Annotated in this window: 33 protein-coding genes and 3 pseudogenes; 18 read left to right on the forward strand and 18 right to left on the reverse strand. The window is 64.2% G+C overall.

Annotated elements, in window-relative coordinates:
• Nucleotides 1–1,498: 1,498 nt before the first annotated feature.
• Entirely contained in the window at nt 1,499–7,387 is a 5,889-nt protein-coding gene (locus tag ACZY0B_RS21850) for a TipAS antibiotic-recognition domain-containing protein (protein WP_463766321.1), read from the forward strand.
• Between the two features lie 115 nt (nt 7,388–7,502).
• On the opposite strand, the gene ACZY0B_RS21855 is transcribed toward ACZY0B_RS21850, so the two are convergent.
• From ACZY0B_RS21855 to ACZY0B_RS21865, 3 genes are all read right to left on the reverse strand, one after another.
• Nucleotides 7,503–8,279 carry a hypothetical protein gene (locus ACZY0B_RS21855; protein WP_463766322.1) on the reverse strand — a complete coding sequence of 259 codons (777 nt, stop codon included), beginning with the start codon at nt 8,277–8,279 and terminating at the stop codon, nt 7,503–7,505.
• Nucleotides 8,276–9,154, reverse strand: coding sequence for a beta-ketoacyl-[acyl-carrier-protein] synthase family protein (locus tag ACZY0B_RS21860; protein WP_463766323.1), 879 nt, complete (start codon nt 9,152–9,154; stop codon nt 8,276–8,278). The genes ACZY0B_RS21855 and ACZY0B_RS21860 overlap by 4 nt, the downstream gene beginning before the upstream one ends.
• A 126-nt stretch (nt 9,155–9,280) precedes the next feature.
• Entirely contained in the window at nt 9,281–10,105 is an 825-nt protein-coding gene (locus tag ACZY0B_RS21865) for a hypothetical protein (RefSeq protein ID WP_463766324.1), read from the reverse strand.
• Nucleotides 10,106–10,258: 153 nt separating this feature from the next.
• On the opposite strand from ACZY0B_RS21865, the gene ACZY0B_RS21870 reads away from it, so the two are divergent.
• Nucleotides 10,259–10,498, forward strand: coding sequence for a hypothetical protein (locus tag ACZY0B_RS21870; protein WP_463766325.1), 240 nt, complete (start codon nt 10,259–10,261; stop codon nt 10,496–10,498).
• A gap of 263 nt (nt 10,499–10,761) precedes the next feature.
• Here ACZY0B_RS21870 and ACZY0B_RS21875 read toward each other — a convergent pair whose 3' ends face one another.
• From ACZY0B_RS21875 to ACZY0B_RS21920, 10 genes are all read right to left on the reverse strand, one after another.
• Nucleotides 10,762–11,079, reverse strand: a complete 318-nt coding sequence (locus ACZY0B_RS21875) for a hypothetical protein (protein WP_463766326.1) — start codon at nt 11,077–11,079, stop codon at nt 10,762–10,764.
• A 128-nt stretch (nt 11,080–11,207) separates the two neighbouring features.
• Nucleotides 11,208–11,492, reverse strand: a complete 285-nt coding sequence (locus tag ACZY0B_RS21880; RefSeq protein WP_463766327.1) for a hypothetical protein — start codon at nt 11,490–11,492, stop codon at nt 11,208–11,210.
• A gap of 15 nt (nt 11,493–11,507) precedes the next feature.
• Nucleotides 11,508–11,780 carry a WXG100 family type VII secretion target gene (locus tag ACZY0B_RS21885; RefSeq protein ID WP_463766328.1) on the reverse strand — a complete coding sequence of 91 codons (273 nt, stop codon included), beginning with the start codon at nt 11,778–11,780 and terminating at the stop codon, nt 11,508–11,510.
• Nucleotides 11,781–11,858: 78 nt separating this feature from the next.
• Nucleotides 11,859–12,665 (reverse strand): ESX secretion-associated protein EspG, encoded by an 807-nt coding sequence (locus ACZY0B_RS21890; protein WP_463766329.1) that lies wholly within the window; start codon nt 12,663–12,665, stop codon nt 11,859–11,861.
• On the reverse strand, nt 12,662–13,735 hold the full coding sequence (locus ACZY0B_RS21895; protein ID WP_463766330.1) for a PPE domain-containing protein: 1,074 nt from the start codon (nt 13,733–13,735) through the stop codon (nt 12,662–12,664). The genes ACZY0B_RS21890 and ACZY0B_RS21895 overlap by 4 nt, the downstream gene beginning before the upstream one ends.
• 52 nt (nt 13,736–13,787) lie before the next feature.
• On the reverse strand, nt 13,788–14,084 hold the full coding sequence (locus ACZY0B_RS21900) for a PE family protein (RefSeq protein ID WP_463766331.1): 297 nt from the start codon (nt 14,082–14,084) through the stop codon (nt 13,788–13,790).
• A gap of 15 nt (nt 14,085–14,099) precedes the next feature.
• Entirely contained in the window at nt 14,100–15,470 is a 1,371-nt protein-coding gene (locus tag ACZY0B_RS21905; protein WP_463766332.1) for a hypothetical protein, read from the reverse strand.
• A 12-nt stretch (nt 15,471–15,482) separates the two neighbouring features.
• Nucleotides 15,483–15,767 (reverse strand): hypothetical protein, encoded by a 285-nt coding sequence (locus ACZY0B_RS21910; RefSeq protein WP_463766333.1) that lies wholly within the window; start codon nt 15,765–15,767, stop codon nt 15,483–15,485.
• A gap of 163 nt (nt 15,768–15,930) precedes the next feature.
• On the reverse strand, nt 15,931–16,281 hold the full coding sequence (locus ACZY0B_RS21915; RefSeq protein ID WP_463766334.1) for a YbaB/EbfC family nucleoid-associated protein: 351 nt from the start codon (nt 16,279–16,281) through the stop codon (nt 15,931–15,933).
• Nucleotides 16,278–16,502: a hypothetical protein gene (locus tag ACZY0B_RS21920; RefSeq protein WP_463766335.1), complete on the reverse strand. Its 225-nt coding sequence runs from the start codon at nt 16,500–16,502 to the stop codon at nt 16,278–16,280. The genes ACZY0B_RS21915 and ACZY0B_RS21920 overlap by 4 nt, the downstream gene beginning before the upstream one ends.
• Before the next feature lie 315 nt (nt 16,503–16,817).
• On the opposite strand from ACZY0B_RS21920, the gene eccA reads away from it, so the two are divergent.
• Nucleotides 16,818–18,635, forward strand: coding sequence for a type VII secretion AAA-ATPase EccA (gene eccA / locus ACZY0B_RS21925; RefSeq protein WP_463766337.1), 1,818 nt, complete (start codon nt 16,818–16,820; stop codon nt 18,633–18,635).
• Nucleotides 18,636–18,727: 92 nt separating this feature from the next.
• Nucleotides 18,728–19,657, forward strand: a pseudogene (locus tag ACZY0B_RS21930) (MinD/ParA family ATP-binding protein); the annotation flags it as partial.
• A gap of 447 nt (nt 19,658–20,104) precedes the next feature.
• Here ACZY0B_RS21930 and ACZY0B_RS21935 read toward each other — a convergent pair.
• The gene (locus ACZY0B_RS21935; protein WP_463766338.1) at nt 20,105–20,938 is read right to left on the reverse strand and encodes a DUF3050 domain-containing protein; all 834 of its coding nucleotides are present in this window, start codon (nt 20,936–20,938) and stop codon (nt 20,105–20,107) included.
• A gap of 580 nt (nt 20,939–21,518) precedes the next feature.
• On the opposite strand from ACZY0B_RS21935, the pseudogene ACZY0B_RS21940 reads away from it, so the two are divergent.
• The 6 genes and pseudogenes from ACZY0B_RS21940 to ACZY0B_RS21965 all read left to right on the forward strand — a co-directional run.
• A pseudogene (locus tag ACZY0B_RS21940) lies at nt 21,519–21,869 on the forward strand (hypothetical protein); the annotation flags it as partial.
• A gap of 146 nt (nt 21,870–22,015) precedes the next feature.
• The gene (locus tag ACZY0B_RS21945) at nt 22,016–22,378 is read left to right on the forward strand and encodes an enoyl-CoA hydratase/isomerase family protein (protein WP_463766353.1); all 363 of its coding nucleotides are present in this window, start codon (nt 22,016–22,018) and stop codon (nt 22,376–22,378) included.
• Nucleotides 22,379–22,576: 198 nt separating this feature from the next.
• On the forward strand, nt 22,577–22,876 hold the full coding sequence (locus tag ACZY0B_RS21950) for a hypothetical protein (RefSeq protein ID WP_463766339.1): 300 nt from the start codon (nt 22,577–22,579) through the stop codon (nt 22,874–22,876).
• 49 nt (nt 22,877–22,925) lie between these two features.
• The gene (locus ACZY0B_RS21955) at nt 22,926–26,129 is read left to right on the forward strand and encodes a WXG100-like domain-containing protein (RefSeq protein ID WP_463766340.1); all 3,204 of its coding nucleotides are present in this window, start codon (nt 22,926–22,928) and stop codon (nt 26,127–26,129) included.
• A 195-nt stretch (nt 26,130–26,324) separates the two neighbouring features.
• Nucleotides 26,325–27,428, forward strand: a complete 1,104-nt coding sequence (locus tag ACZY0B_RS21960; protein WP_463766341.1) for a glycosyltransferase family 4 protein — start codon at nt 26,325–26,327, stop codon at nt 27,426–27,428.
• Between the two features lie 133 nt (nt 27,429–27,561).
• Nucleotides 27,562–27,702: a hypothetical protein gene (locus ACZY0B_RS21965; RefSeq protein WP_463766342.1), complete on the forward strand. Its 141-nt coding sequence runs from the start codon at nt 27,562–27,564 to the stop codon at nt 27,700–27,702.
• 168 nt (nt 27,703–27,870) lie between these two features.
• On the opposite strand, the pseudogene ACZY0B_RS21970 reads toward ACZY0B_RS21965, so the two are convergent.
• Nucleotides 27,871–28,286: pseudogene (locus ACZY0B_RS21970) on the reverse strand (ATP-binding protein); the annotation flags it as partial.
• Nucleotides 28,287–28,296: 10 nt separating this feature from the next.
• Between ACZY0B_RS21970 and ACZY0B_RS21975 the strand changes: the two are divergent.
• The gene (locus tag ACZY0B_RS21975) at nt 28,297–28,518 is read left to right on the forward strand and encodes a hypothetical protein (RefSeq protein ID WP_463766343.1); all 222 of its coding nucleotides are present in this window, start codon (nt 28,297–28,299) and stop codon (nt 28,516–28,518) included.
• Nucleotides 28,519–29,646: 1,128 nt separating this feature from the next.
• Here the strand turns inward: ACZY0B_RS21975 and ACZY0B_RS21980 are convergent.
• Nucleotides 29,647–30,453 carry a DUF5336 domain-containing protein gene (locus tag ACZY0B_RS21980; RefSeq protein ID WP_463766344.1) on the reverse strand — a complete coding sequence of 269 codons (807 nt, stop codon included), beginning with the start codon at nt 30,451–30,453 and terminating at the stop codon, nt 29,647–29,649.
• 54 nt (nt 30,454–30,507) lie between these two features.
• Nucleotides 30,508–32,130 (reverse strand): type VII secretion protein EccE, encoded by a 1,623-nt coding sequence (eccE, locus tag ACZY0B_RS21985; protein ID WP_463766354.1) that lies wholly within the window; start codon nt 32,128–32,130, stop codon nt 30,508–30,510.
• Nucleotides 32,131–32,330: 200 nt separating this feature from the next.
• On the opposite strand from eccE, the gene eccB reads away from it, so the two are divergent.
• Nucleotides 32,331–33,839, forward strand: a complete 1,509-nt coding sequence (gene eccB / locus ACZY0B_RS21990; RefSeq protein ID WP_463766345.1) for a type VII secretion protein EccB — start codon at nt 32,331–32,333, stop codon at nt 33,837–33,839.
• A gap of 7 nt (nt 33,840–33,846) precedes the next feature.
• Here the strand turns inward: eccB and eccD (ACZY0B_RS21995) are convergent, their stop codons facing one another.
• Nucleotides 33,847–35,304 carry a type VII secretion integral membrane protein EccD gene (eccD, locus tag ACZY0B_RS21995; RefSeq protein WP_463766346.1) on the reverse strand — a complete coding sequence of 486 codons (1,458 nt, stop codon included), beginning with the start codon at nt 35,302–35,304 and terminating at the stop codon, nt 33,847–33,849.
• 134 nt (nt 35,305–35,438) lie between these two features.
• Between eccD (ACZY0B_RS21995) and eccCa the strand changes: the two genes are divergently transcribed.
• The 6 genes from eccCa to ACZY0B_RS22025 form a co-directional block, all read left to right on the forward strand.
• Nucleotides 35,439–39,479: a type VII secretion protein EccCa gene (eccCa, locus tag ACZY0B_RS22000; RefSeq protein WP_463766347.1), complete on the forward strand. Its 4,041-nt coding sequence runs from the start codon at nt 35,439–35,441 to the stop codon at nt 39,477–39,479.
• Nucleotides 39,476–40,954, forward strand: a complete 1,479-nt coding sequence (gene eccD, locus ACZY0B_RS22005; protein ID WP_463766348.1) for a type VII secretion integral membrane protein EccD — start codon at nt 39,476–39,478, stop codon at nt 40,952–40,954. The genes eccCa and eccD (ACZY0B_RS22005) overlap by 4 nt, the downstream gene beginning before the upstream one ends.
• Nucleotides 40,951–42,375, forward strand: a complete 1,425-nt coding sequence (gene mycP / locus ACZY0B_RS22010) for a type VII secretion-associated serine protease mycosin (RefSeq protein WP_463766349.1) — start codon at nt 40,951–40,953, stop codon at nt 42,373–42,375. The genes eccD (ACZY0B_RS22005) and mycP overlap by 4 nt, the downstream gene beginning before the upstream one ends.
• A gap of 211 nt (nt 42,376–42,586) precedes the next feature.
• Nucleotides 42,587–45,214, forward strand: a complete 2,628-nt coding sequence (locus ACZY0B_RS22015; RefSeq protein ID WP_463766350.1) for a helix-turn-helix transcriptional regulator — start codon at nt 42,587–42,589, stop codon at nt 45,212–45,214.
• Nucleotides 45,215–45,470: 256 nt separating this feature from the next.
• Nucleotides 45,471–45,863, forward strand: a complete 393-nt coding sequence (locus ACZY0B_RS22020; protein WP_463766351.1) for a hypothetical protein — start codon at nt 45,471–45,473, stop codon at nt 45,861–45,863.
• A gap of 497 nt (nt 45,864–46,360) precedes the next feature.
• Nucleotides 46,361–48,909 (forward strand): helix-turn-helix transcriptional regulator (locus tag ACZY0B_RS22025; RefSeq protein ID WP_463766352.1); only part of this gene is annotated, 2,549 nt, incomplete at its 3' end.

A 48,909-nucleotide genomic window follows, 5' to 3' on the forward strand; every position in this document is an offset into this window, starting at 1 on the left:
GCCTCTCCCGATCACCGGCCCCGATACCCCCGCGGCCACCGACCTACCCATCCACAAAAACATCCGCGGCATCCCCGAGCGCGAGGAGTTCGGCGACGCCCTGCAACTGGGCGCTGACGCGTTGCCCGCGTCGGGCGGCGTCGATTGGTGGCGCACGGTGTGCGTCGATAATTTGGGGCTGCCGCGGCCGGCGCAAGATCGGGGAACCTTCCTCAGAATGCTGCGTCAATCCCGGACCTTGTCCGCGCGTCAACTGAGTCGTTCCGGAGTTAGGGGATCCGCGATATCCAGCCTCGAACACAACAAGAACGGTGGGGGTCTGCGGACGTGGCGGAAGTTGTTGTGTGCGTTGGATGTTCCCGAGTGGGCGCAGGATATGTTTTTGCGGAAGTTTTTTCCGGGGCGGTTGGATTCGTTTCGTCCCGGTGTTATCTGGCATCACAGCCCGGGCAGTCTGGTCACCGCCCGTCGTATCGCGAAAAACTGGACTGAACAGGACCTCGCAGATCACGCGGACATCTCCTCGACCGTAGTGGGAAGGGTCGAGCTCAACAGGTATGAGTCTGGCCTGACGGACGAGCAGCGGGGGGCGCTGGGCGAGGTGTTGGGCATATCCAACGCCGAATGGGACTGGGTGGAGTCCATGGCGCGCGATTCCGAGGGTGCGGTGGCGGGCGAGGGTCCGGATATGGCCGTGGTGAAGCAGGTTGTGCGAGCCGGCGGGGTTGAGGCGGTCGACGTGTTGTGTGGTGGCTTCGACTCCGATATCAGGACCCAGATCGCTGTGTATGTGTCGGCCCGCGATCCCGCGGACGCCGACGGTGCCGTGGCCGCGGTGAGGGCTGAGGCCCGGGCCAGTGTGTGGGATGCCGCCGATGGGATCAACGCGTGGCAGTGGCTGATGGACACGGTGGAGTTCGTGGTGTTCCGTGGGCGACTGGCTGGTATTGCGAAGCGCGTGGATCCCAATGCCCACCAGACCATTGCTGCGGCGCGCAGACATGCTGTGCAGACGGCTATTGCGGCCGTCGCGGGCCAGCCCGATATCGGCGCGGGGCACCTAGTTCTGCTGGAAGGTCTGCAGCGCGATCTGTCGGTTGCTCATGTCCTTCGCGAGTTGTTCGCGAAGGACATTGACTGGGGCGCAGACACGTTCGTTGCGGAACAAAACCGGCTGGTGCTCGCGCTGGCCGAGGTTCTTGCCCGGGAGTTTCCCGTCGAACGCACCATCGTGGCCGCGGGCCGGGAAGACCCGGCGGCTTCGCCTGTCGTCGAAGAAGGTGCGCGGGCCAATGTCGGCGGGTCGGAACCGGATCGGCTGCTAGAGCAGAGCGCCGCCAAATCAGAGTCTGATGGCGCCCCGGAGAACTCTGTGGAGCGGATGCCGTCGGTCTGCGAGCAGGAACTCGACACCGCTACTGCCGATCAGGCGATCATCGACCAGGCCATCCACATCGATCGCACCGGCGGGTCTGCACCACCCAACCGTGGGCCCCCGGTGGCGGCTGACGATCCCGTCCAGGCCGACACCGCGCCTTCAGGCGAAGGGGCAGCACCGCCTGACGACGCGCCGTTTTGCACCGAGGACGATTCCGCCGCTGCGGCCGTGGTGGTTGATGCGTTGTTGGCAGGATTGGTGTCGATACCGCGGGTGTGTGCCGCCGGGCAGCTAGGGTTTGGGCAACGCCATTTCTCGCAACGCCGCTTTGTGCAGCGCGGCATCACCACCGCGATCACTGTTCCCGATCCCGACACCATCCAGGTGGCCGCGCTGCCCGGCATGGGTTTCACCGCAAAGGAATTCGCCTACCATGCCCGTGGCCACGCGAGCCGCGGACCGGGCGGGCGACCACTCGAAGCCGCGCCGGCCGACGGCGGATGGGTAGACAACCCCGACATCGCGGACCTGGTTGCCCGCTTGCGCGACGACGCCGACGCAACCGAGCTGGTCTATCTGGCGACCAGCCCGTCGGGGCGCCATAAGCACGGCCATGTGTGGGCTCTTACCACCACGGAAGAAAAGGGTCAATTGCTGCTGCACGAGGTTCGTTCTGCCCCCACTGACACCGACCCCTGGGGGACCGAGGAACACGACCACGCGTGCTCGACTGAAACCGACGTACTCAACCGGATCCGCCGTCAGCCCGGCACCAGCCTGCACGCCATCATCATCGACCGCGATGGCAACCCCGAGCCCGCCATCGGCCACGGCCCCACTGCCACCCTGGGCCATCTCGACGCCACCCCATCGCCCGGCGACGACAGCGCGCCAGGCGATTACCCGGCGGAGCGTTTCTTCGCCAGCCTGGGCCCCGCACATATCGAGGCGATGGTCGGTCGACAACCAGGACATGACGTGCGTCGTGTGGCTGAGGTGTTAACAGAGGCGTATCGACGCGAGGTACGAATTGATCTCGGATCGCCGATTTTAAAGCACAGTGGCCCTGGGTACGTGGAACTCCTCGACGCCGTTGGATGCTTTGCCGGGTGGTTCATGCCCCACGCAGAGGTAAGTGCGACTCTTCGCTACTTGGGACGCGGTTCGTCAGCTGTCGTAATCACATCCCCGGCAAGTGAATCCGGTGAGAGAGTCTTTGTCGCAGTCAACATTGGGGGCAGTGCGTACTTCTACGACCCCGACTTCGACACACTGTCGGACTTGCTAGAAACGTGTGCCGAAAAAGCACTGACCGACGTCGCGGCCGGTTATCTTGACGCCCAAGGGAATCCGTTGTGCCCGGCAGCAGAGTACACCACGCAATGGCACTTCACCAGGCGCCGAATCCTCGAGGCAGTGCAGGCATTGTCGGAGGTAGACCGGTTGCACCTGGCCGACGAAGAGGCAACCCTCAACACAGATTTCGCCGCGGCGATGCAAAGGGATGTGGTACCGGGCTCGGATCACGCGAACGCGCTGGCGGAGCGCCACTTCGCCATCCGGCGCCGGCTCGTCGCCGATTACGGCTATGAATCGCACCGCAGCGATGGGCGGTTACTTGTCGCAAATGGGGACTTCCGTCGCGGCTATGAGGAGATGGCGGCGGGGTTGGCGCGCTATGTCCGCGATGTGATCGTGGCCAATGCCCAACGTCACCTTGATGGTGACGATTCCTTGGCGCAGAACCGGACCGGCGCATCTATTACCCGCGCGGGGGATGGCGGTTCGGAACACCCTGGGCAGGAGGATGATTCGTCCTCGGTAGAACGTTACTTCGAGCACATCGAGAGCCGGACGCGATCGGTTCCCGCAGCCATCGAGGACCCGCCAACCGGATATGCTTCGCGACGTGTCGCCGAAGCGCTCACAGAAATGTACGACCTTGGGATCCACATCGAATCCGAGCCCGGCTCTCGCTTTGTGCCGCTCGCCGCGCTTGAAGCCACTCTTGGATTTGCCAGCAAAAGCGCGACCTACACCGAGATGGAGGAGACGCTGACCTACCTTGGTCGCGATTCCTCGGCCATCGTGTTGTCGTATCTGAAGACCACCAAGCCGACGGTGAACGTTATCGTGGCGGTTAACCTCCGCGGAAAGGTCCATCTCTACAACCCTGATTGGGAGGTGCTTTCGGACTGGTCTCCCCCATGGGGAGCTGACCTGCTGGCCCGCAGCGTGGTGGGTTATCTGGACGCTCGCGGAGATCCGTGGGAGCCCTTGGACGAGGCACAGCGCTGGGCGCCGGCCGTGGATCGGGCCTTCCTTACGTTGGATCTCCGCTCGGAGGCCAACAGAGCGCAGTTCAGCGGCGAAATAGCGGCTGTATCTCGAGATTTCGCTTTGGCCATGCAGCGTGACGTGACGCCGGGTTCGGACGAAGCGAACCAACTGGCGGACAGGCATTTTGCCATCATGCGGAGGCTCTCAGACCGCTGGAACTACAACGTGCATCGTTATTTTGGGCGCCGGCTGGTGGTGAGTTCGGAAGACCGTGGCTACTGGGAGTCGGTGGCGCCTGGGCTGGCGCGCTATGCGCGCGATGTGATCGTCGCAAACGCCGACAGCCACCTGGGCGCACGCGTATCCCTCGCCGGAACGGAGGCCGGGGACGCCAGCCGCGAGCGTTTGATGGGTCCGGTGGAGCGCTACTTCACGTACCGATGGGATCCACAGTCTGCCAGGGCAATTGGTGCCGAGAAATTAGATCAGCGCATTCGCCGTGTCGCCGAAGCGTTGAAACAGATCTACGGTCACCGTGAGTTCCCCCTGGCGTTGGAGCCTGGAGCCGCACGAGCGGTCCGAGCGCTGTTCGACGCTGCCGGATCAGCCCCGGACTTTGCGACTTATGGTGAGATTGCGGAGACGCTGCTGTACTTGGAGTGGGATTCGGCGGCCATCGTCGTGTCGCAGTGGAGACGCTGGCCAACTCCAGAGGTCCTGTTGGCGGTCAACTATCGCGGGAAGGCCTTCTACTACGACCCCACGAAAGAGACGTTGACCTCATGGCCACCACCGTGGCAGGAAAGCCGTTTGTCAGCGAGCGTCGTCGCTTACCTCGATGACAGCGGTATTCCGCTACTCCCCCTTGACGAGTCCGACAAACATTGGGATCAGGTGGTGCGGCAGATGGATGTTGCAGTGGCCGCCCTGTCTCAAGAGGACAGACTGCAGCTAATCGACGAAATCGCGGCTGTCAACGCTGATTTCGTGAGGGGCATGAATAACGGCGTGGCGGCTGGCTCGGACGAAGCCAATGCATTGGCCGAGAGGCATTTTGGGGTCGGACGCTGTCTCTACGCGGACTACAGCTACCAGTTGCATCGCAACTTTGGACGGCGGTTGGTAACGCATGGCAATTACCGCGACCCCTATGAGTGGATGGCCCCGGGCGTGGCGCGCTATGTGCGCGATGTGATCGTTGCCAACGCCGAACGTAATCTGGGTCCTCCCGACGATCCCGGGGGAGCACGCGCGCCGGGCCCGCGCCAGCCGCGCGGTCCGCCACCGGGAGGTTTGGACTCGCCGACAAGCGGGCAGCCCCGGACACCCACCGCCGGTGGCGATTCGGATCGTAGTGAGCCGGAGTCGCACAGCGGTGAACGCGATAGAGGCAGTGACAGCGCAAGCCCGGCACCCGCCGAAACCACCAGACCCCTCAAAGAGGGGAAACTCAACCTACCGACAACCCGGCCGACGGCTTCCGGTGAGCCGATCAAAGACGCGGCAAATCAGAACGCCCTCGGTCCACCCGGCAAGTTACGCCTCGTCACCACGCAACGGCGCGACGGCGCTGACGCCACGCGCCCAGCGTTGTCGGAGGATGGCACCGGTGCGCACGCTCACGCCCAACCCGTCGAGAATGCGCGATCCACCGACGGCGCACCTCGCAACAACGGCGTCGACGCCACCTCCGAAGTGTTGGCAGGCCCTTTGGCAACCAACGGAACCGGCGTCATCCAAGCCCGTCACCACGAGACCGGCAGTAATTTTGATGAAGGTGTGTCTGGCGGATCGTATGCCGACAACGGTGCCGTCGAGTCGACACCGCCGAGCAAGAACTGCGCTTTGGCCGTTGCCGGCAGGTTGTCGGAGCTGTACCGCGAGCGGGCATTTCGCATCGAGGCCGACCCGGCCCGTGCGGGGGTGCCCGCGGGGAAGTTGTTTGAAGCCGCCGATTCGGCCTGTGAGTTCGCCACCTACGCCCAGGTGCGAGACAAGCTGCTCGCCAAGTTGCCCAATGGCTTAGACAAGATGGCTGACGGCTCATCGGCCATCGTGGTCTCCAAGTGGGCGGGAGGCGGCCCGCGCGAGGGCGGCCACGCCTTTCTCGCGGAAAAAGTTGACGGTGAGGTGTTTTTCGTCGACCCCACGACCGGGCGGCGAGGTCCGTGGCCCCCACCCTGGGGCCAAGAAGAGGTAGAGCTCAGCGCGGTCGGCTACCTCGACCAGTACGGTAAGGCGCTCACAGCACTGCACGACATTTCCGCAGCGGGCACCGTCGGCGGTTCCGCCGCGCTCGCAGCCGCCGTGGTCATCGGCGACGTTGCGGGCCGCGGCGGGGGCCGGGGGGAGGGATGCTCTAGCGAGCCGTCTTCTCACGCGTACGGGGATACCGCCGATTCACGCTCCGACAGCCGGCATCTGAAGGCGATAGTTAAGAAGGCGTTATCACAACGGGTTCCCCCGGTGGGGGTCGACGAAATAGTGCATCCGTTGGGTGATGCGCGGTTGGCCGTGAAGCGGGCGCGGGCCAACGTGGCCTGGTGGGATGGACTGAGTGAGGTCCAACAGGACGCGTTGATCAAGGCCCACCCTGACAAGATCGGCAATGCTGAAGGCATTCCGGCGTGGGCCCGCCACGAGGCCAATTCCCTTAGGGTGCAGCGTTACCTGGATTTTGGCGATGAACTACAGTCTGCGTTGGACAACGGTACTCCGCTTCCCAGTAACCGCCCTCGACACGCGGAACTTCGGTTCCTGCCCCACGTACGTCGAATCGAGGCCGACCTACATTGGGCGACCGAAGTTGCCCGTGGAGCGGGGGTGGGCACGTTTCTGTTGGCCTTTGACCCGCTGGCATTTGACGATGCCGGACGAGTCGAACGTAGGGCAAGAGCCATTGTCGGTTTCAGCAAGAATTGCGGGAGTCCGTATGAGGCGCGGTCGGTATCCTGGCATATCCCCGGACGGGGCTGGACGGTTGACGATATTGGCGGGCTGATGGACCAGGCGCGTAACCATCTGAACTCCACGCTGTTCGATGAGCCGGCGTTGCCAGCTGCATCGATGATCTGGATCGGCTACCCTACGAGCGCGCCGCGAGAAGATGTGGTACGCATCGGCGGTGAAATCCTCTACGGTGACATCCGTGCGTTCAATGCCGCCCGCGATGCGCGGGCGGGCAAGGGCAACGAGTTCAGCGGTAATCATGTGTACGGTCATTGCCAAGGCGGCCGCATCGTCATCGATGCTGGGCAAGATGGACGGCTGGCCAAAGACATCCGCACCGTAACCCTGGCCGGCTCGTCGGGCGTGCAGATCGACCATGCCAGTCAGCTACGTATCGGAGACAACGTCTATGTCGCGGCGTATTCGGGCGACCCGTTTACGTGGCGTGGGGGCAGAACCCCGGGCTCGATGGGCGATCCCGAGCGAGGTAGGGGCGTCGACCCAGCGATGGATTTCTTTGGCGCCCAACGGGTCACCGCCGAATTCCCGCAGCGGATGGCCAGGGCGAGAGACTTTAACGACCACAACTCTTACTATGAGTACGTCGACCAGCCCGCGGGTGTATTCAGCGAGTCGGCGGCCAATTTCGGTCGGATCGCTTCCGGGCATCTCGAGCGAATTGAACGCGAAGGGCATCGCACTCTCGTCCAGCGGCGCGTCCTGCTACCACGCGTCTTCGATCCCGCCGCCAAGCGCCAAGCGCAGCAGGAGGATCCGTGATCGTATGGTCGTCCGACCGGCAGCGACTTGATCATGATGTCGATGCTTGCTGCGAGCGGAGTTCAAAGGTCCGTCGTGCGGCGCCGAAAGCCGGCGCTGCGGGAAGAATAGCGCTCTATCCGCTGCGGAACTGCCTTAGGGCCTTGATGTCTTCGGTGATCAGCCGATCAATTCGTTCGGCCAGACTCGGCCCGGTTACCGGCTTTGCTTCACTGAAATCGAGCGCGTAGAGGTATTCCCCGTCATCCTTGATCCGTACCCACGCAGCGAAGCTCTTTCCGGGGTCGATTCCCCAATGCCTGGTCGGACGCCAATGTGATTGCACCGTGCCGAAAGCCGTCACCTCGGCGCTCGCCACCTTGACAGCATCGGAGGTGCCTTCGATCGTGCGGTGAAGGACCAGGTCTTCAGAAGCGCTGTCGCTCTCGGGGACATCCACATACTCGGGAACGACGATTTTCGATCGGCTGCCCGGCTTCTCCAAGCCGGCCGCGTCGACGACCGCAGGCCCCAGTAGATAGGGAGATAGCTCGTAGACGTCGATCACGTCTTCGTCGGATCGTTGCTTCGCCAGAAACCCCAGCTGATCGAACCGGACGGCGAGCACCCGGACGCTGGGGGTATCGGCCGGAATGCGTTGGACGTGGCATCCCACGCGGATGTCGGCGTTTGCATACGCCACCGCACACTGCCGGAAAATGGCGAGATCTCCGTTGTCAAAACGATCCGGCACCGATCTCGCATAGTCGACGCGTTGCTCACCCCATGACAATCCGGACGGCTGCGTGAACATGAAAGGGTAGGGCAGGAAGTCCCGGCCGTAGAAGGTGTTGATGATGTCGAAGTCGATCAGGCTGATGCTGCCGATCTTCTGGAGCTCGGCCGTGGTCATGCGGCGGTCTGGATGACGCCGTCGGCGCACACGACGGGTGGCCGGATGATCCGCAGCACCACCGCGGTAGCGGTGAGCGAATACGTCGTCGCGAGCAGCACAACGATCGAATCCTCATGCAAATCACCTGATTTAGCGAGTTGGACCAGTCCAGCCACCTCGGTGCTCGCACCCAGGTCACCACAATCGAGGTTGTGCTGGTGCAGCGACTCCGCCCAGGGCAGGCCGATGGTCTTGGCGATCGAGCGGAACGGTTCGCCGCTGCCCGACGAATTGTGCGGCACAAAGTGGGTCACATACTGGGGGCTGAGGTGAGCATCGGTAAGCGCGGCTATCACCGCGTCGACCCTCATCTGGAACGAATCACGGTTGGCATCCGATGTCCGAGAACTGACCGCACGGGCATAGGCCGCCCCGAAGTCGTTCCGGCCGGCGTGCTCCCAGTAGGCCTCGCGAGTTCGCCATGGGCCGGCCTGTTCGGGGCAGCTTGTTGTGCCCGTACTGAGGATCTTCGCGAACCCGGCGTGCGGGGAGATCACTGTGGCGTGCGCGACATCGGAAAGAGGTGGGCCACCAAGCGATCTGGAAATCGCGAAGCGGTCGTCCCACGACCAATTGTCGGCGCCGGTACAAATCACCGCGCTGCCCGAGGACGCTAACGAATCCGCGAGCACCCACGAGGTGATGCCGCCGGCGCAATACTGGCGCATCTCAAACGCGGTGCCATGGCGCCCGACGATCCCGTCCTGGATGTGGTGATGCACCGGCCAGCCCGCACTGCCCTGATAGCCGGATCCGCAATGGATAACCCACCCGATGCCGGCTGGCTCCGAGGCGCCGGCCCCCAGCGTGGCCCTGCCGACCCGTATCGCCATTTCCGCGGGGGAGCCATGTCGGCACTCGCAGACCCCCCGCCAATCAGGTGCGGACGCCACCTCCTCCGGGCTGGTGGGCCTCGGTGAGGGCAGCAGCAGGCCGACGGACTCGACGAAGGCCACGGGCTAGGTTGCCTCGGGTTTGGCGGCTTCCGGTCGCGCCGGCTCGCCGAGGACGGCCACGACCGCTTGGGTGTCGCCGATGACTTGTTCACCATTCTTTTTGCGCCGCAACGCCTTGCTGGGCTGGTGGGCCCCAGGGCCACCAGCTCCGCCGTGACCGGCCCCGGGGGCGCCGGCTCCGGGCGCACCCATGCCCGCGGCGCCCGGCGCGGTGCCAAGTCCCGCACGGAAGCCGGCCGCCGCGGTGCGGCCGGCCGCGCTGCCCGCCGCGGTGGCCGGCGCTCCCGCGGGCTTAGCCAGCGCAGAGGCCCGCAGTCCCGCGCCACCGGCGGCGGCGCCACCCTTGAGACCCTTGGGGCCCAACGCCAAAGCGCCCTCGCGCGGCATCTGGGGTAGGCCGCCGGGCGCACCCATATTGCCATGCTGGCCGGCGTTCATGGCCTGACCGAGGGCGGACTGCAATGGCGAGGAGAGGGACTGCAGCGGGGAGGCGAGAGCGCCAAGGCCATTCGCGGCCGACAGGTCCGAGCTGGGCGTTGTCGTCGCTGTCGTGGGATCCAACGCCGTGGTTGCCGCGCTCGCCGGCGCAGCGATGTCCTGGGGCGCGGGCGTGCTCAGGCCGGCGACCGTCCCGAGCCCACCCAAACCGCTACCGCCGCCCAGGTTCGTTCCGCCGCCCAAGTTCGAGCCGCCGCCGAGGTTCGCTCCGCCACCAAGTCCGCCCAGATCTCCGCTTTGACCGCCAACTGCGGTGGCTGACCCCGCGTTGAAGCCGGGGTTGTTCTTTGCGATATTCGAAATGTTCGGATTATAAACGTTCTGGATCATGTTTCGCGCAAAATTATTGTATTGTTGATCGATATAATCGCGAGACTGGGGCCATTCGCTCAGGGCTGCTTGATAGCTAGCGTGGTTCGGGACAATATCGTTCTTTGCGGTCGCTAGGGTCCCAGAGAAAGCATCGTTCAGTACGCTCAAAGCATGCGCTCCATCGGCAATGTTCTGGAGGATGGGATACGATGCAGAAATATTTTGCACTGCGGCGTCGTGGGTTGCACCTTTCCAGAGATCACCGGTAGCCGAATCCAGCCCATTAAGGGTGTCCATGAATTGCTGCTTGGCCGTCGTGATGGCAGAACTTATGGTATCCCACTGCTGGCCCATACCGGCGGCGACATCATTGTCGGCATTCTGGAGGCTCTGGTACGCATACTGAAATAAATCAGGTTTGGTATAGTCCTCGCCGAAGTTGTCAAGGGGATTGGTCGTAGAACTAGTGCCTGAATTCGATAGGTCGGCCAATCGGGAGGTATCCGGCTTTGTAGGATCCGTCGTAGAAATGGTTTGCAGGGCGTTAGCGCGCTTCCCGTACCCGACATACTTAGAATAGCTTGTAAATTTGAAATTTGGGGAGTTGGCAGGGGTCCCCGGGGGAACATCATCACCGCCAGAGCACATGTTTGACCCTAACTTTCTGCACAGACTCAGCTATTGTCTTCGGCCTGGAAGCGAGTGAACGCAGCATTAACGGTTTTCTTGAACTCATCTAAATACGTGATATAGCTATCGAGGTTGGGCACGAGCCCTTGCACCGTATCGGTGACAGCGTCTTGCAGTTGCGACACGGTTTGTATTGCCGACGGGAAGCTTCCGGGAATGCCGAACTGGGTGAGGGCTGCCGCCTGATCTTTGGAATCAGTCAGTGCCTGCTGGAATATGTTAATGGCTTTCAGGTATTTATCACGCGCGGACTGCGACAACCGCAGATCCGCACCCGCGCCGGATTGGGTCAGCTGTTTCATCCCACTCGTCAGGTCACTGAGCGAAGACTGGGTTGACGGACTGTTCATAGCGTTCCTTTCGAGGCAATCCGGTTAGGTGGTGGTCCCGAGCCCGCCGGAGGCGGCGAGCCCGGGATCCGCCTGACGGCTCAGAAACCGCCGGCCAGTTGATGGTCCAGCGCGGCTGTATCGATCTGTTGCTGGACACCTGCGTTCTTCTGACCCTGCATGTCCAAGATGAGCTGGTCCAATTGCTGTGAGAGCCGCTGGTGGGCGGCTTGCAGCGCATTCGCAGCATCACCGGTGTAGACATCGTTGAGGGCGCCAAACACCTGAGCGACGTCCCCACGCAAATGCTCCACGTTGTTGAGGGCCTGCCCGATCTCGTCGAGTGCTTGGTAGTTCGAGCCGTATTGGTAGAGAATTTCAGACATTTTTGTACCGCCTTTCTATTCGGAGTCCCGGTTGACCAGCGTCATCATGTTGCTCTTGCCGGTTTCGGCAACATTCGACAGTTGATTGACGATGGCGCCGAAATCTTCGTCATACTGCCGCATTTTGTTAGCGAACTTGATCGCCTGGTTGCCCCGCCATGAACTGGACGTCATTTGGGCGGTGATGTCTTGCATCTGGTTTTTAAGCTGCTGGGCATCGGCCATCGCTTGATCGATTTGACCGATCTTCGCCTGAGCTTCCGCTTGGGTCAGACTGGTTTGTTGCATTTGTCTGCCTTTCCTTCGTGTTGGTTATATCGGGATATCCGAAATCTTCTGGTTGTTTGCGTCGTGGTGCTCGAGGATCTAGGCGTCCTCCCATCGTTCGGGGGATAGCCCGATCAGCTGGTCGATGGCCTTGCGGATGGTGTGATCCGATCCCGCCTTCAGGGTGGTCCACAGCTGCCCGTTCGGTGAGGCGGATGGGGCCGCCACGATCCGCCCCCGCTTGGTGTAGAAAACCGCGACCGCGACGGAACTTCGGGAGATTCGGTCTTCGTAGCCGGCCAGGGCGTGATAGACAATTTCAGCGAACGCGAGGCGCGACGATAGCGCCGAGCCCAGCAACATCGCCGAGCGCCGTTCGGTGCCCAGGGCGTGAATTCGGTCGGCCAGCTCTGGTCCCTTGCCGCCTCCGTTGAGGCAGTCGGTCATCTCGTCCAGCGGCGCACCGACGGGATCGATGGGCGCGGGCTGCATCTGCGGAAGCTCGCCCAACAGGGCCCGCGTTGCCTCGTGCAGCCTGGGGCCGTGGGCCCGCAATACAAACTTGTTCTCCGCCCGCCGTGCGAGCACACCAAGCGAGCCCCGACGCACCACCGAGACGCGGGCGGTGCCGACGGGCGCCACCACACGCATGGCCAGTTCACGGTCGGGGCGGTGCAGCGCGCGCACCTCAGACGCAAGACCGGAGGCTACAACGCCGTTGGTGATCAGACCGCGTGCTATCAGCGCCCGGGTGGCCCTGTCGAATGCGGCGTCTAGCTCGTCGCTGCGGCCGTGGCGGGGGCGCACGCCAAGCACGGTCGGGAAATCTCCGCCACCGGTCCGTAACCCGACCACCTGCAACTCGTCGTCAGAGAATGCATGGTGCAAGATCAATGCGGTAGTCATCGGCGGACCTCTCCGTCGGTGCCGATGACCGGCGGTGAGACCCACCTGTCCGAGACCTGCTCGAGCGTGCGCCCCGGCTCGTCGGCGAACCCTTCCGGTTCGGGTTCCGGGGGAGCGGCAAGCTCATCAAAGATCGCCGAGTTAGGCCCCCAACTGACGTGGGACACCGTGAACTCAGCCGGTTGGGCCGAGGGTTGCCACGATTGTCCGCTGTCGGATAGGCCCGCGCCCGGCTCGCCGCCGCCCTCCAAGGTCCCGGCGGGCCGAGTCGATTCGTATTCGCGGCTATCGTCGTTGCGGCCGTGCGCTCCCATCGGCGCATAGCCGCCCGCACCCATGCCGCCCATTCCCGCCTGGCCCCCTAGGGAAGCGGTGCGGCTCAGCAGCTTTGGGGTCGCACTCGATTTGACCTCGGGCGCTGCCCAGGGGGCCAGCGGCATCGGCGGGGCAGCCACTCCGCTGCCGGCAGCGCCCGCTGCTCCCTCGCCGCCCGCCCTGCCGGCCGGCTCGCTCGCCTGCGTCGCGCCCTGAGAAGCGTCCTCGGGAAGCGGTTGGTCCCAAGGCTGGGCGAGTGCCGTCACCGCTTCTTCGTACTGGCGCATCACCGCCGCGGCGTTGGCTTGGTGAGTCTTGGCCGCCTCGTCGAACTCGGCGAATTTACCGTTGAGGATCGCGCCGTTGTACGCGGCGAGCGATACCATCATGTCGTGTATGTCCTTGGCCTGCACTGCCTCTGACACACTCGGCATCGCCATAACCGCTTCGGTATTGGCCACCGCGGCCTCTTCGGCGCGCTGACCATTGGTCGCCGCGGCCAGGCTCGCATCCCGCAGCCACTTTCCCAGCACCTCGAGTCTGCGTACGGCTGCCGCCGAGGCCTCGCTCTCCCACACGGTTTTGAGCCGTTCGACCATCTTGTCGTAATCGGCTGACACGGCCGCGAACTCGTTGGCTACCCGCACCCAGGCGGCGCCGGCCTCGCCCACCGAAGCAGGGCCCGGACCATCGGTGAGGTCGCGAGCTAGCTGGGTAGTGCTGCGCGCCTCCCACACCACGTTGGTGAAACCCATGCCCGATCCTTCGTTTTCGGTTCGCTGCGATCCGGTCCGGTCCAGTAGAGAGCTAAACTGCGCGGGCTTCGTCTGCGGCGACGACCTGGTTGCTGTGCGTCCGCAGGGTCGCTGTGAGGTCTTGGATCCGCTTGTGGCCCTGATCCGCCACCTTGGTGAATGACGCGTGCACGTCGTTCAACGTGGCCGCCACTCGCTGCGAGACCTCGTCACGTGCGGAAGGGACCGCCGTGAGGTTCAGCGCCTCGGTCTCCATCACGCGTCTAATGCGGTCGGCGAGTTCGGTCAGTCGGCTGGTCGTGTCGCCTACCTCGCCGGGCCGCATCGAGAGACGGTCGCCGTTATCCATGTGGGTGCTCCTAACCTAGATTCGTAATTCGATATCGGGTGTGTCGTTGGGATCGGCTTCACCGATTACCGGCGGTGCCACCGTGCGACCATCGCCGACGACCTTGCCGCCTTGGTCGCTGGTATGAAGAAACGACGCGGCCGTATGTGCGCCAACGGAGTTGGCGGCGTTGCCCGCGCCGGCAAGCGGTGCGCCCATCATGCCGCCGCCCCCCATCGACATGCCGGCCATCGCGGGACGCATTGGGGCGGAAGCCATTGCGGTGGAGGCGGTTTCGGGAGCGGCTGGCGTCGCTGGCGCCGTCACACGGGATACCAGTGTGCCGCTGGGGCCGCCGCCCGCGCCGGCCCCAGCGGCGGGAATCGGCGCGATCCGGGCGCCGCCCTTCTGTCCCGATCCCTCGCCTGCCGAGTTGGGGTCGGCGCCGGTGGCGCCGGCAAGGGTTGCCGATTGGGCTCCTGCCGCTGCCGCGGGATTGCCGGCCATGCTTGCAGCACTCATCGCCGGCGAGATGCCGGAGGTGGCCGCAGACATCAGCGGTGAAAGCATGCTCAGTGCGCTCGTCGGACTGCTCGTCGAGCCCGTGGCTCCCCCCAGCAATGAACTCAGCCCCCCGGCCGTCGACGTGCCGAGCGAGGATGCTGCCGTGACGTTGACGGGCTTCCCGATCGCCGAGACGGCAGTCGCGTGGGCGCCCAGGGAACTTTGCACCTCGGTCATAACTGACGTCGCTTGTGTCACAGCCTGATTCGCGGCCGCCACGACAGCCACCCATCCCCACGGGAAAATGATGTTGGGGCCGATGGCCGCCACCGTCGCGTTGAATTCGTTGATGATCGCGATCAGTTGACTTTGCGCCTGCGCGACGTCTGCGGTGGCGGCCGTCAGGCTGCCCTTGAGCCCGTTCGCTTGTGTCGAAACGTCGGCGCCGTTAGCCAGTGCGGTAGCGGTCTTGGTGACTGCCGACACGTTGGACGCGCCCTGCCAACCTTGTTGGACGGCACCCAGCGCCTGCTGCAATGGGCTGGAGGTGCTGTCGAACGCGTTGGAAATCCCGGCCAACATGTTGGTGGGATCTGCACCGGAGAATTGCCCGGTCCCGAGTGTGCTGAGCATATTGAGGACGGGACTGATCAGCTGGGCGGGATTCATCGGGTTAATCGGCCCGCCGGGGTTTGTCGGCGCTCCCGCGCTCGCCGGCGTGGCTAGCGCGCCGTTCGATGATTGGAGTAGGCCCAGTTTGTCCTGGATTTGCTGGGTCGGCATGGCCAGGTAATCGGCCAGGCCTTTATCGCCGGCAGTGATGACTGGCGCCGGGTCAGAGCCGGGCAACGACGCTGCGAGCTGCGTCGTCGAATTGATCGGGGGCGGTGGCGAACCTGTCATGGTAAGCCGGTATCAGGCGTTGTCGGCAGCGACATGCACAGCCTTTGTGCTGTCGGTCGCAGCGCCGATTGCGTGGTGAACGTGGCCTACCAGCAATGTGGCTGCGATATTGTTGCCCTGAGCCGGGGCGTAAGCGGCCAGATAGGTGGCGCCGATCGGACCGAGTGCGGCCGCCGCGGCACCGAGCATGGCCTCCGAATCCACTGAGCCAGCACCCATGATCGTCGCGGCTGCGGCCTGGTTGGCGGCCGAAAACGCCTCCATCGCCGCTGGAACCGCCTTGAAAACTCCACTCATCTGTGGCACCTCCCGACGTAACCTGGTTCTTTTTGGTGATACGCGCTGTATCGTGATACGCAGTGTATCGAACAATGCCCGCGCTGGCTAGTGGTACTGATCAGGTGCTCGCAAGTCAGTGTCGGTAGAACGAGAGGTCGCCAGGGTGCAAACGGCTCATTCGCTAGCGGTCGGAGATCGTCGTGCCGTCCTCACCGGTCAACGGCGCCTCATTCAGCACGCGGTTCCGGCGGTTGAACTCTGCTATGAGGAAATTCTGGCGATCAACGGTGACTTGGGCCGCCGCCCGAGCCGTGTCGATGATCAGCTTCGCCAGGGCATGGTGTCCGAGCTTGAGCGCTTGCGGGCGCAGCCACAGTCCAGTCATCGCGCCGAGACCATCCACCTCGACGCTGACCGACTCGTCGTGACTGGTCACCCGCGCGGCTATCGACCGGCAGTGCTCATCCAACGCCTGCAGCAGGTCGCGCCCCTTGAGGGCGCGGGCGATCACCGAGTCGGCCAGACCACTCACCGCGATGTCATCCAGGTCTCGGGCGGCCCGTCGTCGTCCCCTCGCGCCTCCTGCTCGGCCTTGACCAAGTCCTCCTCGGTGGCCAGGTTCAGCCCACGAATTACGGCGGGGGTGAAACCGAGCTCCCTCAGGTCGCGTCGATGCGCCACCTGGAGGCGCAGCGAAGACAACTGGCACAGTGACAAGATTTCGCGTGCGAGATCCTCCGGGGCTCGCGACATTTCCGCAGCGCCGATTGTCAAGCGGGTTGGCAACCCACGCTCAGTTGTTATCACCGATATGTCACCGCGACGGGAGATGACCGGTTTTTGCATGACAGGCTCGTTTGCCGTGTGGGTCGGCTGCTCACCCATGTGCTTCTCCTCAACCGGATGTTGGTCCTACACTATAACTTTCACCGGCCGCGTGCAGGACACTTCAATGCAAGCTTACTGGCCTGCTCGGGTCGCTGACGAGGGCTGGCGGCTGCTGTCGTGTGCGGGTAATCGTCGCTCGGGTCATTGTCAAGCTGCCAATCGAAGATGGGGAACACACGGATGAATGGCACCAGAGAAGCGCAGCGCTTCTTCGACGCGGGTGTGCTTTCGCTTGGTATACCGATCGACGGGTTAGAGACCGATCGAGACTTACAGTATGCGGGACAAGCCTTTCGGCGCGCCACTGACTGCGACTCCGATATGTGCGACGCCTGGCTGGGACGTGCCGCCGCCGGTGAGACCACCAGCGAAGTGATATACCACCTCCACCGGACCAGCGACTTACTGTTCCGCGAGCAGCGCCGGCTGGGCTTGCCCGCCCGAGCTCTGAGCGGCCGATTCCAGACCGGCCTCTACCTCGACTACGCCCTGGCCAACATGACCGAGGTTTGGCTTGCCTGCGCGGCGAGCATGATCAATGGCAAAGATTATGACGAGGCCGAACGAGTTCTGGACGAACTCCGCAAGAAGCGCGGTGCCATGCCCGACGGTGACGTCGACTCCTCGGAGATCTGCGTATACATCCGAGGCGTGCTGCACTTCACCACCCAGCGCTGGCCGGATGTGCTGACCGCACTGGCCAATTCGGGCGCCTTCGCCGACGAATACCTCGCGGCCGGGGCACATCTGATGGTGGGCTCGGCGTGCGCGCAGCTGGGGCTGTTCACCGAAGGTATCCGCCGGCTCGACCAGGCTATCGAGGGTCCGATCCCCGCTGCTCGACGCGACGCAGAGTTCTGCAAGGGCCTGACCCTACGGGAGATGGGTGAAGAAGCCGAAGCGCGGAGCATCTTCGAGCGGATCTACAGCGAAGACCCGGGATTTGAGGCCAACGCAGCGGCGCTGCAAGACCCGAAGTATCGACTGGTTATCACGACCGAGGAAATGATCGAGTCGCGCACAGACAAGTGGGACCCGAGCACCGCGCACGGCGCCGACGACTCCGGCGGTGAGACCATCACCGGCCGCGGAAGCGAGTACCTGCGTAAGGCACAGCAGGAGTTGGACCGCCAAATCGGTTTGGCTGACGTCAAGCTGCAGGTTACGAAGATTCGTTCCGCGGCTACCTTGGCCAAGGTCCGGAGCGGCAAGGGGCTCAGCACAGCAGCGCGCAGCCTGCATTTGGCGTTCACCGGACCGCCAGGAACGGGTAAGACCACCATCGCGCGGGTCGTGGCTCAGATCTACTGCGGCTTAGGGCTGTTAAGGACCCCAACGGTCGTGGAAGCCACACGCCAGGACTTTGTCGGGCAGCACCTGGGTAGCACGGCGATCAAGACGACGGCCCTCATCGACCGGGCGATGGATGGGGTGTTGTTCATCGACGAGGCCTACGCACTGATCCAAACCGGCCTATCCGGTGGCGACGCCTTCGGCCGGGAAGCCGTGGACACCCTGCTGGCCCGGATGGAAGGCGACCGAGGTCGCCTGGTGGTGATCATCGCCGGTTACGACGGGGAAATCGACCGGTTCCTGGCCGCCAACGAGGGCTTGGCCTCGCGGTTCACCAAGCGCATCCGGTTCGCCTCCTATACACCGGCCGAACTCGGTGACATCGGCCGCCTCATCGCCCGGACGCGGGACTCCGAATTGACCGAGGCTGCCTACAACGGATTGGTTTCGGCGTGCACACAGCTCTACGAGGCGGAGTCCGTCGACCCAGCGGGCAAGGTTCGCAGGAACATCGATCTGGCAGGCAATGGGCGGTTCGTGCGTAACGTGATCGAGGCGGCCGAGGAAGAACGCGAGTACCGGCTAAGCGAAAGTTACGGGGCTGGCCTGGAAGAGCTCGATGAGCAGGATCTGATGCGCATCGATCTTGCTGACATGAAAGCGGCACTCGACGGCGTCATGGGAGCGCTTAGTTTGAGCTCATGAACACCATTGCCGTAGCGTTACACTCTTCCATCGCAATGCCTTTCAGCCGGGTGGTGCCGTAGATGTCCGAACGGCAGCTGGGCGAGCACCTGCCCACTAACGACGAACTGGGGCTGATTCGACGCCGACCAACACCGCAACATGGCTGGCGAAAGCTGATCCATCGCGCAAGCCGGGGACTGATCAACCCCGGAGAATCGGAACGCGATATCAGCCAGAAGGCCATGATCGAGCGAGTCAATCAACCAGTCCACGGTGATTATAGAATCGCAGTTTTGTCCATGAAAGGCGGCGTTGGCAAGACCACCGTCACTGTAGGCCTGGGCGTCACGTTTGCTTCGCTGCGGGGGGATCGTGTGATCGCCTTCGATGCCAATCCCGACTTCGGCACTCTGGCTCAGCGGGGGCCCATCGAGACTCGCTCTACCGTGCAGGATCTGTTGTTGGACAAGAACATCGTGCGATACTCGGATATTCGCCGGCATACTTCTCAGGGGTTGAGTCGACTGGAGATTTTAGCCTCTGAACGTGATCCGGCCGTGTCGGAAGGTTTTTCGGAGGCCGACTATCGGACAGCGTTATATGTGTTGCAGCGCTTCTATAACATTATCCTCACCGATTGCGGTACCGGTCTGGTGCATTCGACGATGGCGGGCACCCTTGATGAGGCTGATGCTCTGATCATAGTGACCTCGCCTGCAGCCGACGCTGCGCGCAGTGGGTTGGCCACCCTGGATTGGCTGAAACAGCATGGTTATCACCATCTGGTATCCCAAGCGGTGATTGTGATCAATTGCGTACGGCCCGGGCCGATGCCCCTGGATATCGACAGGCTCGCCGGCAACTTTCTTTCGCACGTCCGCGCGGTTCACGGTGTGCCTTTCGACCGTCACCTCGCTGAAGGCGGGGAAGTCTCCCTCGACTTGGTGAACCGTAAGACGCGACAGGCTTTTCTGGGACTTGCTGCGACAATCGCCGACGGATTCGGCGAGGCCGAACACCGTCCAGCCGGCAGGCTCTAAACCCGGCCCCGGGGGGAGGCCTTAATCGCCCGCACTCGTCCGAACAGTGCCAGCTCCGGCGCGTGTTTCACGGTCACACGAGGGTGGCGAACGTATCGGCCGGAGGCCGATGGGGAAGCCACGTCGCCGTACACCACCAAGCGGATACTACGAGTTGCGGTCGCGAATTTTGCCTATTACCAATGGCTTCCACTGCCGAATAGCCGACCTACGAGCGTGCGTGAGCGGCAGGTGACCTGAGGCCTTTGCCGACCCACGACGGCGCATATAAGCGCATGCCGGATCCTGGCAACTCATGCGTGCGAACGCAGCTAATTACGGCCTCAACCGCGCGCAGCGGAGACAGGCCTTGACCAGGAGTCGATCAGCGCCTGGCGCTTCCAGCCAAACAGCGTCGTCGCCTTGCGCCGCGCACGGCGGGGTCGTGAACGGGCTTGTCGCTCGGCTTCATTCGCCACTGAACCATTCCGCTGAGGGGCGTAACCACGGATCACTGTCGACCGTCCCGCTTTCGATCGCGGCGAAGATACCGTCCCAAAGCTGCAGCCGCGCAGAAATGGCCGCCTCAGCCGCTTGCGTGCATTCCTGCCATCTGACCTCATCCTCACCGCACAGATCCACCAGCATTTGCATCGCCATCGGAGAGTGGTCTTCACCATCGACTTCAATGTGGCGCACCAGATATTCGATAAACGTGTTCAACCCGCCGCTGTCGCGATTGACCGCAACAACCCGGGCGAACATATCCGGGATCAGATCCTCGCGGCCAAACGCGAACGCAGCCGCCCGACAATGCAGAGGCGCGGATTCCACGAGATCCCAGGTAGAGCTGACAAACCGCGCCGACGGACCCGGCACACCGGCACCAGCCAAGGCATCAGGTACCGAATTGCCGACCCGCAGTAGGTCAATGAAGCGGTCAACGCTCGAGCGATCCGCGCCCGCCTCCGCCATAGCCGCTACGTAAAGCTCGAAGTGACTCCAGTAGCCCCCGCCCAACTCGTCGCTCTCCTCCACCAGCACGATGTCGTTGATGAGGCGACGGGTGGCCCTTGGCCCCACGGGCAGCCACGGCAACGACACACAGGTCAGCTCACGCTGAAGCGACTTCAGCAGCGACATGAAGTCCCACACCGCGAACACATGATGCTCCATGAAGGTGTGGATGGCGCCCAAATCGTCAAGACTGGCGTACAGCGGATGGGAGACCACACGCATGCGCGCGGCCGCTACCGCAGCCTGTAACCCCTCGATTCCCTGGCGGGTACCTGCATAGGTCATTGGATTCCCTCACGCTTCCTCAAAGTAGGAGTGATACATCATGTATCACTGCCCCAGTGATACATGATGTACCATGGTTTCTACTGCTCGTCAACACTTTTGAGCATTGTGTGTTAACTGCCGTCTTGCTCGTGGGGATCTTTTCGGATCGGCCGGTATGGGTGGACTGGAAATGGTGGACCGCCCGGGACTAAGTCGGGCATCATCCCAGCCGGTCGGTGATCAGCCGAATGTCGGCTCAATCCTTATCGTGATACACGCAGTATCATCAGTTATGGTACCTAATATCGGGCGGGCGGCGCCTCGATGGCACTCGAGGAATGGCGTAGCTGGGTCATGGCCTCGGTCGCGGCTACAAGTCAAGCCTGGAAGGCGCCGAAATGTACTGGGAAATCAGGAAACGAGCCGTGGAGCTCGTCATTCCGCGCTGCGCCGGGAACACCTTCTGGATGCTTGCGCCCAGCCTGCGCCCATCGTCCAGGATGGATCTTGTCGCGACCACGGGCGCGGCGAGCGCGAAAGGGCCCACGACGCTGTCAACGGAGCCAGGAATGGCGTTGGGCGATCGGATGGAGTTCCGATGCCCACCGTTAAATGGATGGAAAGCCTGAGGCCCATGACTTTCTGGCAGCCGGCGACTACCTGGATCTGCTCGCGGAGCCGCATGTGGTGAAGGAGTTGACCGACCGGCTGCAGGCCGGGGTCGTCGTGCACAGGAAGGCCAAGAACATTCTCCGGGCGGCGCAGCTGCGCCTGCTTTCCGAGGACAACCCACACGCGGCCACGGACCCTGGCCAAGATCAAGAAGCGCCAGCCGCTGTCACCGATCCTGCTGGTCCGTGGCGATTTCTCGGCCGGTGTGCCGCTGCAGATCGCCGACGGTTACCACCGCGTCTGCGCGAGCTACCCCACCGACGAGAACACCGACATCCGGTGGTTCTGGTATCTGCCGGCAGCAGGGGCGGAAGTGATTGAGATTCAGGCCGCGGGCGCGGTCGCAGTGCTGACTTTCACGTCGGGGCCGTCAACGCCATCGACGTCGAATTCGCCAACGAGCTGACCCAGGCGATCGGTGAGCTGCGGCGGTCGGGGGCTGGCCCGCTCGTGGTGACCGGCGCGGGGCGGGCGTTCAGCGCGGGGGTTGACCTCAAGCGCGTGGTGGAGGTCGGGTCGGAGTACACCGATCGGCTGGTCCGGGCCCTGTCCGCCATGTTCCAGGCGTTATTCGGCTATCCGGGGCCCACTGTCGCCGCGGTCAATGGCGCCGCCATCGCGAGTGGATGCGTGCTGGCGTGCGCCTGCGATCGTCGGCTGCTGAGCCCGTCCGTCCCTTCAAATATCGGAAACTCCCAAGAAACCTGGGATCGTTCAATGACACGGTTCTTTCACAATGCGTTTACACCGTTTGCTGCAGCCGATTTGATACAGAATGTATCATGAGTCAGAGGCCACGCGTGGCCTTTCCGATGTTCTCCGCCATTGTTGCCGGTTTCGGCGGTTCCTGGAGGCTGTAGGGGCATCTGGGCTGGGTGTGCGTGGTTGAAGCCGCACCGCAGTGGGTTCGTCTGTGCTGTATTCCGGTGGTTTATGCGACCACGGTGGTGACGAACCCGGCCTCGCTATTTTTGAGGAGATGAGTTGAGGGCTGAGCAATTTGGTGTGGAGCCGGATGAGCTGCGCCGGGTGTCGGCGCGTGTGGGTGAGCTGGGTTCTCGTGCCAGCGGGGCGATGTCGGCGGCGCAGACTCAGATTGCCGCGAAGGGCCCCTGTTGGGGTGAGGGTGTGCTGGGTGGTCAGTTCGCTGATGGTCCGAATGGTTTCGTGAGTCAATTGGCGCGGGTGGCGGCTTCGGTGCACGCCAAAGCCACGCTGCTGAACTATTACGCGAGCCAGCTGAAATACACCGCAGACGTTTCCCAGCGGTCCGACCAGCTCTAATTCTTCGCCATCCCAACGATCGGGTCGCACCTGACTACGGGCTCCTGTCATGGATATTGAGTTTCCGCCGGGGCTGGGGTTTTTGCGGGATTTGTGTCCGCAGTGGCCCGATCCGCCGGCCAGCGAAACCGGGATGCGCGAGATTGCCGAAATCTTGCGCAGCGCGTCGGGGCAGTTACGGGATCTGATCTCAGAGCTGGCGGGGGTGTCAACACTAACGGCAGCGGTGTTGACCGGGGACACCGCCGACGCGTTCACGCACCAGTTCGCCATGTTGCTCAACGGTCAGTACTCGCTGCACAACGATGTGGACGCGATCGAGGCGCTGGCCGGTCTTGCCGACAATCTGGGCACCGAGATCCAGTACTTCAAGCTAATGGCCATTTCCACGCTGGTCATCGCCGCGGCCACGATTGCCTGGGCGTTATTAAACGCCGACTCGAGCCTGGGCGCCTCGCTCGCCCAGATCCCGATCGCCGAATTGCTGGCCATGAGCACGATTCGCGAGCTGGTCGAGATGGTGTTAGAGCGGATCGGGGCCGCGCTAGCGGCCAGGCTGTCCAGGACGGCGGTGGCGCGGCTGCTGGTCGAAGGCGGGGTCGGCGCGGCGATCGGGGCGGGTCAAGAATTGGCGGTGCAGGGCTTCCAAGTCGCCGAGGGGTGGCGCCACGGGATCAACCCGGGCGAAGTGGGAAAAACCGCGTTGACCATGGGGGTGTCCGGCATGGCCGCCGGCGTGGTCGGCCACGACCTGAGTGAGCTGCTCGGGGAAGACGGAACTCTGCTGCTCCGCATCCTCAAAGGCGCGGTGATCGGCTCGGCGTCAGGCATGGCGGCCAACGCGGCAGGCAACTTGGTCGGCGGCAATGATGTGGGCGCCAACACGCTTTTGGGTGCAGCGATGGGTTTTGCTGGCGGGTTTGCCCCCGGGCACGCCGAGGCCGCCGCATCAGCTTTCGACACCGAGACGAGCCAGAGCGCGGTACCCGCCAACGCTATCGACACCCACCCGACTCTTCATTTTGAAAAACAACCCGACGGCACCTTCGCCTGGCCCGGTGAAACCGCCAATAATGCTGGTCCACAAGCTCGCACCGCCTCGGCGCCTGCCCCCACCGCCGAGCCAGCCGTCGCTGCAGGTGAGCTCGGCGCCGGCGCGCCGTCGCATACCTCGGCCGGTGTTGCGGACCCGGGCGCGCGGTCGGTGGAGACGACCACCCATACACCGCCCGCCGCGGCCGACTCCGCGCACCTGCCCGCCACTAGCCTCACTGCGGGGCTCGAGCCGCCGCCTGCCGCGCACGCCTCGGTTGGCGCACACCCCCCGGAGGACACCCTCGATCCATCGATCACCTCGCCAGCGACCGACACCGGGTCCGTCACCGCCACCTCCAGCCCCGCGGTCGCCCCTCCGGCCCTCCCATCGAATGCTGCAAGCCCGCCGACGCCCACCGCACCGACAGCCGCGGGCCCGCCCTCGCCGACCCCACCTGCCTCGCCAGCGGGCTACGGCCCAAACGCCGGGCCGTCAAGCCCAACGCCGGATACCCACGCCGGACCTGCGGATATCTCGCCGGCTGGCACGTCCAGCGCCGAGCCGGCCGGCGCGCCGGCTGTGGGTCGTTTCGACACCACCACCGCCGTACACACCGAGCCGGGCACCCGCGACACCCCCGCCGAACAGGCCGCGCACGCAGCCAGTGTGGACCCTGCGGCGCAAGCCGAACGGGCCGAGGTTGGCAGTCAGCCAGTGGGTCGTCAGGACAGCGCAGCGACCGGTCGACAGCAGCAGCCGGCTCATCGGCTCACCCAACGCCACGACCCCGGCACCCGCCCAGGCGGGCGGTCCGGCACGCTGCACCGCAGCGGCCGTGCCCGCGACCCCGACGACCCGGCGCCCGCCGTCGCCACCCGCGAGCCAGACCCACTGGCCGCTTACGAGCCAATCGGCGCCATCAAAGCCCACCACGACGACAGCGGCCCAGGCCCGAAGTCGGAATCGCACCCGGGCGGCCGCGACGGTACCGACGGGCCCAACAACCCGGACCTCGGCACAGCCGGCGGCGGGGCAGGCGATCATCGCGGCGGTGACAGTCGCCATCGTGGTGGGGCCGGCGGAGCTGCTGGCGATGGTGGAGCGCGGTCGTGTGAAGGCGGTGGCGATGACTTCGCACGGGCGCAGCGGGCGTATCGCGCCGAGGATCCGACCGTCCGCCAGGCCGATCCCAACTACGCCGATCCCCTTGTGCGGTGGCGGGTGGTGCGACTGCCGGGGCAGCCTGGACTCGAAGTTCTCTGGGAGAGCGCGAACTACGAGTTCGAAGGCGCGCTGGACGACGCTGCGCGTGGCGCGATCGAGGCGGTCGGCGCCCGCGCGTTCAACAAACGCGACGGCCTGGTCGGTGGGGAGCATCCGCGCGTTGTCATCGTCAACTGGGAGGGGTCGGATCATGACGCGGCGTTGACCGCAGCGCTGGATCAGTTCCCTGAGTTCGCCGTCGCGCTCACGCAGCGGGGCGCACAAATTCAGTACCTGGCCGGCCGAGTCGACCTGCACGACAAGATCCAGCTGTCCGAGATCGATTCGCCAGAAGTCCGGTCCGACACGATCGAATCGGGTTGGTGGCAAGGAACCGAGGTGACGTACTGGCAGGATACAGAAGGGTACTGGTGCTCGGTGCCGCGCGATGTCCCGGTCGACCGAATCCCGCCCGCACGCACAGGATCCCACCTGACCGCGAGCCACCGGCTGCGCGAGGAGTATCACAGCGAAAACGATCCGGATCTTTCGGACTTCGTCCGGGTGCACTATCTGTCTGCGGCCGAACTCGAGGCGACACGCGTGTTCGTCAAGCCCGATGGCCGGCTCTACCGCGCGGCCGACGGCACACCGTTCCACGCCCCCGATTGGGCGATGTTCGTGATGGATCGCGGCGGCAATCTCTACGCCGCCACCAGCGAAATCTCCGGCCGCCTGCACCATTCGTCGTTCTTCGCCGGTGCGCCTGTCGCCGCCGCCGGAGAGATCAAAGCGGTATACGGTCGCTTGCTCGCCATGCACGACCAGAATGGTCACTACTGGGCGACCGCAAACGCCAATGACCTCGGTTTGCAACTGCTCTGCGAGGGCGGCTTGGTCCTGGCGGACGGATTCCTTCGGTACGACCATCACACTGCGGTCCGGAAATCGACGCTGACCGACTCGAATGAACAGGGACCGGGACAGGATCTGCGGGCGAAATCACGGCCGTAGCGCTCGACACTGTCGGCGGCGGGGCGGGTGCTTATCGCGGCGGCGGCCATCTCGGCGGGGTGGCCGGCGACGGCGGCAACATCCCGGACTCTGGCACGGCCGGTCCCGATGACTTGGCGCGGACGCGGCGGGACTATCCCGCCCAGCATTCACGCGTCCGCAAGGCGGATGCGGTGTCGGGGCTGCCCAGCATCGATGAAATCCAAGGGAAACAGGCCCGGGCCACCTCGGCAGCGGATTTTGGTGTTCTGCGACAGATGGGCTCGGAACAACGGCATGGAAACGTTGAACATGGCGTTGTGTCACGGGTTGGCGGAGGCCGGCCACGAGGTCTACGTCCGGGTGAGACGGGAGGCGGAGGCAGAGGTGCCGCCCGGCGTGGCAGTGATCGGCCCACAGTACGGCAAACCCGTGACATCACGTTACCTAGACTTAGCCGCTTTCTTGGCGGATTTGCCGGAGTCGGTGGATTTGGTCATCGGGCATGGCCACGACGGAGGCCTGGCCGCCGTGCACGCCGCCGAGCACGGCTATCCCGACGCCAAATGCATCCACCTGATCCATCTGTTGCCCATGGCGTTTCACAGCCTTGCGCGCGACCCGCAATACGGTCGGGCCAAGCTGGCTGCCGACATCTACATAGCCCGCCATGCGCATTTGGTGTCGGGCGTGGGACCGGTGCTGGCCGCCGAGGCACTGGTGTCCTCGTCGATGGCCGGGCGCGCATCGATCCACGAGTTGCGGCCCAGTCTGACAATGGCCGAGCAGCCACCGCTGCCCTCGCCGGACGCGGCGGAGCGGGTGTTGCTATTCGGCCGAACGGACGACCCATTGAAGGGCGCCGAGGAGACGGCTCGAATCGTGTCGGAACGGCGCAACCGCGGCCACGACACACGGCTGGTGACGCTTGGTGGCGACCCCCGGACGCTGCGGCAATCGCGCGACAACCTGGCCGCCCTGGTCGGTGAGCCAGATGCGGTCGAGGTGCTGCCGCGGACCTCGAATCCCGAAGAGTTGCAGGCGATTATCCGTTCGGCCACGGTGGTCATCATGCCCTCCCGGGTCGAGCCATTCGGCCTGGTCGCGATCGAGGCAATCGAACAAGGCGTGCCGGTGATGATGTCATCGAGCAGCGGAGCCGGCCGGTTCCTCGCCAGTCTGTCCGAGTATCGTGAGGCGGCCGAGCGGTTCAACCTCGTCGAGCAGCATTTCGGCGCACCACCATCGGTTGACATCTGGACCGACCGGCTCGACGCGATTCTGGGTGACCTGCCCGCGGCGTGGGCCAACGCCCTGTAACTGCAACAGCGACTTGCATCATTCACCTCGGAAAGCAGCGCGCAGCACTTGGTCGATCCCGTGCGAAACGCCCGACCCGACCGCCCCTGCAGGGCCCCCCGCACGCGCATGCGTCAAGGTGCTCGGCTGGGAGGTGGTGGTTTATCCCTACGACGACGAAGCGGGTGACCACGACCTCATCCTGGCGGTCGCCGACGCCATGGAGACCGATCTCAAGGTTAAGGCAGCCATCGCAAGCAACGCTCCCGTCAACTTCGGGCCCGTCCGTCGGTAGGGCAGGCAACCATAGCGGCCGCGGCGGCGCGGACAGCCATCGCGGTGGCGGCAGTGGTTTCCGGATCGCCGAAATTGCAGGGTAAGTCTGAACAGATCGCCGCCACCTCCGATGCTGAACTCTATCGGGTGCAGGCTATCATCGTCGGGCCTGAAGGCGGCCACACGCGCGGTGCAGTTGGCGCATATGGTCTTTCGTGGCTGTCGGCGAGCCGTGCGCCGCGTAGACGTTTGGAATTGCTTGTCGGCGCGTTCGGTATGCAGGCTGGGGTGACGCGCATAGCAATGTGCCCTACGGCGTTGTCCAGGAATGCTTTTTCGATCCCGACCGGTCCCACGATGAGCACGTCGTAGGCATCGGCGTGAAACCGCAGCGAGATTAGCTCGGCCCGCTGTTTGCGGGCGAAGTTGACCGAGGCGGTGTCGGCCCAGCCCTGTTGCTGCATCTGCGGGTTCAGGTGGGCGGCTTTGGCGCGGCGTTGCGCGGATTGGCGCTTGCCGCGGGTGACCTCGTCGGCCGGCAGCATTTCCAAACTCGTGGTGCGGTAGCCGATTTGATCGCGCCTGCGCGAGTCGTCCGGGCAGGGTGTCGCGGTTGGCTGACGCTCATGAGTTCCTGCGCACGCCGAAATCGCTGCTGGCGCGCACGAATCGCGATGCCGCCGGTCGCGGTTTGGGGATCAGCGGCAACTGCTCGCCCACACCACGGGCGAGCATGGGCTCGATCAGCCCGACGGCGATGAACTCGGCGTCTAGGGATGCGGCGGCAGGCGTCATCGACTGCATCTGGGTCGTGGCGGCGCGCCAGCCCGAGTAGTCGATAGGCCTGTCGCATCTTGGTCCACGGCAGCGGATGCGCTAGCACCGGCGTGGGATAGGCACCCGCATTGGTGCCGTGAGCGAACGCCTTGCGCTGCAGGGTATTCAGAACGCATACATACGCAGACGCTTCAGCAGATCAGCGGGGTCGGTGTGGCGAGGGCCCGGCGCCACGAGGGGGTGGACTTTGATGGCCAACTGTGGTTCCCAAGCCACGACCCGCTCGAGTGTGTAACAGCACTCCGACAAACCGGTGCCTGGATCGTTGGTTGTCGGATCCGACTTGGCCTAGTGTGTGCCCTGCGAATCGTGGTGATCGAATACCTCGACGGGACCGATCCTTTGGGCGACCATGACGTCATGAATCTGGAGGTCGATACCGGCTTGTTGGGGCTCCCGGCAGCTGGTCTGTCAGCTTTGCATGAGTGCGTGCCGTCTGTCTTCGATGATCTGCAGTCCGAGCTGGCGAGCCGCGGGACATCGTGGGAGCACGCCAAGAAGTGCCGCAATGAACTCCCGATCCATTGCCGACGGCCCAGCAGCGTCACCGCCTCGCACACTCACCTCACGCCAGCGCCGAGCCGCCCGGCGCCCACGCTCGGTGGGATCGCTTCGCGGTTCGTAATCGACTAGCGGACGGTCTATTCGGCCAACCACGCGGTGATCGGCAACGACTCCTTCCCCGCTGAAATCTGATCATCGGTTCGGCGCCGCTGGTTTTGGTTGGTTTGTGTTTTCGGTGTGTGGTGTGGATGACGGTGGTGTTGTGGTTGCTGGGGTGATGGTAGTGGAGATGGGTTAGTGGCTGACCAGTTCAAGTTGGAGGCCGATGAGTTGGGCAGGGCTTCGAAGGGCCGACGCTGAGGCTGGTGCGTGGGTTGCCGGATATCGGTGAGCGATTCGTTAGCCCGACGTGGATCCCGTCACCCCAGACTTACCCGGGCTTCGGCACTGCCGCCGTCAAACCTAGTATTCCTGGGAGCCCAGGAAACGGTTAGGCGATCGGAATCGAGTTGGAACGCTTGCCTATCTCGGCCGCTATGGCGGTAGTTGACTAATATGGGAGCCTCCGGGGGTCATGACGATGCCGTGCCGCATCCGCGGAGGTGCTTCACGATGACGGCGATTAGCCGGCCGACCCCGTCGCAGGGTCGATTCCCGGTCGGAAGCCTGAGGCCGGGCCGCTGGAGCGTAAGCCAGTGCCGGTCGCGGATTGGACGGCTTGCATACGTCGGCCTGAGTCCGGCGACGACGCAACCGGTTTCGGTCCGGTTTGCTGAGCGCCCAGGTATTCCGCGTACAGCGCGGAGCGCTCCGCCGCGGACTGCTGCGCCTGCGCGGGAACCGCTGCTTCGACCGACGCCGTTCCTTGCGCCTGAACCGGCTGCTGCTGGAGCTGTTGATCGTTCGCCGCGTAGTACTGCTGGGCGAATTGAGCGTAGTAGGCATACGCGTCGTATGGGGCAACCCCGGGATCGACGGTGTTGGGCACTGTCGGCCGGGACAGCAGGGCCGCAATCGCTGTCAGGGCTTGCAGCGCGTTGACGATGACGATGACGATCATGCCCCAGCTGGGATGCTGGTCGCCAATGATCAACTGCCGCAGCGCCTCGAGGAATCCCGGCATCGCGAGGGCCATCAGCAATTTGGTGCGAGGGCTCTGCCCGGGAAGTAGACCCAGCGCCGCGACGACCGCGGCCAACGTGCTGAACCGCACGCCCCATCCCGTGTCGCCTGGGTGCGCCGGCGCAGCGCAGCTGACGACATACGTTGCCACGCCGAGCACCAGAACTGCCCAGACCATGTGATTTCCCGACGACGTGCGCTGGTTGGCGGCGCCGGTGAACTGCGACCGATTCCCGCCGTATGCAGGCGCTGATTGCATCCCATAGTGATCCTCGCCCCCATGGGGGCCGCCATAAAGGTAGGTCATGATCGCTCTTCCTATCTGCGCTGCTTCGGATGCGCGTAATTTTCGACAGGTACATCACCAATGGCGTCGGCGTTCTGCACCCAACGATGGACTGATGAACCTCAACTCTTCGTCGGTCGCCACCATCCTCACCACCGTCGACCCCGCGCGCATGCTCACCTTGACGGTGTCGGTGGCGGTGTCGAGGACTTCCAGCGCCACATCGAAAGTCGCCGACGGCGCGGTGTCTGGCGGCTGCAGCACCATCGTGGTGACCCCAGCGCGCACCGACTGCACCGCGAGCCCGTCGAACATCTCCACGGAATAGTTGCGCTCCGAGCCGGCTTGGATGGATCCACGCCCGAAGTCGGCCACCCACAACAGACCCCGATCGCCGACCCGTTCGACCATGTCCCGCCACGCCGCGGGCTGGTTGGTGTGAACTCGGACGCGCGCGCCCAGCGCCAGCGAACGTAGCAGTACCTGTTGTGCCAGGTGCAGCCCGCCGCAGATCTCCACCTGCCGGATCTGAGGACCGAATAACGGCAGCGCCACCGCACGCCCGTGTGGATCTGCCCCGATCACCTGCCCGCAACCCGACGCGGGTAAAGCGAGGTTCTTCAAACCCGTCTCGCCCGTGCCGCACATCCACCGACCCACGGGCCTTTTGGGCTGCGAAACCGGCAAGGTGGAAACCAAGGCCGAGAACTGTTGGCCGGGAAGGTCTTCCAAACCCTGCAGGAAAATCTGGCTGCGCCCATGGGAATGGAAGCGAGCCAAACCACGGACCTTCACCAGATCACGCTTCTCATCCCGCCGTAACGAGACGCACAGCGTCGTCGAGAAGCTTGGAATGGTCCACAGGAGACCGACTCCCGCCGTGGTGAGCATGGCGGACGAGATGAGGAAGCTTCGCATGTGAAAGTGTCTTTGTTTGCACGTCAGCCACGTCTCATCAACATCGCGCAAATTCACGCCATCGGACAACTGGCTGGTGGCTTGGACGATTTCACTTGACGTCATGACCCGGGGCCGAATCCCGGCCTCGATCAATCGATTGGCCACCCGCTGCGTGGCTGTGGTCGCCGTTCGGAGGACCCCCTCGCGTCCTCCGCCACGGCGCCGCACAGCGGCAGCGCAAAGAGACGGATCAAACCTCAACGCGATCCATACACTGCGCCGGGCGATCGCTGGAAGTGGACCGAGGACGGCATCGTAGACCGCGGCGATCGGACTGTGACCATGCGAGCGGGCCCCTTGACTGATCACGTCGATCGAATCCAGCGCGATATCGAACTGGCGCAAACAACTGGCCATCAGCTGAATCGACAACATCTCCCCGGACACCGTCATACCGGGTTCCAACACGGTCATGGCTTGGGGATTTTCGTCGATCTTCAGAAGCGATAGGAGCGCCTTTCCGTCCCATCGGAAGCCGATCTTGGACCCATCGCTCATCTCTGCATCAAAAGGTTCAGCAATCGGTACGGTGCCCAATCTACCTCGGCGTTCCCAAATAAAGCGCAATCGCAATACGGCCCACTGCGGCAACGTCATTCCACGAAATCGCAACAAAAATGAAATCGCAATCGCCAAACCGAACGCGGCTCCGTGCCAGGCCCGGAATTTGACGGGCCCGTCCGCGACGATCCCCCCCACCACGAACGCTTGCAGCATTAGGAGGTCGGCCAGTGGCATCGATCGCTGCGGGAGGATCCCGACGCTGTCGAGAAGCTGATCGGACGCGGCCGGCTTGTCAGCCAGCGCGCGCGTAGGACCACCGAGCACGGTATGGCCACCTTGATTTTGGCGAGCAGGACATCATGGATTTTTCTATGTGCACCAGTACTGCGATACACTGAGTATCATAGCAGCTGTCGGCGAATGATGAGGCGTCAATGCCAGCGCAAGTGACCACACGTGCCCAGGTGAACGGGTACCGGTTCCTGATCCGGCGACTTGAGCATGCGCTGATTCGGGCGGATTCGCGGATGATTCATGACCCGATGCGTGGTCAGATGCGGTCGTTACTGGTCGGTCTGGTGGTTGGCGTGCTCATCGTCGGCGCCGCCGGTGTGCTGGCGTTCTTCAAACCCACCCCCAACCTCGGCGATGCGCAGATACTGCTGAGCAAGTCAAATGGTGCGCTGTTCGTTCGAATAGGGGATAGGGTCCATCCGGTCGTGAACCTGGCCTCGGCTCGTTTGATTGTCGGAAAGGGCGAGGCGCCTAAAGAAGTCGATGACAAATTCCTCGATCAACTGGCCCTGGGCCCCATGGTTGGGATTATTGGCGCACCGACCAGTATCCGCGCCGGCGGCGATCCCGGCAGGTCATCGTGGACGGTCTGTGACACCACGCGAGCGCCGACGGTGACAGAGTCGTCGGGGGCGACGGGTGTCGAGACGACTGTGCTGGCCGACGATCCAGATCTCGGCGACGACATCCGGCCGGCCGGTCCCGCGGAGGTGATCCTGACTAGGTCCGGCGGCACCGCCTTTTTGGTTTACCAGGGTGTGCGCGCCCCAATTGATGTCACCAATCCGGTCCTGATGAGCGCCCTGCACCTCACCGGCAACAACATGCGCGATATTTCGCCGGGGCTGCTCAACTCGATCCCGCTGGTGAATCCGATAGTGCCGGTGAGCATCCCGAGTATGGGGGAGAACACCGGCTACCTGGGTTCGGAGTATCCGGTGGGTTCGATTCTGAAAATGGCGGACTCACGCGGCCAACACCTGTACGTCGTCCTGCGAGAGGGTTTGCAGCCGATCTCGGAGACCACTGCAGACATCATCCGGTACAGCGGCCGTGCCCCGGTCGCCGTCCAAGGCTGGCGCGACGTGCCACCGGCGCTGATCAGTGCGGCGCCAGTTGCGCACAGTCTGCAGGTCGATCACTATCCGGCTGCCTCTCCGCGGATCGCCGAAGTCGAGCCAGACCCTGTGGTGTGCTTGGCGTGGCAGCGCGCCGATACCGCGACCCGGGCCACCACCCGGCTGCTGCTGGGCAACCGGCTGCCGCTGCCGCGCCAAGCACAGCCGGTGCGGCTGGCCACCGCCGACCGTAGTGGCCCGGGGTTGGACAGCGTCTACCTCAGGCCCGGCACCGGTGAGTTCATCCAAGCCACCGGCGTTCGGCCGGACAGCCGGGCTCTCGGCCCACTGTTCTACGTCTCCGATGTCGGCATGCGCTTCGAGATCAAAGATCTACCGTCGGCGGCGGCGTTGGGGGTTACCGGAGTGAAGGACCACGACGCGCAGAACCCGACACCGCGGCTCGCCCCATGGCCGCTCATCTGGCTTCTACCGCCCGGACCGGAATTGTCTGCAGAAGCGGCGTTGATCGCCCATGACGGAACGCCGCCAGACCCGAACGGACAGGTGGTGCAGCTCCCGAAGAGCTGAGCTTTCGCTACAGGCGCAACTCGCGAAAGAAGGCGTACAGCCGGGTGATCCAAAGGCACAACGGAATCAGCAGTGTGATCGCCAAGTATTCGAGGATCTCGAGTTGACGTTTCATCACCGGTGAGAACTCCAGCCGCGGTGCGATCACACCGCAGGCGACGACGAGCCCAATCACGACGACGAGGGCCAGCATGGCGTTAACTTGCCAACCGTCGAGATGGGCCGCCGTCTTGGCAATGAGTGCAAGCCCGGTCAGCAAACCGCCACCGATCAACGTGGCCGACTGAACCACATCGTAGTGACTGCGGCCGCGCAAGCACAGAACACATGCTACCGCCACCGCGAAAGCCGTTCCCTGCCAGAAGAACCCATTACTCACATCGATCGCCAGGTAGCTGCCGACCACGCTGGTGACTGTGGCTGCGGCAACGATTCCGGTCAGATATTGATTGGACGGCCCGATGCGCTCAATCATGCCCTGTTCGGTCGGGATCACTTGCTTGCCAACCGCGTTCACGCCCTCCACGGTGGTTCCGCCCTGTGTTTCGATGTCGTCGAGTGGCTCCCCGGCAGTCGGGACGGGGGGGACCGGTAGCTTCGACAGCAGAATCGTCACCCGGGGCGCAAGGTAGACCACGACGACCGACGCGGTGGCCAGTATCGCACCGGCCGTCCGTGCCGGCGGTGCCCATAGCAACACCGAGACCGTGGCGCCGACGCCCAAAACAGAAAGTCCGATAACAGCGGTGTGAAACGAGCGGCCGCGGCCTGACGTCAGGAGGACAACCAGGGCAACAAACCCGATCATCCCGAACGCGACCGGCAGCGCAGTGGCTGCGGACGCGCCCGGAACGATATGCAGTGCTCCCGCGAAGAGCAGTGGAACCGCGACGGCACTTAGCCACGGCGACGCGGCGGCGTTCGCCGAACCATGCCCAGCGATGCAGGCTGCGATGGCGCCGACCGCCCCGGTGACCAGCACCGCGGCGACCACCGGCAGTGCCGGGGATTGACGAACGAGCAGCAGCGCCGCCGCGACCGAGGCAATCAGAGCCACCGTGAAAGAGCCGATCATCGGCGCGTCGGGCACCAACGCGCGTTGCTGGCCGTTGAGGGGCTCCTGGTTGTCAACATCGAGATCATCGAATAGCTTTGGGGCGCAGGCTATTCCGGCCTCGTGGATCACCAGCACCTCGCCGTCACAGACGTTGAACTCGGCCAGAGACCGCTCCGTGTCGAAGGGTTGTGCCCCGAGGCGGGCCAACGTCCATTTGCCTTCGGTGGTGTCGAACTCGGCATCGGGTGACTCGCGTTGGGCGGACAACTGTGCGTTGGCGAGCCTGATCACGTCGTCGGCCAACGCCGCGACACCCATGTCGTCGGGAAGCCCGACGTCGAGCCGCAGTTGGCCGACCACCACCGTGACGCGGCTGAGTTCGGGCTCCTGGTCCGCCTCGGCATTCACGTCCGGCAGCGATAGCGCAGTGTCAGGCAGCGGCAGCGTAATAGCGCAACCCCTTACAGTGTCTTTCCCGGCGACGGTGTGAGGTTACCACCGGTGGCACACAATGATACACTGCGTATCAGATGGGAGGTGCGATGGCGACCCAAGGGTTTGTGCGTCGCCTACGGGTAGCGCCGCCACGCATGCCCGGCGGTGAGGTCAACCTGCAGGCCCCGCCTGATGTCCCGCGGGTTATTCCCGGCAAGCTCCTGATGAAGCTGATGCCATTCGTGATGATCGTCGCGGTGGTTGGGATGCTGGCTTTGATGGTCACGGTGGGCGGACGTGATCTGACCCGAAACCCGATGTTCCTTATGTATCCCATGATGATGGTCATGGCGATGGTCGGCATGTTGACCGGTGGCGCAGGCGGGCGTTCCGGGAAGGCCGCGGCCGAACTCAACGAGGAACGCAAAGACTACTTCAGCTATCTTGCGGGTCTTCGCGACGAGGCGGACCAGACGGCCGATGAGCAACGTGCTGTGTTGGAGTGGAGTCACCCCGACCCGCGCGCGCTGGCCGATTTGGCGGGGACCCGCCGGATGTGGGAACGCCGTCCTTCCGATCAAGACTTCTGCCACGTTCGCGTGGGGATCGGCACCCACCGGTTGGCGACCCGGTTTTTGGCCCCTGAGACGGGGCCGCCCGAAGACCTCGAACCCGTTTCCGCGGTCGCCCTGCGCCGGTTCGTCAAGGCCCGTTCGGTAGTGCATGCGCTGCCGACCGCGGTGTCGCTGCGTGCCTTTCCGAGCGTTACATTTGAAGGCGACGGCAAGCTGTCCCGTCAGTTGGTTCGGTCGATGTTGTTGGAACTGTGCACATTCCACGGACCTGACCACATCCAGGTCGCAGTCGTGACGGTCAACCCCGACGGTCAGAACTGGAGCTGGGTCAAGTGGCTTCCGCATGCGCAGCACCCGACGCTGCGCGACGGGATGGGGCCAATGAGGCTGTTGTTCCCGTCGCTCGAGCTGCTGGAGCAAGCGTTTTCCGACGATCTGGCAGAGCGCGGCCGGTTCAGCCGCACAGCCGAGCCGACGCAAGGGCGGCGACAGTTGGTGGTGGTGATCGACGACGGATACGTCAGCGGCGACGAACGCCTGGTAACCGATGTCGGCCTGGACAGCGTCACGGTGCTCGACCTGACCGGCCCCCCGGACGGTCAGGGTGCGAGCCGGACACTGCAACTGATGGTCGAGCCCGGCAACGTGGGAGCGCGCACCAGGGCGGGTGTGGAAAGGTTTGCGACCCCAGATCAGCTGGGTCTGGCGGAGGCTGAGGCCACCGCTCGCCGCCTCAGCCGTTACCGCCTGGCGAACGCGGCGCACATCGTCAGCATGGAGTTGGACTCGCGCGCCACCGACCCCGGCCTGATGGCCTTGCTCAAGATCCCTGACGCCGCCGAAGTCGTCGCCGAGGAGGTGTGGCGGCAACGTTCACCACGGCAACGACTGCGGGTGCCCATCGGGTTCACCCCGAACGGACAGCCGCTCGAGCTGGATATCAAAGAGTCGGCCGAGGGGGGAATGGGCCCCCATGGGTTGTGCATCGGCGCCACCGGCTCGGGTAAATCCGAATTCCTGCGCACCCTGGTACTGGCAATGGTCACCTCGCATTCGCCCGAGGCGTTGAACCTGGTACTGGTCGACTTCAAGGGGGGCGCGACCTTTCTGGGGTTGGAGGGGGTGCCACACATCGCAGCGATCATCACCAACCTCGAAGATGAACTGATCCTGGTCGACCGGATGCGCGATGCGCTCGCCGGGGAGATAAATCGGCGCCAGGAATTGCTGCGCTCGGCCGGGTTTCCCAATGTCCTCGAGTACGAAGGTGCTCGTGCCAACGGCGCTGAGCTCGATCCGCTGCCCGCGCTGTTCATCATCGTCGATGAGTTCTCCGAATTACTTTCTCAGAAACCAGATTTCGCGGAACTATTCGTCATGATCGGTCGGCTCGGCCGATCACTCCACATCCATTTGCTCCTCGCTTCGCAGCGCCTGGAACAGGGCAAGCTGCGCGGATTGGACTCGCATCTGTCCTACCGGATCGGGCTCAAGACCTTCTCCGCCGGCGAGTCGCGAAGCGTGCTCGGTGTGCCCGACGCCTACCATCTGCCCAGCATCCCGGGTTCGGCGTTTCTCAAATGCGATGCCGACGAGCCCGTCCGGTTCAACACCTGCTACGTGTCAGGTGAGTACGTCAAGCCGGGAGTTTCGCAACGTAACGGGCGCACCTCGCCGTCCGGCTCGCTGGCGACGAAGCTGTTCACCGCAACGCCGGTAAAAAAGGATTCGCCCCCACCCGAACAACTGGCCCAAGCGGACACACCCAGCGCCGAACCCCGGCCCGAGACGCGGACACGCCCGACCAAGACCACACTGCTCGATGTCGTCGTGAGCCGACTGCGAGATCACGGACTCCCGGCCCACGAGGTGTGGCTGCCGCCGCTGGACCGAAGCCCCGCCGTCAACGAATTGTTGCCCGATTCATCATGGAGCGATCCACGAAACGTCAACGGGCGCTTGCTGATGCCGCTGGGTTTGGTGGACCGGCCCTACGATCAGCGCCGGGACCTTCTCTTGATCGACCTGTCGGGTGCCCTGGGAAACGTCGCGGTCGTCGGCGGACCGCAATCGGGTAAATCGACAACGCTGCGCACCATGATCGTATCGGGCGCAGCCACCCACACCCCCGAACAGATCCAGTTCTACTGTCTTGACTTCGGCGGCGGCACCTTGGGCAGCCTGGCGAGCCTGCCGCACGTAGGCGGGGTCGCCGGCCGGATGGATGCCGACCGTATTCGACGCACCATCGCCGAAGTGTCCGGGCTCCTGCGTGAGCGGGAACAGCGGTTCCGTGACCTTGGCATCGACTCGATGCGCGACTTCCGGCTGCGCAAAACCCAACTCGCGGCTCTGCCGCCCGAAGCCGCCGCGCAGGATCCGTTGAGTCAGGACAAATTTGGCGACGTCGTCCTCGTGGTGGACGGCTGGGCGACGATCAAAAGTGACTTCGACTACCTCGAACCAATGTTGCAGTCGCTGGCGATCCAGGGCTTGTCCTACGGGATCCACGTGGCGATTTCGGCGACCCGGTGGATGGAGATCCGCCCGGCCGTCAAGGACATGCTGGGTACCCGCATCGAGTTACGGATGGGTGACCCCATCGACAGCGAAGTAGGCCGCAAGTTCGCCGAGCTGGTCCCGGTCGGCCGGCCGGGTCGCGGTATGAGCGCCGAGCGCCTGCACATGCTGGTCGCGTTGCCGAGGCTCGACTCCAGCTCTGCCACCGACGATCTCGCTGCCGGTGTGGCGAATTCGGTGGAAGCTGTTGGTGCCTATTACGGTGAACGGTCCGCTCCCCAGGTGCGGATGCTGCCGCACCACGTCGACCGCAACACAGTGGTGGAGGCGGCCCGACAAGCCGGGCTGCTCGGCACGTCGCAGATCGCCATCGGAATCGACGAGGCCGAGCTCGCCCCAGTCGTACTGCGCTTCGACACCCAGCCGCATCTTGTCGTGTTCGGCGACAGTGAATGCGGCAAGACGGGGCTGTTGCGCAACATCGGACAAGGGATCATGGAAAACGCGACGCCCACCGAATGCAAGATCATCCTGGTCGATTTCCAGCGCTCCATGCTTGGCATGTTTGACGGAGATTACATCGGCGGATACGCCACTGCGACCCAATCCTGCTCCGATCTGATGACGGCACTGGCGGAGTCGCTGAAGGAGCGCCTGCCCCCCAGCGACATCACCCCGCAACAGCTCAAGGAACGCTCGTGGTGGAGCGGACCGGAGGTGTATGTGCTCATCGACGATTACGATCTGATCGGGGGTGGTTCCCTTAATCACCCGCTGAGCCCGCTGGTCGAATACCTTCCGCTGGCCCGCGACATCGGGCTGCGGACCGTAATCACCCGGCGTATCGGTGGAGCCGGTCGGGCGATGATGGACCCAATCATCGGCAGGTTAAAGGACCTGTCGTGTAACGGTCTGGTGATGAGCGGTTCGAAGGAGGAGGGCGGCCTCTTCGGAGGATACAAGCCGACCGAGATGCCGCCGGGAAGAGGAATGCTGGTATCACGCACCGTGAAAAGCGGTGTAATCCAGCTGTCCTGGATGCCCGACCCGTGACCGGTATCCGCGAAGTCAACCACGCGTCGGCGATATCCGGCGCGCCCGAGCATGTCCGGGTGTCGGTGGTCGGCGGCCGCACCCAGCTGGATGTGGCGTTGCCGCTGGATGTTCCGGTAGCAAGTCTGGTGCCAGAACTGGTAAAGCTGGTGCGCTCGCGTGACGCCGAGGAACCCGCGGACACGCCGTGGGCGGCAGCGCGCGACACGTTCTGGGTACTCAGCCGGCTCGATCCGGTCGTCGCGCTGCAAGCGGAGGAGACCCTGCGCGCCGCCGGTGTGGTCGACGGTGAGTTGCTTCAGCTGATGGACGGGCGGGCGCCCGCGGCGCCGACCCTGTATGACGACGTGGTGGATGCCGCGGCGCGGCTGAATAAGGCGGCGTACGCCGGCTGGAATGCCGCGGCCGCTCGGTGGATGTCGTTCGCGGGGATCGGTGTCGCCTCGCTGATTTGGGTGTACTTCCTTGTTCTGGGACCGAAGCGCGCGATCATCACGGGGTTGGCGGCCGTTCTCGTCGTGGCGATGGTCGGTGGCGCGACCCTGGCCCACCGTTCGTATGGACAACCCGATGTCGGGGCCGCCGTCGGCTGGTGTGCTATCCCAATCGGTGCCGCGCTTGTGTGGGCGTTGGTGCGAGGGTTCGCCGATTACGGCGTAGCCGTTGGGTGCGCGGTGCTGTTGGTGCTGAATGCCTGCTGTTATTGGGCGATTGGGGTCGGGCGTTGGGGATACCTCGCCAGCGGCGTCTTCTTCGCGGCGAGTGGGTTGGCGGTGCTCGGCTGCGCGCTGGGGGTGTGTCCGCAGAGGATGGGTGTGGTCTTGGCGGTGGTGGCCACGCTCGCCTGCCTTACGGTTTCAACGCTGACGGACAGGCTGGCACGGGTAGAACCATCCACTGACAAGCCCGGCACCGTCGCGGAGGCGGCGATGTGCCAGACCACGCCCACGCCGCCGCCGACCGGTTCCGGTGGCACGGCTCCCTCGTCTGCGGCGATGCCGACGGCAGAAGCGGTGTGGGCACGGGTGCGCTTGGCGGCGGCTACCGGATCTGCGCTGTATGCCGGTCTGGCGGGCAGTGTGGTGTGCGGTGTTGCGGTGGCACTGCCCGCCGGGCGGGAGATACGTTGGGCCGAGCTGGTTTTCGCCGGAGTGTGTGCGGCCGCGTTGGGTGTGCATGCGCGGGTACCGGGTACCGTGCTGGAACGCGCATCGCTTGGTGTGCCCGCGGTGGTACTGGTGATTGTGGGGTGCGTGAGCGCCCAGGGAGGTACCACCGTGATGGCATGGGTGGGTTTGGGTACGCTGCTGGCCGTTGCCGCGGTGACTTCGGCGGCCAGGTTGAAGGCGGCCGGTAGCAACCGTACGCAGCGCTGGGCAATCGCGTGGGCCTATCTGCATTACGCGGCGTACGCGGCGCTGATCCCGGTGGGGCTGTGGGTTGTTGGGGTCTACGCACAGCTGGGGACCCGGTGAGCCGGAGCATTCGGCGATCGGGCGCACTGTTGGCGGCTGCGCTGTGGACGGCGGCGCTCGCGGCGCCGCCCGTCTCGGCGGTGCCACCGCCGGTTGTGCCGCCCGGACCGCCGCCGACGGGTCCGGTCGCTGCGCCCGACCCGACGGAACGAAAGTCCGAGTGCGGGGCCGGTGGGGTCTTGCCCCAGACAGATTTCCGGCTGCAGCCGAGCGCCGAGGCCCAGCTCGACTTCGCCAGCGCTTGGCGGTTTTCCCGCGGTGCCGGGCAGAAGGTGGCGGTCATCGACACAGGAGTCAACAGGCATCCGCGACTGCTCGCCCTGGAGGGCGGCGGTGACTACGTGTCGTCGACCGACGGTCTAGAGGATTGCGACACGCACGGCACCCTGGTAGCGGGGATCATCGCGGCCGCTCCCAGTCCCGACGATGCGTTTGCCGGGGTGGCGCCGGAGGCGACGATCCTGTCTATCCGCCAGAACAGCGGTGTGTACGCGGTCAAGGGTTCCGCCGCCGTTCAGAACGATCCCAACGCGGTCTCGCCTGGTTATGGCAACATCCACACCCTGGCCCTGGCCGTTGCCCGGGCCGTCGACCTGGGCGCGACAGTAATTAACCTCTCGGAGGTGGCGTGCGCGCCGGTGGGCGCGGGTTTGAACGACGCCGAACTGGGCCTGGCGCTGCGCTACGCCTTCGAGCGCAACGTGGTGGTGGTGGCCGCCGCCGGAAACGTCAAACAGCAGTCAATCTGCGGCACCCAGAACACGGTTGGTGACCCCAACCTGCCGATACGGCGGCAATGGGACTCCGTTCAAACGATCGCCAGCCCGGCGTGGTTTTCTGACTATGTGCTCACCGTCGCTGCGTTGACGCCGTCAGGTGCTCCGGCCGAGTTCAGCCTTCGAGGTCCCTGGGTCGGCGTCGCGGCTCCCGGGGAGCAGATCGTGTCGTTGGATCCCAGCGGTCCGGGACTGATCAATGCCTGGCAAGACCAGCGCGGCTTGGTGCCAATCAACGGCACGAGCTTTGCCGCGCCATTCGTCGCGGGTGTGGTGGCACTGGTGCGCTCACGCTTCCCCGCACTGGGTGCCGGCCAGGTCATGGAACTCATCAAACGCACGGCCCACACCGGGGGAGCAGGCCCTAACACCGCGAGCGGGTACGGCGTCATCGATCCGGTAGCGGCGCTGACCTACCAACTGCCACCGTTGGCGAACATGCCGAATCCCGATGTCGGCCGACCCATACCGAATCCGCCGCGGCCAGACCGCAATAACCGAGCACGCAATATGGTGCTCGCGGTCACGGGTGCATGCGTAGGGCTGTCAATGATCGTGCTAGCGGTGTTGGCGCCCAACCGAATTCGGAAAGCGAAGTCGCAGAGCGGCGAGGTTGATGCCGACAGCGCTGACAGGCAACGGTAGCTCCAAACGCCCAGTCGCCAGTCGCAGTTGCCTTGGTCGAGATTTTTGGTTTCGTTTGTCGCAGAGCGGGTTTCAATACCTGAACGTCGGCGGCTTCGGTGGCTGAGTTGAGGGTAACCGGCGCCTGCGGTGCCGTCGACGCGCGGTTGACAACGAGGCGCGTCGATTTCCGGGCCGATCTACGCTGAAACCTGCTGTATCGTCTTGCAACGTGGCTAAAAGGGATCCGGGTGGTCGGGCCGACGTGCTGCCGGTTCGGGAATGGTTTGTCGGTCGTGAGCGGGAGCTGGATCGGGTTGGTGCCTTGCTGGTGGGGCGGTCGCGTTTGGTGACGTTGACCGGGTCGGGAGGGATCGGGAAGACCAGGATTGCTGAGGAGGCGGTGCGTCGGTTGCGCCGGGCGCGGCGCACACCCGTGTTCATTGTGCGCCTGGCGGGCTTGCCCAAGGGTTCGGATGTCGCGGTGGTGCGGGAAGCGGTCACGGGGTCTGTGCTGGTGGAGGGGTTTGTTGGTGGTTCTGCGTGGGAGGGCGCGGTGCAGCGGCTCTCGCCGCGGGATCGGGGCGGCCGGGTCGTGGACACGGTGCTGGTCATGGATAACTGTGAGCATGTGCTGGCCGGGGTGAGGGCGGTGATCGCGGATTTGTTATATGCGGTGCCGGGGTTGACGATCTTGGCGACCAGCCGCGAACCGGTGGGCTGGGTCGATGAGCAGCTTGAGATGATACCGCCGTTGTCGGCCACCCAGTCGCTGGAATTGTTTCGCCAGCGGGTCCAGCTGACCGACCATCCGATCACCGAGCCGCGCCAGGTGGCGGTGGCTGAGCAGATCTGCGGGCGTATGCATGGGAATCCGCTGTGCATCCGGCTTGCAGCTGCGCGGACGTTCTATGAGCCGTTGCCGATGATCCTTAAGCAGCTCAGTGGCGAATACGACGATGTGCGGATGCGGTGGCAGCATGGACCGCGGGTCGGGTCGGAGGATCGGCACCGCAGCATCACCGACGTGATTGCGTGGTCTTATGAGCTGTGCGGGGACAAGGAGCGGTTGTTGTTTGACCGGTTGTCGGTGTTCGCGCCGGGCTATGACGTCAACCCCGCGGATGCCGGCACGGCTGTGGTCGATGTGGGCGCGGAGTTGGAGGCCATCGAGGTGGTGTGCGCCGACGACGTACCGGTCGGTGGGTGCGATGGTGTGCCGGACGGAAAGTGCGGTGATCAGAGCGCGGTTAGTCTAGCCCGCAGCGAGATTCGTGAGCTGCTCGACAGATTGCTGGAGCAATCGCTGGTCTCGATCCACATCAGCGCCGACTCGGTGCGCTACTACCTGCTGGAGAGCCTTCGCCTGTTCGCTGCCGAGCGCTTGGCCGAGCGGTCCACCGAGGAGAGCGACGAGCCGGCCCGGCTAGCGCGGCGGCACTGTCACTACTACCACGGCAAGGTTCTCAACGCGCGGGTCCAGTGGTTCGGTCCCGCCGAAGAAGAGTTGCTGACCTGGGTGTCTGGGGCGTGGTCGAACATTGGGCGCGCCGTCGATACCAGCATCGCTGCCGGCGAGGCGGCGATCGGGCTGCAAATCGGCGTATGCGTGCTGTCACTACGTGCGTTCTTCCTCATCGGTTCGTTGTCGGAGATCCGACATCGCATCGAGAAAACGCTGGCGGCGATGCAAGCATCGGGACCCGAGCTGGACGAGTTTCAGCTTTTCGCGATGGCCCAGCTCGCGTGGTTGGCCCTGGTCCAGGGGTGTCCTGAGGAGGCCGAAGAGCTATTGGAACGCTGCGTTGCTGCCTGCGGTGTCCAGGCGGCCGACTCAGGGCACTGGCGCGACCGGCCAGAAATCGATATCGGGCTCCCTGTCGTGGTGGATTACGCCTGGGGTGTCGAGCTGATGTGGGCCCGCCGCGATCCTCGCGCCATCGCTGTGCTGGCTCGGGCCCGCGAGAAGTTCCACAACATGCCAGACCCCGGAGGTGAGGCGGTATGCGAGTTCTGCGAGGCCATGGCGGCAGGATTCCACGGATCGGCCGAGCAGGCGCTGAGAATCGGCCAGCGACACTTGCAGCGGACTACCGCTGCCGGTGCAGGGCTGGCTAGGTCGTGGGCCCAGATCGCGTTGGCGATCACACTGACCAAACACGGCGATGCGCGCGAGGCGTTGCAGCTGGGTCGTGACGCACTGGCCTACCTTGTGCCCCAGGGGGATCAGTGGGCCACGACCTGGGTGGTTCACGTTCGTATGTGGTCGTTGGCGCGGCTGATCACCGACCAGAGTGCCGCCGCAAACACTAGTCGCGGCATGCTGGTCAAGCTGGCAACCGAGATCGCCTACCTGGCCGGCGGTGTGAAGGTACAGCGAGCCCGGCTGGGCATGGTGATCGACAGCATGGGGTCCTTCGGTGATGAAACGAGGACTGCGGAGAACATCGCGCGTGAGGTGCTCGGCCAACAAGCCTACGTCGCCGCCGAGAAACGCGGGTCAAGCTTGTCTCCTGGGCGTTTGGAGGTGCAGCGGCTCGCGCTGGGCACCTTGTCGATAGACCCGCCATCCGTCGATCATCCGGCCAGCAAGGGGACATCGCGCTGGCAGACCTTGTCGACGGCCGAACAGGAAGTCGCGATTCTGGCCGCGGCCGGATCGCCCAACAGCGCCATCGGAGTGCGCCGAGGAACCTCGACTCGGACTGTCGATGCGCAAATATCGTCGATATTTCAGAAACTGATGATCAGCTCGCGTGAGGACATTGTTGATTTCGTCCCGCATGACCAGCGGGACCGGGTTTTGGAGGAGCGCTCCCATCTTCCCCGCCAAAGTCGAGACAAACCAAGGTCCATCTGATAACCCAGCGCCGAGCCGACGCCGGTGCTGACGTGGGCGGACACCGTGAGTATTTCGCAACTGAGCGACGTAAACCCAATTGACTTGTACGCGAGCAACTCTCGCGTGGACCGTCCCGGCATGCCCGAAGAGACTGATGTGCCCCGGGGCGGTTCACCCGCGCGACTTATTAGTATCGCCGATACTTGATGTATTGCTCACAGCGAGATGCTGCCGCAACAATGAACCGCGCTGGCCGCAACTGTGCGCGCCTCGAGTGGGCTACTACCTGCTGGAGAGCCTTCGCCTGTTCGCTGAAGAGCGTTTGGCCGAGCGTTCCATCGCGCAGGTCGATGAGCCGGCCCGGCTGGCGCGGCGGCACTGCTACTACTACCGCGACAAGATCCTGCGACCCTTAGCCAAGGGGTTCGGTCCGGCTGAGCAAGAGCTGCTGAACTGGGCGCGTGGTGCGTGGCCGAACATCCAGCGCGCCCTCGACACCGGCATGCAGGTGGCCTGGCGAGGCTGTCGTGGCGCTGCAAATATGTGTCGGGCTGCTGTCACTTCGCGCGCCTTTTTCTTGGGTCTTCACCTGAGATCCGAGGTCGACTCAAGCAGTCTCTGGCGGCGACGCAAGCATTGGAACCCGAGTCGACCGGGCTCCGACTAGCAGCGACCGCCCAGCTCGCATGGTGGCGCTGTTGCAGGGGTGTCCTCAGGAGGCCGAGGAGCTCCTAGAACGCTATGTCGGTGCCTGCGACGCAGATGCGTTCCGCGCAGGGAATTGGCGCGATCGGCCAGAAACCGACATCGGGTTTCCTGCCGTGGTCGACTTCGCCTGGGGTACCGAGCTGCTGTTGGTCCGCCGCGATCCGCGAGCCATCACCGTGTTGGCTCGCGCGCGAGAAGTTCACCGCCATCGCAAACCGCGGCGATGAAGCCGTGAGCGAGCTGTTCGAGGCTCTGGCAGCCCAGTTATCAATTTGTCGGGGAGTACCACTGGTTCTTGGCACGCTGATGCTTGGGATGTCAGACCACGTGTGAGTGCCACTTTCTCGGGCAGTTGGTTGACACATGTTGGGTAGCCGTTGGTGGCATACCTATGGACCGCTATCGTCCCTAGGTATGCCTACGAGTGACCTGGGTGATCCGGCTGGTCTCCCGCCTGTGGGGGGTGGGTTTGTTGGTCGTGAGCGCGAGTTGGATCGGGTGGGTGCGTTGGTGATGGGGCCGGCGCGGTTGGTGACGTTGATCGGGTCGGGGGGGATCGGCAAGACCAGGCTTGCCGAGGAGGCGGCGCGTCGGTTGCACAGGGCTCGGCGCACACCGGTGTTCATTGTGCGTCTGGCGCGTTTGCCCAAGGGTTCGGATGTCGTGGCGGTGCGTGAGGCAGTCGCGGGGTCTGTGTTGGTGGAGGGGTTTGTGGGTGCCTCGGCGTGGGAGGGTGCGGTGCAGCGGCTGTCGGCCCTCGATGGGGCTGGTCGGGTGGTGCAGACGGTGTTGGTGGTGGATAACTGTGAGCATGTGCTGGCTGGTGCGGGGGCGGTGATCGACGATTTGCTGGGTGCGGTGCCGGGGTTGACGGTCTTGGTGACTAGTCGCGAGCCGGTGGGGTGGATTGATGAGCAGTTGGTTACGGTGGGGCCGTTGTCGGCCACGCAGTCGTTGGAGTTGTTTTGTCAGCGCGCCGAGCTGGCCGGTCATCGGATCACCGAGGCCGGTCAGGTCGCGTTGGCTGAGCAGATCTGTGGGCACATGCACGGGCATCCACTGTTTATCCGGTTGGCGGCGGCGCGACGGTTTTATGAGCCGTTGCCGATGATTCTTGAGCAGCTCAGTGGTGAATCCGACGATGCGCGGATGCGCTGGCGTCATGGGCCACGGGTGGGGTCAGAGGATCGGCACCACGCGATCGGTGATGTGATCGCGTGGTCGTATGAGTTGTGCACCGACAAGCAGCGGTTGTTGTTTGACCGGTTGTCGGTCTTCGCCCCGGGCCATGACGTCAACCCCGAGGACGCCGGTGAGGCTGTAGCCGATGTGGGCGCGGAGTTGGAGGCCATCGGAGCGGTGTGTGCCGACGACGTGCCAATCGAGGGCTGCGACGGGGCGCCGCGTCGTGCGGGTGCAGATCAGACTCGCGGAGATGTTGGCCTGGTCCGCACGGAGATCCGTGAACTGCTGGACCGGCTGGTGGAGCAATCGCTGGTCTCGGTACATAGGACAGCCGATACCGTGAACTACTACCTGCTGGAAAGCCTGAGGTTGTTCGCTGCCGAGCGTTTGGCCGAGCGTTCCACGGAGCAGGTCGATGAGTCGGCCCGGCTGGCGCAGCGGCACTACTTTTACTACCGCGACAAGGTCCTTTACGCACAGGCCGAATGGTTCGGTCCCGCCGAACCGGAGCTGGTGACCTGGGCATCTGGGGCGTGGTCGAACATCCGACGCGCCATCGATACCAGCATGGCGGCCGGGGAGCCAGTCGTAGGGCTGCAGATTGCCATTGGCATGCTGTCGCTTCGCGCGCCGTTCCGCCTCGGTTCGTTGCCGGAGATCTGCGGACGCATCGAGCGGACGCTGGCGACGACCAAAGCATCGCAACACCGGGTGCCCGAACTCGAGCTTGCCGCGATGGCCTTGATCGCATGGTTGCTCCTGGTCCAGGGGCGTTCCCAGCATGCCGAAGAGCTTTTGGAACGCTGCGTTGCTGAGTGTGATGCAGATGCGGCCCGCGCGGGGCATTGGCGTGACCAGCCACAAACCGATACGGGGTTGCCTGTTGTGGTCGACTACGCGTGGGGTGTCGAGCTGATGTGGGCACGGGATGCGCGGGCCATCGCTGTGCTGGCTCGTGCCCGGGAGAAGTTTCACGGCATGGCAGATCGCGGCGGCGAGGCGATGAGCGAGATGTTCGAGGCCATGGCCGCCGGACTTTTGGGATCTGCCGAGCAGGCGATGAGCATCTGTCAGCGTCACCTGGAGCGGACCACCGCGGCCGGTGCTGAGATAGCACGGTCGTGGGCCCAGATGGTGTTGGCGATCGCGCTAACCAAACACGGCGATGCGGAAGAGGCGTTGGAGCTGGGTCGCGCTGCGCTCGCCTACTCGTTGCCGACCGGGGATCAATGGGGCCCCAACTGGGTGATCCACATTCGTATGTGGTCGTTGGCGCGACTGATCGCCGACCGGATGGCGGCCGCCGACACCAGGCGCAGCACCGTGGTCCCGTTGGCGAGCGAGGTCGCCTATCTCGCTGGAGGTGTGAAGACCCAGCGAGCCCGGCTGGGTGTGCAGATCGAGAACATGGGCCCGATTTGTGATGAGACGAGCGAGGCCGAGAACATCGCGCGCGAGGTACTCGGGCAAAAAAGCTACGCCGACGCCGAGAAACGCGGGTCGCGGTTGTTTGTCGAGCGCGCCGAGCTGCAGCGCATCGCAGCGGGCACCTTCTCGATAAACACCGATCATCCGGTGACGAAGGGTGCCTCGAGCTGGCAGACCTTGTCGAAGGCTGAACAGGAAGTCGCCATCTTGGCCGCGGCCGGCTGGCCTAACAGCGCCATCGCAGTGCGCCGAGGAACCTCGACGCGTACCACCGACGCGCAAATAGCGTCGATATTTCAGAAACTGATGATCACCTCACGCGAGGACATCGTGGGTTTCGTTCCGCACGACCAGCGCGACCGGGTTTCGGCCGAACGTTCCCACATTCCACG

The organism is Mycobacterium sp. IDUB_19 (assembly GCF_055419445.1).

Coding starts and splice junctions, on each gene's coding strand:
- ACZY0B_RS21935 (WP_463766338.1), bottom strand. CDS start 20,938: ATGACCTATGCAGGTACCCGCCAGGGAATCGAGGGGTTACAGGCTGCG.
- ACZY0B_RS21955 (WP_463766340.1), top strand. CDS start 22,926: ATGGATATTGAGTTTCCGCCGGGGCTGGGGTTTTTGCGGGATTTGTGT.
- ACZY0B_RS21870 (WP_463766325.1), top strand. CDS start 10,259: ATGCGCTCCATCGGCAATGTTCTGGAGGATGGGATACGATGCAGAAAT.
- ACZY0B_RS21880 (WP_463766327.1), bottom strand. CDS start 11,492: ATGTCTGAAATTCTCTACCAATACGGCTCGAACTACCAAGCACTCGAC.
- eccCa (WP_463766347.1), top strand. CDS start 35,439: ATGGCGACCCAAGGGTTTGTGCGTCGCCTACGGGTAGCGCCGCCACGC.
- eccB (WP_463766345.1), top strand. CDS start 32,331: ATGCCAGCGCAAGTGACCACACGTGCCCAGGTGAACGGGTACCGGTTC.
- ACZY0B_RS21855 (WP_463766322.1), bottom strand. CDS start 8,279: ATGACCACGGCCGAGCTCCAGAAGATCGGCAGCATCAGCCTGATCGAC.
- ACZY0B_RS21895 (WP_463766330.1), bottom strand. CDS start 13,735: ATGGGTTTCACCAACGTGGTGTGGGAGGCGCGCAGCACTACCCAGCTA.
- ACZY0B_RS21865 (WP_463766324.1), bottom strand. CDS start 10,105: ATGATCCAGAACGTTTATAATCCGAACATTTCGAATATCGCAAAGAAC.
- ACZY0B_RS21905 (WP_463766332.1), bottom strand. CDS start 15,470: ATGACAGGTTCGCCACCGCCCCCGATCAATTCGACGACGCAGCTCGCA.
- ACZY0B_RS21885 (WP_463766328.1), bottom strand. CDS start 11,780: ATGCAACAAACCAGTCTGACCCAAGCGGAAGCTCAGGCGAAGATCGGT.
- ACZY0B_RS21900 (WP_463766331.1), bottom strand. CDS start 14,084: ATGGATAACGGCGACCGTCTCTCGATGCGGCCCGGCGAGGTAGGCGAC.
- ACZY0B_RS21875 (WP_463766326.1), bottom strand. CDS start 11,079: ATGAAACAGCTGACCCAATCCGGCGCGGGTGCGGATCTGCGGTTGTCG.
- eccA (WP_463766337.1), top strand. CDS start 16,818: ATGAATGGCACCAGAGAAGCGCAGCGCTTCTTCGACGCGGGTGTGCTT.
- ACZY0B_RS21910 (WP_463766333.1), bottom strand. CDS start 15,767: ATGAGTGGAGTTTTCAAGGCGGTTCCAGCGGCGATGGAGGCGTTTTCG.
- ACZY0B_RS21980 (WP_463766344.1), bottom strand. CDS start 30,453: ATGACCTACCTTTATGGCGGCCCCCATGGGGGCGAGGATCACTATGGG.
- ACZY0B_RS21920 (WP_463766335.1), bottom strand. CDS start 16,502: ATGTCGCGAGCCCCGGAGGATCTCGCACGCGAAATCTTGTCACTGTGC.
- eccE (WP_463766354.1), bottom strand. CDS start 32,130: ATGCCACTGGCCGACCTCCTAATGCTGCAAGCGTTCGTGGTGGGGGGG.
- ACZY0B_RS21860 (WP_463766323.1), bottom strand. CDS start 9,154: ATGGCGATACGGGTCGGCAGGGCCACGCTGGGGGCCGGCGCCTCGGAG.
- ACZY0B_RS21890 (WP_463766329.1), bottom strand. CDS start 12,665: ATGACTACCGCATTGATCTTGCACCATGCATTCTCTGACGACGAGTTG.
- ACZY0B_RS21960 (WP_463766341.1), top strand. CDS start 26,325: ATGAAATCCAAGGGAAACAGGCCCGGGCCACCTCGGCAGCGGATTTTG.